Annotated in this window: 57 protein-coding genes and 1 tRNA gene (2 of these 58 cut by a window edge); 38 read left to right on the forward strand and 20 right to left on the reverse strand. The window is 54.1% G+C overall.

Features of this window, described 5'->3' with window-relative positions; all coding sequences use genetic code 11:
- The 5 genes from OGV82_RS17520 to rmf form a co-directional block, all read left to right on the forward strand.
- A protein-coding gene (locus OGV82_RS17520) for an ABC transporter ATP-binding protein (protein WP_024130472.1) crosses the window boundary here: on the forward strand, nucleotides 1-741 show its final stretch. Its footprint begins 1167 nt before the window's first position; 741 of the gene's 1908 nt are visible here — the last part of the coding sequence; its start codon lies beyond the left edge, outside the window; the stop codon is at nucleotides 739-741.
- Nucleotides 742-755: 14 nt separating this feature from the next.
- Nucleotides 756-2009, forward strand: a complete 1254-nt coding sequence (gene pqiA / locus OGV82_RS17525; RefSeq protein WP_047457723.1) for a membrane integrity-associated transporter subunit PqiA — start codon at nucleotides 756-758, stop codon at nucleotides 2007-2009.
- A gap of 4 nt (nucleotides 2010-2013) precedes the next feature.
- Nucleotides 2014-3654, forward strand: a complete 1641-nt coding sequence (gene pqiB, locus OGV82_RS17530) for an intermembrane transport protein PqiB (RefSeq protein ID WP_047457720.1) — start codon at nucleotides 2014-2016, stop codon at nucleotides 3652-3654.
- Entirely contained in the window at nucleotides 3651-4214 is a 564-nt protein-coding gene (pqiC, locus tag OGV82_RS17535) for a membrane integrity-associated transporter subunit PqiC (RefSeq protein WP_012132972.1), read from the forward strand. The genes pqiB and pqiC overlap by 4 nt, the downstream gene beginning before the upstream one ends.
- Nucleotides 4215-4470: 256 nt before the next feature.
- Complete coding sequence (gene rmf, locus OGV82_RS17540) at nucleotides 4471-4638, forward strand: ribosome modulation factor (protein ID WP_012905338.1); 168 nt, start codon at nucleotides 4471-4473, stop codon at nucleotides 4636-4638.
- A 142-nt stretch (nucleotides 4639-4780) separates the two neighbouring features.
- Here rmf and fabA read toward each other — a convergent pair whose 3' ends face one another.
- Nucleotides 4781-5299, reverse strand: a complete 519-nt coding sequence (fabA, locus tag OGV82_RS17545; protein WP_012132970.1) for a bifunctional 3-hydroxydecanoyl-ACP dehydratase/trans-2-decenoyl-ACP isomerase — start codon at nucleotides 5297-5299, stop codon at nucleotides 4781-4783.
- 68 nt (nucleotides 5300-5367) lie between these two features.
- Complete coding sequence (locus tag OGV82_RS17550) at nucleotides 5368-7128, reverse strand: AAA family ATPase (protein ID WP_101744357.1); 1761 nt, start codon at nucleotides 7126-7128, stop codon at nucleotides 5368-5370.
- Nucleotides 7129-7313: 185 nt separating this feature from the next.
- Here OGV82_RS17550 and matP point away from each other — a divergent pair, with 185 nt between their 5' ends.
- The gene (gene matP, locus OGV82_RS17555) at nucleotides 7314-7766 is read left to right on the forward strand and encodes a macrodomain Ter protein MatP (RefSeq protein WP_012132968.1); all 453 of its coding nucleotides are present in this window, start codon (nucleotides 7314-7316) and stop codon (nucleotides 7764-7766) included.
- 74 nt (nucleotides 7767-7840) lie between these two features.
- Here matP and ompA read toward each other — a convergent pair whose 3' ends face one another.
- On the reverse strand, nucleotides 7841-8887 hold the full coding sequence (ompA, locus tag OGV82_RS17560; RefSeq protein ID WP_047463714.1) for a porin OmpA: 1047 nt from the start codon (nucleotides 8885-8887) through the stop codon (nucleotides 7841-7843).
- A 355-nt stretch (nucleotides 8888-9242) separates the two neighbouring features.
- Entirely contained in the window at nucleotides 9243-9752 is a 510-nt protein-coding gene (sulA, locus tag OGV82_RS17565) for an SOS-induced cell division inhibitor SulA (RefSeq protein WP_012132966.1), read from the reverse strand.
- 216 nt (nucleotides 9753-9968) lie between these two features.
- Here sulA and OGV82_RS17570 point away from each other — a divergent pair, with 216 nt between their 5' ends.
- The gene (locus tag OGV82_RS17570; protein ID WP_047457713.1) at nucleotides 9969-10592 is read left to right on the forward strand and encodes a TfoX/Sxy family DNA transformation protein; all 624 of its coding nucleotides are present in this window, start codon (nucleotides 9969-9971) and stop codon (nucleotides 10590-10592) included.
- Here the strand turns inward: OGV82_RS17570 and yccS are convergent.
- On the reverse strand, nucleotides 10561-12708 hold the full coding sequence (yccS, locus tag OGV82_RS17575; protein WP_047463712.1) for a YccS family putative transporter: 2148 nt from the start codon (nucleotides 12706-12708) through the stop codon (nucleotides 10561-10563). The genes OGV82_RS17570 and yccS overlap by 32 nt on opposite strands.
- Nucleotides 12709-12726: 18 nt before the next feature.
- Nucleotides 12727-13173: a YccF domain-containing protein gene (locus tag OGV82_RS17580; RefSeq protein WP_012132963.1), complete on the reverse strand. Its 447-nt coding sequence runs from the start codon at nucleotides 13171-13173 to the stop codon at nucleotides 12727-12729.
- Between the two features lie 123 nt (nucleotides 13174-13296).
- Here OGV82_RS17580 and helD point away from each other — a divergent pair, with 123 nt between their 5' ends.
- Nucleotides 13297-15351, forward strand: a complete 2055-nt coding sequence (helD, locus tag OGV82_RS17585) for a DNA helicase IV (protein WP_101744358.1) — start codon at nucleotides 13297-13299, stop codon at nucleotides 15349-15351.
- A gap of 31 nt (nucleotides 15352-15382) precedes the next feature.
- On the opposite strand, the gene mgsA is transcribed toward helD, so the two are convergent.
- Both mgsA and OGV82_RS17595 read right to left on the reverse strand, forming a co-directional pair.
- A complete protein-coding gene (gene mgsA, locus OGV82_RS17590) occupies nucleotides 15383-15841 on the reverse strand; it encodes a methylglyoxal synthase (protein WP_012132960.1) in 459 nt (152 codons plus the stop codon).
- A 115-nt stretch (nucleotides 15842-15956) separates the two neighbouring features.
- The gene (locus tag OGV82_RS17595; protein ID WP_012132958.1) at nucleotides 15957-16619 is read right to left on the reverse strand and encodes a DUF2057 family protein; all 663 of its coding nucleotides are present in this window, start codon (nucleotides 16617-16619) and stop codon (nucleotides 15957-15959) included.
- 173 nt (nucleotides 16620-16792) lie between these two features.
- Here OGV82_RS17595 and OGV82_RS17600 point away from each other — a divergent pair, with 173 nt between their 5' ends.
- Nucleotides 16793-17206, forward strand: coding sequence for a CoA-binding protein (locus OGV82_RS17600; RefSeq protein WP_049008447.1), 414 nt, complete (start codon nucleotides 16793-16795; stop codon nucleotides 17204-17206).
- A 60-nt stretch (nucleotides 17207-17266) separates the two neighbouring features.
- Here OGV82_RS17600 and hspQ read toward each other — a convergent pair whose 3' ends face one another.
- Together hspQ and rlmI are read right to left on the reverse strand one after the other, a co-directional pair.
- Entirely contained in the window at nucleotides 17267-17584 is a 318-nt protein-coding gene (hspQ, locus tag OGV82_RS17605) for a heat shock protein HspQ (protein ID WP_012132956.1), read from the reverse strand.
- A 57-nt stretch (nucleotides 17585-17641) separates the two neighbouring features.
- Complete coding sequence (rlmI, locus tag OGV82_RS17610) at nucleotides 17642-18832, reverse strand: 23S rRNA (cytosine(1962)-C(5))-methyltransferase RlmI (RefSeq protein ID WP_049008455.1); 1191 nt, start codon at nucleotides 18830-18832, stop codon at nucleotides 17642-17644.
- A gap of 94 nt (nucleotides 18833-18926) precedes the next feature.
- Between rlmI and yccX the strand changes: the two genes are divergently transcribed.
- A complete protein-coding gene (gene yccX / locus OGV82_RS17615) occupies nucleotides 18927-19208 on the forward strand; it encodes an acylphosphatase (protein ID WP_012132954.1) in 282 nt (93 codons plus the stop codon).
- On the opposite strand, the gene tusE is transcribed toward yccX, so the two are convergent.
- Together tusE and yccA are read right to left on the reverse strand one after the other, a co-directional pair.
- Complete coding sequence (gene tusE, locus OGV82_RS17620; protein ID WP_012132953.1) at nucleotides 19205-19534, reverse strand: sulfurtransferase TusE; 330 nt, start codon at nucleotides 19532-19534, stop codon at nucleotides 19205-19207. The genes yccX and tusE overlap by 4 nt on opposite strands.
- Before the next feature lie 90 nt (nucleotides 19535-19624).
- Nucleotides 19625-20284: an FtsH protease modulator YccA gene (gene yccA, locus OGV82_RS17625; RefSeq protein WP_012132952.1), complete on the reverse strand. Its 660-nt coding sequence runs from the start codon at nucleotides 20282-20284 to the stop codon at nucleotides 19625-19627.
- 370 nt (nucleotides 20285-20654) lie between these two features.
- On the opposite strand from yccA, the gene OGV82_RS17630 reads away from it, so the two are divergent.
- A tRNA-Ser gene (locus tag OGV82_RS17630) sits at nucleotides 20655-20742 on the forward strand.
- 135 nt (nucleotides 20743-20877) lie between these two features.
- On the opposite strand, the gene pgtP is transcribed toward OGV82_RS17630, so the two are convergent.
- Nucleotides 20878-22269 (reverse strand): phosphoglycerate transporter PgtP, encoded by a 1392-nt coding sequence (gene pgtP, locus OGV82_RS17635; RefSeq protein WP_024130464.1) that lies wholly within the window; start codon nucleotides 22267-22269, stop codon nucleotides 20878-20880.
- Nucleotides 22270-22663: 394 nt separating this feature from the next.
- Between pgtP and pgtC the strand changes: the two genes are divergently transcribed.
- The 7 genes from pgtC (at nucleotide 22664) to OGV82_RS17670 (ending at nucleotide 31787) form a co-directional block, all read left to right on the forward strand.
- Entirely contained in the window at nucleotides 22664-23896 is a 1233-nt protein-coding gene (pgtC, locus tag OGV82_RS17640; protein ID WP_172962719.1) for a phosphoglycerate transport regulator PgtC, read from the forward strand.
- A gap of 11 nt (nucleotides 23897-23907) precedes the next feature.
- Nucleotides 23908-25902, forward strand: a complete 1995-nt coding sequence (gene pgtB, locus OGV82_RS17645) for a two-component system sensor histidine kinase PgtB (protein ID WP_371320446.1) — start codon at nucleotides 23908-23910, stop codon at nucleotides 25900-25902.
- Nucleotides 25892-27139: a two-component system response regulator PgtA gene (gene pgtA / locus OGV82_RS17650; protein ID WP_047457699.1), complete on the forward strand. Its 1248-nt coding sequence runs from the start codon at nucleotides 25892-25894 to the stop codon at nucleotides 27137-27139. Before pgtB ends, pgtA begins: the two co-directional genes overlap by 11 nt.
- Nucleotides 27140-27264: 125 nt before the next feature.
- A complete protein-coding gene (locus OGV82_RS17655) occupies nucleotides 27265-27705 on the forward strand; it encodes a DUF2946 domain-containing protein (RefSeq protein WP_101744361.1) in 441 nt (146 codons plus the stop codon).
- An 84-nt stretch (nucleotides 27706-27789) separates the two neighbouring features.
- Nucleotides 27790-29844, forward strand: coding sequence for a TonB-dependent copper receptor (locus OGV82_RS17660; protein ID WP_200052969.1), 2055 nt, complete (start codon nucleotides 27790-27792; stop codon nucleotides 29842-29844).
- Between the two features lie 164 nt (nucleotides 29845-30008).
- The gene (locus OGV82_RS17665; RefSeq protein ID WP_101744363.1) at nucleotides 30009-30587 is read left to right on the forward strand and encodes a PhoP regulatory network YrbL family protein; all 579 of its coding nucleotides are present in this window, start codon (nucleotides 30009-30011) and stop codon (nucleotides 30585-30587) included.
- 93 nt (nucleotides 30588-30680) lie between these two features.
- Nucleotides 30681-31787: an acyltransferase family protein gene (locus tag OGV82_RS17670; RefSeq protein WP_012132941.1), complete on the forward strand. Its 1107-nt coding sequence runs from the start codon at nucleotides 30681-30683 to the stop codon at nucleotides 31785-31787.
- A gap of 54 nt (nucleotides 31788-31841) precedes the next feature.
- On the opposite strand, the gene OGV82_RS17675 is transcribed toward OGV82_RS17670, so the two are convergent.
- Genes OGV82_RS17675 through OGV82_RS17685 form a run of 3 tightly spaced genes read right to left on the reverse strand, consistent with a single transcriptional unit; the run spans nucleotide 31842 to nucleotide 34551 of the window.
- A complete protein-coding gene (locus OGV82_RS17675; protein WP_047457694.1) occupies nucleotides 31842-32708 on the reverse strand; it encodes an ABC transporter permease in 867 nt (288 codons plus the stop codon).
- Complete coding sequence (locus tag OGV82_RS17680; RefSeq protein WP_101744364.1) at nucleotides 32680-33522, reverse strand: ABC transporter ATP-binding protein; 843 nt, start codon at nucleotides 33520-33522, stop codon at nucleotides 32680-32682. Before OGV82_RS17680 ends, OGV82_RS17675 begins: the two co-directional genes overlap by 29 nt.
- 21 nt (nucleotides 33523-33543) lie before the next feature.
- Nucleotides 33544-34551 (reverse strand): ABC transporter substrate-binding protein, encoded by a 1008-nt coding sequence (locus OGV82_RS17685; RefSeq protein ID WP_012132938.1) that lies wholly within the window; start codon nucleotides 34549-34551, stop codon nucleotides 33544-33546.
- Nucleotides 34552-34793: 242 nt separating this feature from the next.
- Here OGV82_RS17685 and OGV82_RS17690 point away from each other — a divergent pair, with 242 nt between their 5' ends.
- Nucleotides 34794-35816, forward strand: a complete 1023-nt coding sequence (locus OGV82_RS17690; protein ID WP_101744366.1) for a malate/lactate/ureidoglycolate dehydrogenase — start codon at nucleotides 34794-34796, stop codon at nucleotides 35814-35816.
- Here the strand turns inward: OGV82_RS17690 and OGV82_RS17695 are convergent.
- Complete coding sequence (locus tag OGV82_RS17695; RefSeq protein WP_145991260.1) at nucleotides 35773-36009, reverse strand: hypothetical protein; 237 nt, start codon at nucleotides 36007-36009, stop codon at nucleotides 35773-35775. The two genes, OGV82_RS17690 and OGV82_RS17695, sit on opposite strands and share 44 nt — an antisense overlap.
- A 65-nt stretch (nucleotides 36010-36074) precedes the next feature.
- On the opposite strand from OGV82_RS17695, the gene cuyA reads away from it, so the two are divergent.
- From cuyA to OGV82_RS17720, 5 genes are read left to right on the forward strand one after another with little or no spacing between them, the layout of a single operon-like run.
- A complete protein-coding gene (gene cuyA, locus OGV82_RS17700) occupies nucleotides 36075-37088 on the forward strand; it encodes a D-cysteate sulfo-lyase (RefSeq protein WP_012132934.1) in 1014 nt (337 codons plus the stop codon).
- Nucleotides 37085-37804 carry a cysteate racemase gene (gene cuyB / locus OGV82_RS17705; RefSeq protein ID WP_012132933.1) on the forward strand — a complete coding sequence of 240 codons (720 nt, stop codon included), beginning with the start codon at nucleotides 37085-37087 and terminating at the stop codon, nucleotides 37802-37804. The genes cuyA and cuyB overlap by 4 nt, the downstream gene beginning before the upstream one ends.
- A 28-nt stretch (nucleotides 37805-37832) precedes the next feature.
- Nucleotides 37833-38840, forward strand: a complete 1008-nt coding sequence (locus OGV82_RS17710; RefSeq protein WP_012132932.1) for a taurine ABC transporter substrate-binding protein — start codon at nucleotides 37833-37835, stop codon at nucleotides 38838-38840.
- Nucleotides 38837-39607: an ABC transporter permease gene (locus OGV82_RS17715; RefSeq protein WP_047457674.1), complete on the forward strand. Its 771-nt coding sequence runs from the start codon at nucleotides 38837-38839 to the stop codon at nucleotides 39605-39607. The genes OGV82_RS17710 and OGV82_RS17715 overlap by 4 nt, the downstream gene beginning before the upstream one ends.
- Entirely contained in the window at nucleotides 39607-40383 is a 777-nt protein-coding gene (locus OGV82_RS17720) for an ABC transporter ATP-binding protein (RefSeq protein ID WP_047457671.1), read from the forward strand. The genes OGV82_RS17715 and OGV82_RS17720 overlap by 1 nt, the downstream gene beginning before the upstream one ends.
- Before the next feature lie 33 nt (nucleotides 40384-40416).
- On the opposite strand, the gene OGV82_RS17725 is transcribed toward OGV82_RS17720, so the two are convergent.
- Entirely contained in the window at nucleotides 40417-41523 is a 1107-nt protein-coding gene (locus tag OGV82_RS17725; protein ID WP_047457669.1) for a 4Fe-4S binding protein, read from the reverse strand.
- A 228-nt stretch (nucleotides 41524-41751) separates the two neighbouring features.
- Here OGV82_RS17725 and OGV82_RS17730 point away from each other — a divergent pair, with 228 nt between their 5' ends.
- Both OGV82_RS17730 and OGV82_RS17735 read left to right on the forward strand, forming a co-directional pair.
- Entirely contained in the window at nucleotides 41752-42057 is a 306-nt protein-coding gene (locus OGV82_RS17730; protein ID WP_047457666.1) for a type II toxin-antitoxin system RelE/ParE family toxin, read from the forward strand.
- A gap of 87 nt (nucleotides 42058-42144) precedes the next feature.
- Nucleotides 42145-42486, forward strand: coding sequence for a HigA family addiction module antitoxin (locus OGV82_RS17735; RefSeq protein WP_012132926.1), 342 nt, complete (start codon nucleotides 42145-42147; stop codon nucleotides 42484-42486).
- Nucleotides 42487-42625: 139 nt separating this feature from the next.
- Here OGV82_RS17735 and cbpM read toward each other — a convergent pair whose 3' ends face one another.
- Entirely contained in the window at nucleotides 42626-42931 is a 306-nt protein-coding gene (gene cbpM, locus OGV82_RS17740; protein WP_047457663.1) for a chaperone modulator CbpM, read from the reverse strand.
- Entirely contained in the window at nucleotides 42931-43851 is a 921-nt protein-coding gene (cbpA, locus tag OGV82_RS17745; protein WP_047457661.1) for a curved DNA-binding protein, read from the reverse strand. The genes cbpM and cbpA overlap by 1 nt, the downstream gene beginning before the upstream one ends.
- A gap of 229 nt (nucleotides 43852-44080) precedes the next feature.
- Between cbpA and OGV82_RS17750 the strand changes: the two genes are divergently transcribed.
- The 12 genes from OGV82_RS17750 to OGV82_RS17805 form a co-directional block, all read left to right on the forward strand.
- Complete coding sequence (locus OGV82_RS17750) at nucleotides 44081-44446, forward strand: copper resistance protein (RefSeq protein ID WP_101744367.1); 366 nt, start codon at nucleotides 44081-44083, stop codon at nucleotides 44444-44446.
- A 48-nt stretch (nucleotides 44447-44494) separates the two neighbouring features.
- The gene (locus OGV82_RS17755) at nucleotides 44495-46381 is read left to right on the forward strand and encodes a protein-disulfide reductase DsbD family protein (RefSeq protein ID WP_047457656.1); all 1887 of its coding nucleotides are present in this window, start codon (nucleotides 44495-44497) and stop codon (nucleotides 46379-46381) included.
- Entirely contained in the window at nucleotides 46378-47001 is a 624-nt protein-coding gene (locus tag OGV82_RS17760; RefSeq protein WP_047457653.1) for a DsbA family protein, read from the forward strand. Before OGV82_RS17755 ends, OGV82_RS17760 begins: the two co-directional genes overlap by 4 nt.
- On the forward strand, nucleotides 46991-47497 hold the full coding sequence (locus tag OGV82_RS17765; protein WP_012132917.1) for a protein disulfide oxidoreductase: 507 nt from the start codon (nucleotides 46991-46993) through the stop codon (nucleotides 47495-47497). The genes OGV82_RS17760 and OGV82_RS17765 overlap by 11 nt, the downstream gene beginning before the upstream one ends.
- Nucleotides 47498-47679: 182 nt before the next feature.
- Complete coding sequence (locus OGV82_RS17770; RefSeq protein WP_071818862.1) at nucleotides 47680-48495, forward strand: Na(+)-translocating NADH-quinone reductase subunit C; 816 nt, start codon at nucleotides 47680-47682, stop codon at nucleotides 48493-48495.
- A gap of 349 nt (nucleotides 48496-48844) precedes the next feature.
- Nucleotides 48845-50731, forward strand: a complete 1887-nt coding sequence (locus OGV82_RS17775) for an FTR1 family iron permease (protein WP_127891241.1) — start codon at nucleotides 48845-48847, stop codon at nucleotides 50729-50731.
- 40 nt (nucleotides 50732-50771) lie between these two features.
- On the forward strand, nucleotides 50772-51299 hold the full coding sequence (locus OGV82_RS17780; RefSeq protein ID WP_012132914.1) for an iron transporter: 528 nt from the start codon (nucleotides 50772-50774) through the stop codon (nucleotides 51297-51299).
- Between the two features lie 103 nt (nucleotides 51300-51402).
- Nucleotides 51403-52782 (forward strand): Fe-S-containing protein, encoded by a 1380-nt coding sequence (locus tag OGV82_RS17785; protein ID WP_000119836.1) that lies wholly within the window; start codon nucleotides 51403-51405, stop codon nucleotides 52780-52782.
- Nucleotides 52783-52784: 2 nt separating this feature from the next.
- On the forward strand, nucleotides 52785-54068 hold the full coding sequence (locus OGV82_RS17790) for an ABC transporter permease (protein ID WP_101744369.1): 1284 nt from the start codon (nucleotides 52785-52787) through the stop codon (nucleotides 54066-54068).
- Nucleotides 54058-55188, forward strand: coding sequence for an ABC transporter permease (locus OGV82_RS17795; RefSeq protein WP_000729219.1), 1131 nt, complete (start codon nucleotides 54058-54060; stop codon nucleotides 55186-55188). The genes OGV82_RS17790 and OGV82_RS17795 overlap by 11 nt, the downstream gene beginning before the upstream one ends.
- 4 nt (nucleotides 55189-55192) lie before the next feature.
- The gene (locus tag OGV82_RS17800; protein WP_000117262.1) at nucleotides 55193-55888 is read left to right on the forward strand and encodes an ABC transporter ATP-binding protein; all 696 of its coding nucleotides are present in this window, start codon (nucleotides 55193-55195) and stop codon (nucleotides 55886-55888) included.
- Nucleotides 55875-56237: the 5' portion of a TlpA family protein disulfide reductase gene (locus tag OGV82_RS17805; RefSeq protein WP_012132911.1), read on the forward strand. 123 nt of this gene lie beyond the right edge of the window; only the first 363 of its 486 coding nucleotides appear in the window; its start codon is at nucleotides 55875-55877; its stop codon lies off the right edge, out of view. The genes OGV82_RS17800 and OGV82_RS17805 overlap by 14 nt, the downstream gene beginning before the upstream one ends.

Below are 56237 nucleotides of genomic sequence, written 5' to 3' on the forward strand. Positions count from 1 at the left end.
CATCGCGCGGAACTGGATCCCGATAAAACCGTGATGGATAACCTTGCTGAAGGTAAGCAAGAGGTGCTGGTTAACGGTAAGCCGCGTCATGTGCTGGGCTATCTTCAGGACTTCCTGTTCCATCCTAAGCGCGCCATGACGCCGGTTCGCGCCCTGTCTGGCGGAGAACGTAACCGTCTCTTACTGGCTCGTTTGTTCCTGAAACCCAGCAATTTGCTGATTCTCGATGAACCGACCAACGATCTGGACGTTGAAACGCTGGAACTGCTGGAAGAGTTGATTGACGGCTATCAGGGAACTGTCCTGCTGGTGAGCCATGACCGTCAGTTTGTGGATAACACCGTGACCGAGTGCTGGATCTTCGAAGGCGGCGGTAAGATTGGTCGCTATGTCGGCGGATATCATGATGCGCGTGGTCAGCAGGAACAGCATCTGGCGTTTAAACAACCCGTCGTCAAGAAAACTGAGGAAGTGGTTGCCCCGAAAGCAGAAATTGTAAAGCGCGGCAGTAACAAACTAAGCTATAAACTGCAACGCGAACTGGAACAGCTCCCCCAATTACTGGAAGAGCTGGAGGCCAAACTGGAAGCGTTGCAGGCGCAGGTGGCGGATGCCGCCTTTTTCAGCCAACCGCATGATCATACGCAAAAAGTTCTGGCCGATTTGAGTCACGCAGAGCAGGAACTTGAACAAGCCTTTGAGCGCTGGGAGTATCTTGAAGCCTTGAAGAATGGCGCATAATTAAAGGAGCGCATATGTGCGAACATCATCATGCTGCGAAGCACATTTTATGCTCGCAATGTGACATGCTGGTGGCGTTGCCCCACCTTGAGCATGGGCAGAAAGCGGCATGTCCAAGATGTGGCACAACGCTGACGACCGAGTGGGACGCGCCAAGGCAGCGTCCTACCGCCTATTCGTTAGTGGCGTTGTTTATGCTGCTGCTTTCCAATCTTTTCCCTTTCGTAAATATGAACGTCGCGGGTGTGAGGAGCGAAGTTACGCTGCTTGAAATCCCCGGCGTCATGTTTTCGGAAAATTACGCCAGCCTTGGCACCTTCTTTTTGCTGTTTGTCCAGCTGGTTCCGGCTTTTTGTCTGGTAACGATATTATTGCTTGTGAATCGCGTCGAATTGCCGCTACGTGTGAAAAAGGTTCTGGCGCGCGTGCTGTTCCAGCTAAAAACCTGGGGAATGGCGGAGATCTTCCTCGCAGGCGTGCTGGTCAGTTTTGTTAAGCTGATGGCTTACGGGGATATCGGGGTTGGAAGCAGTTTTATTCCGTGGTGCTTCTTCTGCATCCTGCAATTGCGCGCGTTTCAGTGCGTCGATCGCCGTTGGTTATGGGACGATATTACGCCGATGCCTGTGCTGGCGCAGCCGCTGAAACCTGGCGTTACTGGCATTCGCCAGGGATTGCGTTCCTGTTCCTGCTGTACGGCCATTCTCCCGGAGAATGAATTAGTGTGTCCGCGCTGTCATGCAAAGGGTCATGTGCGACGCAAAAACAGCCTGCAATGGACGCTGGCCCTGTTATTTACGTCGATCATGCTTTATCTGCCTGCGAATATCATGCCGATCATGATCACCGATTTATTGGGATCGAAGATGCCTTCTACGATCCTCGCCGGGGTCGTTTTGCTCTGGAGTGAAGGGTCTTATCCGGTGGCGGCGGTTATTTTTATTGCCAGTATTATGGTGCCAACGCTAAAAATGATTGCGATTGCCTGGCTGTGCTGGGATGCGAAAGGGCATGGCACACGTGACAGTGAAAGAATGCACCTGATTTATGAGGTGGTGGAATTTGTTGGTCGTTGGTCAATGATTGATGTGTTTGTAATTGCCGTACTCTCTGCGCTGGTGCGCATGGGGGGGTTAATGAATATTTATCCAGCGATGGGTGCATTGATGTTTGCTTTAGTCGTCATTATGACAATGTTTTCTGCGATGACCTTTGATCCGCGTCTGTCGTGGGATCGTGAACCTGAACCAGGCCATGAGGAGTCCTGACAGTATGGAATCTAAAAATGGGGAAGCCAAAGTGCAGAAGGTAAAAAACTGGTCTCCCGTGTGGATATTCCCTATCGTCACTGCGCTGATTGGGGCATGGGTGCTGTTTTATCACTACAGCCATCAGGGGCCTGAAGTCACCTTGATCACCACGAATGCCGAAGGTATTGAAGGCGGTAAGACCACCATCAAGAGCCGTAGCGTGGATGTGGGGGTGGTGGAAAGCGCGACGCTGACCGACGATCTTACGCATGTAGAGATCAAAGCCAGACTGCATTCCGGCATGGAAAAACTGCTGCACAAAGATTCGGTCTTTTGGGTGGTGAAACCGCAGGTCGGGCGTGAAGGGATCAGCGGCTTAGGCACGTTGCTGTCCGGGGCTTATATTGAGTTGCAGCCGGGGACGAAAGGTAACAGGCTGGAGGATTACCAGTTGCTGGATTCCCCACCTCTGGCGCCGCCAGATGCGAAAGGTATCCGCGTTATTCTTGACAGCAAAAAAGCCGGGCAGCTCAGTCCGGGCGATCCGGTGCTTTTCCGCGGCTACCGCGTTGGCTCGGTTGAAACCAGCACCTTCGATCCGCAAAAACGCTCCATCAGCTATCAACTCTTCATTAATGCGCCAAACGATCGCCTGGTGACCAGCAACGTCCGTTTCTGGAAGGACAGCGGTATCGCGGTGGATCTGACTTCTGCCGGTATGCGGGTTGAAATGGGATCGCTCAGCACGCTGTTTGGCGGTGGCGTGAGCTTTGACGTGCCGGAAGGGCTTGAACTGGGGCAGCCGGTTGCGGAAAAAACCGCTTTCAGCCTGTATGACGATCAGCGAAGCATTCAGGATTCGCTGTATACCGACCACATCGACTATCTGATGTTCTTCAAAGATTCGATTCGCGGCCTGCAACCGGGCGCACCGCTGGAGTTCCGCGGGATTCGTCTGGGGACGGTCAGCAAAGTGCCTTTCTTTGCGCCGAATATGCGTCAGGTATTTAACACTGATTACCGTATTCCGGTGCTGGTACGCATTGAGCCGGAACGCCTGAAAGCACAATTGGGTGAAGAGACGGATGTCGGCGCGCATCTGGCCGAACTGCTCAAACGTGGCCTGCGCGGTTCACTGAAAACGGGCAATCTGGTGACTGGCGCGTTGTATGTTGATCTGGACTTCTATCCGAAAGAGCCGCCAATTACGGGCATTCATGAGTTCAACGGTTATCAGATCATCCCGACGGTAAGCGGCGGTCTGGCGCAAATCCAGCAGCGTCTGATGGAAGCGCTGGATAAAATTAATAACCTGCCGCTGAACCCGATGATTCAACAGGCGACCAATACGCTGTCGGAAAGCCAGCGGACGATGAAGCATCTGCAAACCACGCTGGATAATATGAACAAGATTACCTCCAGCCAGTCGATGCAGCAGCTCCCGGCGGATATGCAGAACACCTTGCGCGAACTGAACCGCAGCATGCAGGGCTTCCAGCCTGGCTCCGCGGCGTATAACAAGATGGTGGCGGATATGCAGCGTCTTGATCAGGTTCTCCGCGAACTGCAACCGGTATTGAAAACGCTGAACGAAAAGAGCAACGCGCTGGTATTTGAAGCGAAGGACAAGAAAGATCCAGAGCCGAAGAGGGCGAAACAATGAAAAAGTGGCTAGTGGTGATGATGGCGTTCTGGTTAACGTCATGTAGTAGTAGCGGAGAAAACAAGAGCTACTACCAGCTACCCGTCGCGCAAGGGGGCGTACAGAGTACGGCAAGCCAGGGAAACCGCTTATTGTGGGTGGAACAGGTTTCGGTGCCGGACTACCTGGCGGGCAACGGCGTGGTGTATCAAACCAGTGATGTGCAGTACGTGATTGCGAGTAACAATCTTTGGGCCAGCCCGCTGGACCAGCAGTTGCGCAATACGCTGGTGGCGAATCTGAGCGCTCAGCTTCCGGGCTGGGTGGTTGCCTCACAGCCGCTGGGCAGCGTGCAGGACACGCTTAACGTGACGGTGACGGGATTTCATGGCCGTTATGATGGCAAAGTTATCGTAAGCGGGGAGTGGCTACTGAACCATCAGGGGCAGTTGATTAAGCGCCCATTCCACATCGAAACCGCGCAGCAGCAGGACGGGTATGACGAAATGGTCAAGGTGCTGGCAGCCGCCTGGAATCAGGAAGCCGCCGCTATCGCTCAGGCGCTGAAGCAAATACCATAAGTTAAAAATATTGTAAATTTAACCGCTTTCGGCACGTCGCCGGGGGCGGTTTTTTTGTTTTTCTGCCCGGTGAAAATAGCTGTTCTGGCTCACAATTTTTGTACAAATGATTTATTGAGTAGCTCACAAATATGACAATGGCGTGAATTTTGCGCATTGACGGGACAACTTTTTCGCGGTATTCGTTTACTGTGATTGCACATTTCGTAATCACTGTTTTCTTTTCCACCAGACATGAAGATGAGGGAAACGAGGCATGAAGAGACAAAAACGAGATCGCCTGGAACGGGCACATCAACGTGGATATCAGGCCGGCATTGCCGGACGCTCAAAAGAAATGTGTCCCTATCAGACGCTGAATCAGAGGTCGCACTGGCTGGGAGGTTGGCGAGAAGCCATGGCGGACAGGGTAGTAATGGCCTGATTCTGTCTCTTTAGAAAAAAGAAACCTCCGCAGTGCGGAGGTTTCGCCTTTTTACAGGCAGGTCAGATAACGTGGTTATGCTGCCATCCGGCAATAACGCCGCGCTTATGGCAACGCTTATCAGACCTGGAGATGTCCGCGATCAGAACGCTGACGTGTCCTGGAACAGACCTACTTTCAGGTCGTTGGCGGTGTAGATCAGACGGCCATCAACCAGAACTTCGCCATCCGCCAGACCCATGATCAGACGACGGTTAACGATACGTTTGAAGTGAATACGGTAGGTCACTTTCTTCGCGCTTGGCAGAACCTGACCGGTAAATTTCACTTCACCTACGCCCAGCGCACGGCCTTTACCTTCGCCGCCCAGCCAGCCGAGATAGAATCCAACCAACTGCCACATTGCGTCCAGACCCAGGCAGCCCGGCATAACCGGATCGCCGATAAAGTGGCATCCGAAGAACCAGAGATCTGGATTGATATCCAGCTCAGCTTCAACATAACCTTTGTCGAAGTTACCGCCAGTCTCTGTCATTTTGATGACACGGTCCATCATCAGCATGTTTGGTGCCGGCAGTTGTGGGCCTTTAGCGCCAAACAGTTCACCGCGACCAGAGGCAAGAAGGTCTTCTTTTGTATAGGATTCGCGTTTATCTACCATGTTCTCTGTAAGCCTTATTTTATTGAAGCACGCAGGATAGCTAACACGTGTACGCTGAACAAGTCCGATCAGTTCGGTATAAACCAGTTTAGCCAACGTAGCGGCCAGGGAAAACGATGACGTCCTTCCTGTTGTGTAGCCTGGGCAATACGTTCCTGGATGGTCTGCATCAATGTTGTCTGACCTTCGCCATCCCACACCAGATTAAGCAGAAGCGGCAGTGCGTCTGTTACGTCGTCTACTGCCCAGATGCTGAATTTCTCTTCTTCCACGGCCTGCAACAGCGCAGGCTGGAGGCTGAGGTGTCTTACGTTAGCTGCCGGAATAATAACGCCTTGTTTACCCGTCAGTTCACGCTGCTGACAAATTGTGAAAAAGCCTTCAATTTTTTCGTTCAGGCCGCCAACAGGCTGGGCGCGTCCAAATTGATCGACGGAACCGGTAATCGCGATATTTTGATTTACCGGCACATTGGACAGAGCGCTGATCAATGCACACAGTTCTGCCATTGAGGCGCTGTCGCCATCCACTTCACTATAGGACTGTTCAAAGGTCAGCGAGGCGGAGAACGGGATTTGCTGTTCAAGCTGTAGTTCCGACATCAGGAAAGCCTGCATGATCATCATCCCCTTGGCATGAATGTTACCGCCAAGCTCGGCTTTTCGCTCGATGTCCGTGAATTCACCGTCGCCAATATGAACGACGCAGCTGATACGTGAAGGCTCGCCAAACGCGCGCGGATGGCCGGGAAATTCAATGACGGAAAGGGCGTTAATCTGACCAATGCGCTCGCCTTCCGTTTCAATCAGGATCTGCTCTTGCAGGATTTCGTCCTGCATGCGCTCCGCAAGATAGCCTTCACGCCATTCGCGTTGGGCAAGCATCAGGGCGAGCTGTTCGGCGCTGCATGTCCCGTCCTGGCACAACGGCGCAGCTTCTCTGAACTGGCGGGAGATCCATAGCGGACACAGTGGAAGCGTGTCCTGTTCTCCCGTGTAGCGAACGGCTTCGCGTACCAGCACTTGCCAGGCATCAGGCGTTGGCGCTGGCAGATTATTGCGTTTAAGCGTGTGCTGAACCCACTGACACCACTGGGTCATGGTTTCGGCATCCACTATTTGCAGATTATCTTCAAATTCGCTGTAAATCGCCTGTTCAGCCAGTTCCGGCTCCATTTCCTGGAAGTCGGCTAACGATTCGCGTTCGCCGACCAACACGACTTTCAGCTTGAGCGGCATAGACGGCACAGAGACCGGCAACGGACGCGACTCGTCAAACGCGACCCAGTCGAATCGGTTATGGCTGACAATCGCCTTCAGACGCATCCACAGCAACGGCTGCGCCAGAAGGGTGCGTAAGGAGATCACCAGAACGCCGCCGTTAGCCTGATGCACCAGACCCGGTTGCAGCGTAATTTCGCCGTTAAACTGGCGCAGACAGCCAAACAGCTGTTCGGCTTCAACCCAGTCAGCGCTGACAACCTGCGCCGACGTGGCAAAATTGTCTTCTGCTTTTTCTGCTGCGCGATAACGGATGGTATGGCCCGAAATTTCGTAATGGCCCCCGGTCAGCTGACCGGCATCGGCTTGCAACGTTCTGGCCGCATCAGAAAGGAGAGTGAGATACTCGGGCTCTTCCGGCGCTTTCGCCAGCATAAAAGAGGACGACGCCCAGGGCTGGAGAAGTTGTTCCAGCGCAAATTGCAGTCGCGGTTGAATATCGCTGAGTAGGGTGGCGCTTTCGTCAGTAAAGTGTGGCTGTGCAAATATTTCCTGATAACTGTCGGTATCAGGAACCAGATCACGCCATGCAAGTTTCGTAATGGTCAAAGTTGAGGTTTTTTAGTCTGTTGTAAAAAACGCGATTATACCGTAACAGGCAACGCTGCACACGCGGAAAGCGAATGTAAACGTGCGGGATGACGCGTGAGAGTTCACAGGCTGGATATTCTTTTCTTCAGATGCCCAAAAAACTGATATTCTGATAGGAGTTACACGGTAACGTTGAGAGCGCAATGAAATATCAACAACTTGAAAACCTTGAAAGCGGCTGGAAATGGAAGTATCTGGTGAAGAAGCACCGCGAAGGGGAGTTGATTACCCGGTACGTGGAAGCCAGTGCTGCCAAAGAAGCCGTTGATTTGTTGCTAACCCTCGAAAATGAACCGGTTCGGGTAAATGCCTGGATTGAAGAGCATATGAATCCTGCGCTGTTAAACCGTATGAAGCAGACCATACGAGCACGGCGTAAACGACACTTTAATGCCGAGCATCAACATACGCGCAAGAAGTCTATCGATCTGGAGTTTATTGTCTGGCAGCGTCTGGCGGGACTCGCGCAGCGACGTGGCAAAACGCTTTCAGAAACGATTGTGCAGTTGATTGAAGATGCGGAACATAAAGAGAAATACGCCAGCAAGATGTCGACCCTGAAGCAGGATTTGCAGGCATTACTGGGGAAAGAGTAGCGGTTTGTTTCTTCTTTCTTCTGGTTTCAGACGAAAAAAACCCCGCAGTGCGGGGTTTTTTATTAGACGGGAACTTAAGCCTGCGGCTGAGTTACAACGTCTTTAACGCCTTTAACTTCGATCTCAACGCGACGATCCGGGGCCAGGCAGTCGATCAGTGCAGCGCGAGCTTTCACGTTGTCACAGGTGTTGCCAGTAACCGGGTTGGATTCGCCCATACCGCGTGCGGAGATTTTGTCAGCCGGGATACCTTTGGAGATCAGGTAATCAACAACAGACTGAGCACGTTTTTCGGACAGACCCTGGTTGTAAGCGTCGGAACCGATACGGTCAGTGAAGCCCAGAACCACGACGGAACCGTCTTTCGGGTCCAGGTTGCTCAGCTGGCTGTACATCTGATCCAGAGCCTGCTGGCCTTCTGGTTTCAGCGTTGCTTTGTTGAAGTTGAACAGAACGTCAGACTTCAGAGTGAAGTGCTTGGTCTGTACTTCTGGAGCCGGTGCCGGAGCTGGAGCAACCGGAGCTGCTTCTTCCTGCTGGCCGAAACGGTAGGAAACACCAACGCTCAGCAGGCCGTTATCTGGACGACCGCCAACGGTGTTTGCGTCGCCGATGTTGTTAGTCCACTGGTATTCCAGACGGGTAGCGATGTCACGCGTTACAGCGTACTCTACGCCACCAGCGAATACTGGGGAAACACCGGTATCGTGATCTTTGAAGCCAGTGTTGTTCTGAGCGTCTGCGCGCCAAACCATACCACCCAGACGGGTGTAGACATCCAGATCGTCAGTGATCGGATAACCCAGTTTAGCAGTCAGCTGAACGCCCTGAGCTTTGAATGCACCGTTTTGAGTGTTGCCTTTGTATGGCATACGACCTAACCAGTCGTAACCCATTTCAAAACCAACGTACGGGTTTACCTGATAACCACCGAACGCACCGGCACCCAGTTGGCTTTCATGGGTCGGGCCGTTGTTGTCGATCTGGTTGTTGCCAACATCATGGAACTGAGACCAGCCCAGTTTGGCACCAGTGTACCAGGTGTTATCTTTCGGAGCGGCCTGCGCTACGGTAGCGAAACCAGCCAGTGCCACTGCAATCGCGATAGCTGTCTTTTTCATTTTTTGCGCCTCGTTATCATCCAAAATACGCCATGAATATCTCCAACGAGATAACACGGTTAAATCCTTCACCGGGGGATCAGCTCAATAGTTACTCTACCGATATCTGCGGCTTATGCCGAGCACCCCTGGCGATGTAAAGTCTACAACGTAGTTGAAAACTTACAAGTGTGAACTCCGTCAGGCATATGAAAAAAAAAGGCTTGTATACATAATATTTAACATTTCCTGCTGAGAAATCGCTCAGCGAAAATCGCGGAAACCGCTTCTGACAAGCATTCACACACAAAAAGTATTAAGCTTCAGAGCAGATGAAAGAGCAGAAAAAAAATTCCAGGATAAATCCTAATTTCACTCAATGATATAAATTTGAGTGAATTTTTAGCCCGGAATGGTGTCTCGTGGCATGAGCGTGTGCGCTCACAGGACGCATGATAAATCCCATCGCATTTCCCTCATCTGCCGCTTGCGCAAGCCGGGTGTGTTCTTCTTCGCTAAGCTCATCCGCCAGCCAGCCGATAACGACGCTGTAGTTGCCCGTCCGCAATGCGCGAATCATCGACTCCAGCGTATGGCATGGAGAAAGTTGGCTAATCTGCATCACTTTTGTTAAAGGCAGCCCCGCAGATTGAACCCATTCCCGGCTCAGCTTTTGTTGCGGCGTCAGCCAGAGCTGCCAGCGTGATTGCTGACCTAATTGTTGCAGCAGCGGTAAAAGCAGTAATTGCGTCATCATGGGCTGGTCCTCGCGATAGACCACTTCGCTAATAAGCCCGGCGGTGGTGTTCTCTGAAGAGACGCGCGCAATGCTGCCCGCAGTGGAAGAGAACAACGAAGAACGATTTGCATAGCCTGAAGTGTACATAATCAATCCAGCCCTGTGAGTTACTGTATGGATATACAGTAACCCTGCCGCCAATAAAGATCAACCCTATTTTCGGAAACAGACTCGCAATTTTTATCTGTTGTCACCGTAAAAATGAAATTCATCTTGCTCACTGAGAATAAGTTGCCTATTTTCGTCATTAACGGATCTGTTACTGCAAATCATTCTTTTACTTTATGATTTAAAAGGGATTTTATGAAATTACGTTCCTATGACAAGATCTATAAATCACAAGAATATTTAGCCTCTCTGGGCACGGTTCACTATCGTTTGCTGTTTGGTAGCTACAGCCTGACAATCGAGGATACGGTGTTTGCGATGGTGGCTGAGGGAGAGCTATACCTGCGCGCCTGTGAGCAAAGCGTCGCGTACTGCGTGAAGCATTCCCCCGTCTGGTTAACATTTATGAAACGTGGCCGTCCCGTTATGTTGAATTATTACCGGGTGGATGAAAGCTTATGGCGCGATCAACAACAGCTGGTGCTTTTATCGCAGTATTCGCTGGATGCAGCCATAAAAGAAAAACGTACCCGTTTTTCACAACGTCGATTGAAGAATCTGCCAAACGTAACGTTTCATCTGGAGAACCTTCTGCATGAGGCCGGAATTAATGATGAAAACACACTGCGGATACTCGGCGCAAAAATGTGTTGGCTGCGGTTAAGAGAGAGCAATAAGCTGCTGACGGTGAAAATTCTCTATGCGTTAGAAGGGGCGATTGCTGGCGTACATGAAGCGGCGCTCCCGGCAGTACGCCGCCAGGAGCTTGCTGAGTGGGCGCAGTCGCTTACGCCGGAGCACCAGAAGACGACGGCGTGATTTGCCGCTGTAAACGACCGATCTCAGGCAGTAATGCAATGAGCAGGCCGACTTGTTGCACCACCAGGGGTTCTTTACTGTCTGGTTTTGGCTCCAGGTGCTGAATCCGCTCTTTCAGGCTTGCCAGCTCCTGGTGAACGCGCTGTTCATCGGCGGGTTGATGGTGAAGCGCATCATCGACATAACACACTGCATCATCCAGCAGCGCCAGGACATCCGGGTTGGTGAGCTGTTCGCGATGCGCGCCCAGAGCAGAGATATAGCTGGTAAAGGTATGATTGAGGCAGAGTAACCGGAACGCCGCCTCACGAGTTTCGGCAGTGACGTCGGGTTCGCTGGACATATTCGACACCACCGAGGCCAGCTCGGCATCACGGTTGTGGGCGTCACGGCGGGCAATGCGGTAGGCCAGCCGGTTATCCCGCCCCTGATGATACTGCTCAAGGATCGCGTCCAGGTAGCGGCAGTTCGCATCCGTGGCCCGTTGCAGGACGCACGGCAGGTTACGAAAGCGCCAGTCGGGCCATATAAAGCTGACGGCGGCCCACGCGATCGCACAGCCGATCAGCGTATCGATCACGCGCGGCAAGGCAACTTCGAAGCCTTCACCCAGCAGGTTAAAACAGAGTAGCACCAGCAGGGTGATGAACATCGTCGCATGGGCATACTGTACGTTTCGAAAAGCAAAAAACAGGACGCCGGTGATGACCAGCAGTATCAACTGGCCTTCAAGCGAGGGGACAAACCACAAGATTGGTATACCAATGGCGACGCCGACCAGCGTCCCGATGACCCTCAGCGCCAGCCGGTGCCGTGTGGCGTTATAGTTCGGCTGGCAGACGAACAGGCTGGTGAGCAGGATCCAGTAACCGTGAGTCATGCCGGTAATCTGGATCAGCGCGTAACCGACGCAGAGCACCAGCGACATACGCACCGCGTGGCGAAATAGCGCTGAATCGGGAGTGAAGTTACGGCTCAGACGTAGCCAGATATCGCTGAATCCATGAGGGCTGTCGTCGGCAAGCAGGTTTTCTGATTCGCTACGCGGCATTGCCTGCGCCTGCTCGGATTCAATCGTCGCCAGTTGCGCATCAATCGCCCGCAGATTGGACAACAAAAAGCCCAGTGTTTTGAGTAAGTCAGCGGATGCTCCAGCGGCGCGCATACGTTCGAGCGCCGCATCAATATGGGTAAACGCGCGTTCAAAGTGTGGATCATGCTGATAAGGCGTACGCAGTAATATACAGCGTGAGAGCTGCATACAGGCTTGCCCCTGCATCGACATCAGGCGCTGGAAACGGAACATCACGTCGCTGTGGCGGAAATGATCGCGCAACGTCTGATACTGAATATGCGATGAGCTTGCACGCTCGTGAATATCCTGCGCGACAAAATAGTAGTGCAGCGTGCGACGGGTTCCCCGTTGCCCCCGGTCGCCGCGTAAGCGGGTAAGAAGAGAGACTTTCGTCTGATTCAGCGTCGCCATCAGTTGTCCGTTGGCCAGCGCTAAATCATACAGCGGCGCCTGGCTTTCATCCTCGATATCCGGGTCAAACAAGCGCGACTTCAACTCCAGGTAGCGTGCCAGCTGTTCGTAGCTGCGCGCCAGATTATCCTGTAAGGGGCGAATCGGGAAGAGCAGATGCCCGGTCAGCGTCAGCAGGTTGTACCATACGGCGCCAGCAAGGAGCAGAATGGGCTGTTGATACCACTGGTCGTAAAGCGAGGTGCCCAGCATCGTGTAAATAGCGATAAGCAGCGCCCCGAAAGCAATGGTGGCGTAACGCTGCCCTAAACCGCCGAGCAGAATGAATCCGCTGGTAGAGAGCGTTAATCCAATTGCGAACAGCCACGGCCAGGGAAAGAGCAGTTCCACGGAAGCGGAGGCGATAAAAAAACAGATTAATGTGATGATTAAATTGCGCAGACGCCCGGTGAGACGGTCATCCAGATCGGTCAGGGCGGCGGCGACCATACCGAGCGTTAACGGTATGGTGAGTTTGACATCGCCCAGCCACCAGGGCAGGGCCGTTGTGCCGCACAGCGCGATAAAAATGCGAACGTAATACAGCCAGGTGCTGTTCCAGGTATAGCGTTTGAGCAAGGGACTTAACATAAAGGCCATCAGTCCTGATTACTCAAAGCGGCGACGCGCACTGGCTTCACGCGCCGCGCGAGCTGTCTCTACGGAAACCACGCGGCGTCCTACCGGCCAGAGCGCAATGGCGGCGATTTTAAAATTCGCGATGCCGACGGGAATGCCGATGATCGTAATGCATTGCGCAATGCCGGAGGCGATGTGCATCAGGCAGAGCCACCAGCCAAAGACGATCAGCCAGAAAACATTGAGTACCGTACCGCCGGTATTCAACAGCGTGCTTTTCCCTGCCGGGTTCAGCTCGTCGACATGAACGGCCTCATTGCCGTAGGGAAGCAGCGAAAGTTTTGTAATCTCCCAGCATGAGCGGGTTAACGGTAATGTGAAAATGAGCACGATGCTGACGAGTGTGGCCAGCAGCCAGGCCAGAGTGGTGGCAAAACCACCCAATACAAAATTTAAAATATTCAGAACAGTACGCATAAACCCTCGGCTAACTCTGGTTTTCTGTGATTGCAGGCAATTGTAACGTTTTTTTGGGCTGGAGCACGTTTTCTCTGGCGGTTACACTGACAAGAAATACTCTTCGTCTGGATTCGCTGAGTCATGGAACTGAAAGCAACTTCTCTTGGAAAACGTCTGGCGCAACACCCGTACGATCGGGCCGTTATTCTCAATGCCGGTATTAAAGTCTCGGGCGATCGCCACGAGTATCTTATTCCATTCAATCAGTTACTGGCTATTCATTGTAAACGGGGACTGGTGTGGGGGGAGCTTGAGTTTGTCCTCCCGGATGACAAAGTGGTGCGTCTGCACGGTACTGAATGGGCAGAGACGCAGCGTTTTCATCACTACCTGGATGCGCACTGGCAGCGCTGGAGCCAGGAGATGAGCGAGGTGGCGGCCCGGGTTTTACAGGAACAACGGGATCTTATTGCCGAGCGAACCGGAGAAAAACGGTGGTTAACGCGCGAGCAAACGTCAGGATTACAGCAACACATTCGCCGCGCTTTTGCTGCGTTACCGCTGCCGGTTAATCGCCTGGAGGAGTTTGAGAACTGCCGCGATGCCTGGCGTAGCTGTCTGGCATGGTTGAACGATATCGAGGGATGCCGCCAGCAGCATAATCAGGCCTATACCGAGGTGATGCTGACGGAATATGCCGACTTCTTTCAGAACATTGAGTCCTCGCCGCTGAATCCGGCGCAGGCCAGAGCAGTGGTCAATGGTGAACATTCTTTGCTGGTGCTTGCGGGAGCCGGGAGCGGTAAGACGTCTGTGCTGGTCGCGCGCGCAGGCTGGCTGTTAGCCAGGGGAGAAGCGGCGGCTGAGCAAATTCTGCTGCTGGCCTTTGGCCGCAAGGCCGCAGAAGAGATGGACGAACGCATTCGTGAAAGATTGCATACGGACGCGATCGCCGCCCGTACGTTCCACGCCCTGGCGCTGCATATCATTCAGCAGGGGAGTAAGAAAGTCCCGACCATCAGCAAACTGGAAAATGACGCTGCCGCGCGACATAAACTGTTTATCAAAACCTGGCGTCAGCAGTGCAGCGAGAAAAAAGCGCAGGCGAAAGGGTGGCGGCAGTGGCTGGAAGAGGAAATGCAATGGCCGCTGCCTGAGGGCAATTTCTGGGATGATGAAAAGCTACAGCGCCGTCTGGCCTCCCGGCTGGACCGTTGGGTGAGCCTGATGCGAATGCATGGCGGCGCTCAGGCTGAGATGATCGCCAGTGCGCCTGAGGAGATTCGCGATCTGTTCAGTAAGCGCATCAAATTGATGGCGCCGTTGCTGAAAGCGTGGAAAGGCGCGCTGAAAGAGGAAAACGCCGTCGATTTCTCCGGGCTTATCCACCAGGCGATCGTTATCCTGGAAAAGGGGCGTTTTATCAGTCCCTGGAAACATATTCTGGTGGACGAATTTCAGGATATCTCCCCGCAGCGTGCGGCATTGCTGGCGGCGCTGCGCAAACAAAATTCGCATACCACGCTGTTTGCCGTTGGCGATGACTGGCAGGCGATTTACCGTTTCAGCGGGGCGCAGCTCTCTTTAACGACCGCGTTTCATCACACTTTTGGCGAGGGCGATCGCTGTGACCTCGATACAACCTACCGTTTTAACGGGCGCATTGGCGAAATCGCCAATCGTTTTATCCAACAAAATCCGCATCAGCTCAAAAAGCCGCTTAACAGTCTGACGGCGGGCGATAAGAAAGCGGTAACGTTACTGGATGAAAACCAGCTGGATGCCTTGCTGGATAAGCTTTCAGGATATGCGAAAGAGGATGAGCGCATTCTGGTGCTGGCGCGCTACCATCATCTGAAGCCAGCCAGTTTTGAAAAAGCGGCGACCCGCTGGCCTAAGCTGCGACTGGATTTTATGACCATCCATGCCAGTAAGGGCCAGCAGGCTGACTATGTGATTATTGTCGGGTTACAGGAAGGCAGTGATGGTTTCCCGGCGCCTGCGCGCGAGTCGATTATGGAAGAAGCATTACTGCCGCAGGTGGAGGATTTCCCGGATGCGGAAGAGCGGCGACTGCTGTATGTGGCGCTGACGCGCGCCCGGCATCGGGTCTGGTTGTTATTTAACAAAGAGAATCCGTCGCGCTTTGTGGACGATCTTAAGCATCTGGATGTGCCGGTGGCGAGGAAGCCTTAAGAGCAGGCGGCTTGTGCCGCCTGTGGGAGCGTTATTTCAGGCGTTCAGCCAGGTAACGTTGATAATCCGGGATCAGGATATCCACGGCATCGTTAAAATGGGGAGACTGGACAATAAAGTCAGCCGTAGACGCGTTGGTGGCGACCGGAATGTTCCACACCGTAGCCAGACGCAGGAGCGCCTTCACATCTGGATCGTGCGGAACGGCATTGAGCGGGTCCCAGAAGAAAATCAGCACATCAATCTTCCCTTCAGAGATCAGGGCGCCGACCTGCTGATCGCCGCCCATCGGGCCGCTCAGCATTGCGTTAACGTTCATACCCGTGGCGCGTTGAATTAAGTTTCCGGTTGTGCCTGTGGCATAAAGCTCGTGCTTTTCCAGCAGCGGCTGGTGGCGTTCCACCCAGCTCATTAACATCTGTTTGCAGTGGTCGTGCGCCACCAGAGCAATGTGTTTGCGCGCAGGCAAGGTGCGAGTCGTCAGTTCCATAGTTCAATTCCGTAGTTAACCTTGCTACAGAGTACTGGAAGCGCTTGACGCTGCAAGAGAAAGACGAAAAAAATGCGCGCCGACTCGTCATACTCGCCAGCGTCGACATAAAATGTCAGGAGGGCGGTTGTTTTTCCGCCCATTGCAGGAAGTTATTACGCGTTTGCGGATCGGCTTGTTTGAACCAGTATTTGAGTCGCTGCTCCGTGAGTGCCTGAGACTGCGGCGGAACGGCGTCCAGCTCAGAGATCCCGGAAAGCAGCGTGCTGTCATCGGCCATCATCGTGGCGAACTGCGGCAAGGAGGCGCGTTTATCGGCTTTGTTGTAGCGCTCGGTTTCGGTTTCGTAATCAATGATTTTGGCGGTCGAGGTGATTGCCAGAATATCCAGTTTGACCGGAATCGGCATTGCGTCGCCGTCCAGCAGTTCCAGACGCGGCGTGGTGGAAAAATGCGCGGCTTCTCGTTCGGTTTCCAGATGCGGAAGATGAAAATTGACCTGGCTGATGAGTTGCGTGTTAAAGCTGATCACCAGCGGGGGAGAAATGTAGAGTCGTTCCTCGTGGCTGGACAGGCGAATGGTCTTCTCAACGCGAAACACAAGCTGATGCGGGCCATTGTCCAGTTCGATGCTGTCCGCGCCGCGCAGCAATGAACTGGAGACTTTTTTGCCGTCTAACACTAAAAGGTCAATGTCATTTGAAAGACGAAGGGTCGTGGCAAAGGCGGTTACCGGCAAATACAGAACGAATAACATGGTTATAATGCCGGTTTTCATAGGGTTCTCCTGTCCAAAAACCGCCCGGTTAATAATGTATCAAAATTTTTCGCTAATCATGTTTACTAACATATAGACATATTTTTAGCTTTTGCTCTCATACGTCCGTATGGGATGAATGGTTGCAATGTCAGGTTTGTCGTACACTTTGCAAAACAGCCTGGAGAAAGATGATGAAAGAGACCGATATCGCTGGCATTTTGACGTCCACGCGTACCATCGCGCTGGTGGGGGCAAGTGATAAGCCCGAGCGCCCAAGTTACCGTGTGATGAAATATTTACTCGACCAGGGCTACCACGTTATTCCTGTCTCGCCGAAGGTGGCCGGAACCACGTTGTTGGGGCAGAAAGGCTATGCGAAGCTGACGGACATACCGGAAAGGGTCGATATGGTTGATGTCTTCCGTAATTCAGAAGCCGCATGGGGCGTCGCGCAGGAAGCTATCGCCATTGGCGCGAGGACCTTATGGATGCAACTGGGCGTAATTAATGAGCAGGCCGCCGTGCTGGCGCGAAATGCGGGATTGAAAGTCGTGATGGATCGCTGTCCGGCAATAGAGATTCCGCGTTTAGGGCTGGCGAAATAAGGGCTCAGACATAGCGTGTAAGCCCGATAAGCGTCGCGCTATCGGGCATTTTACGTTGAATCAGTTGCGCAGACGCGGCGCTTGCAGCTGTTTGCGAATAGTGCGCGCCAGTTCATCCATCGAGGGTTGCTCGGGATGCTCATCTTGCGTTTCACTGCTTAACTGGGCTTCAGCCAGATAGGTATGTACAGGCTGGCCTTCATCATCTTCCATCACCACATGATACCAGGGAGCGGCGCGAAGTTCGTCGTTAACCGCCAGCTCATCAGGTGACGGTTCATCAAGCGAATATTCCGGGTCGATATCCACGACCACTCCGAGGTAACCTAACAGGGAATGGCGGACCTGCTGGCCGATACCGAATTTGCTGGCAATCATAGTCACCTCCCGGGAAATAGATACTCTCAATATGAGGGTAACATTCCACTTTTCAAGTTACATGACGCGACAGGCAAACCCTTTCAGATACAGCCCTTCCGGGTAGGTAGCGATCACCGGATGATCGGCAGCCTGACGGAACTGCTCTATAAATTGTACATCACGACCGGCATCTATTGCGGCATCTGCAATGATTTTCTGAAATAAATCTGTGGTCATCAGGCCGGAACAGGAGAACGTCAACAGCACGCCGCCCGGATTCAACAACTGGATAGCCAGCATGTTGATATCTTTATAGCCGCGACAGGCCCCCATCAGCTGGCTTTTATTTTCGACGAACTTCGGTGGGTCCATCACGATGACGTCGAATTTCTCTCCACGATCGCGATAGGTGCGCAGCAGTTTGAACACATCGTCACGCACAAACTCGGCTTTGCTCAGATCCAGTTTGTTCAGCTCAACGTTTTGCTTCGCGATATCCAGCGCTTCCTGTGATGTGTCGACGCTCACCACCTGACGGCAACCGCCCATCAGCGCCGACACGGCAAAACCGCCGGTATAGGAGAAGCAGTTCAGTACGCGCTGGTTTTCCACATAGCGACGCGTCGCCAGGCGGCTGTCACGCTGATCGAGGTAATAGCCTGTCTTATGACCCCCCTGAATATCCACCAGCAGCTTCATGCCATGCTCTTCGATGGGCAGCAGGGCAGGCGGCAGTTCGCCGGTGACGGGCCCCTGGGTGAGTTCCATCCCCTCTTTTTTACGCACGGCGACGTCGCTGCGGTCGTAGATCGCACATTCGGGATACTGTGTTTGCAACGCGCTGATCAGCGCGGCGCGTTGATATTCCGCACCTGCGCTCAATAGTTGCAGAACCAGGAAGTTACCGAAGCGGTCGATAGTGATGCCCGGCAAGCCATCGGATTCACCGGCTATCAGACGGTAGCTGTCCAGCCCGTCTTTTTTCGCCAGCCAGTCGCGCCACTGTTGCGCCTGGTGCAGACGACGAGTGAAGAACGCAATGTCGATGGATTCCGCCTGATCGAATGTCCAGACGCGTGCACGAATTTGCGAGGCGGGAGAATAGGCGCCGCGCGCTAACCATTTACCCTGATGGTCAACAATATCGATGGTTTCACCGAGGCTGGCTTTACCTTCCATTCGGGCTACGGCACCGGAAAAGACCCACGGATGGCGACGAAGTAAAGATTTTTCGCGCCCTTTGGCTAACACTAAACGTACACTCATAATTTGCTATTCTGTCGAATCAAAGAAATGGGCGCCATTGTCCTGAGTTTTGCGAGGATTTGCAACGCGCCCCGCGATGATAAGGAGCACAACAATGTCGAAAGTTTGCATAATCGCCTGGGTACACGGTCGGGTTCAGGGCGTTGGTTTTCGCTATACCACGCAGCATGAAGCGCAGCGCCTGGGGCTGACGGGCTATGCGCGCAATCTGGATGATGGAAGCGTGGAGGTGGTGGCCTGTGGCGAAAGTGAACAGGTGGACAAACTGATGAAGTGGCTGAAGGATGGCGGGCCGCGTAGCGCCAGGGTAGACAGGGTTCTGAGTGAGCCACATCGTCCTGGCGAGGAGTTAACAGGTTTCCGTATCCGCTATTAAATACATTTTACCGGTTTAGGCAGGCCAGCAATCTTCGTTGCCTGCTTTGCCGGGCCTTTCGGAAACAGGCGATACAGGTAACGGCTGTTGCCTTTTTCTTCGCCAAACTTATTTGCCATTGCTTTCACCAGCATGCGGATGGCCGGAGACGTATTAAACTCCAGGTAGAAATCACGTACAAAACGCACCACTTCCCAGTGTTCAGGAGAGAGGGTAATACCTTCCTTTTCAGCAATCGCGACTGCCAGAGGTTCGCTCCATTCCGCAGTCTCTTTTAAATAGCCTTCGCTATCCGTACTGATTTCTTTGCCTTCAAAGATCAACATAAATTCTTCACAGCGTTAGTCAAACTGGCGCCAGTTTACCAAAAAACAAAGCCCCGCATAAGCGGGGCCTGGTTAATGCGTTCTTATATCTTAATCGCGGCTGGCGAAGCCCAGAATGCTCAGCAGGCTGACGAAGATATTGTACAGCGAGACATACAGGCTGACCGTTGCGCGAATGTAGTTCGTCTCACCGCCACGGATGATGTTGCTGGTCTCGAACAGGATTGCCCCGGAAGAGATCAGGATAAACACCGCGCTGATGGCCAGATGCAGCGCAGGCAGTTGCAGGAAGATATTCGCAACCATGCCAATCAACACCACAACGATACCCGCCATCAGCATACCGCCCAGGAAGGACATGTCTTTACGCGTTGTCAGGACATAAGCGGAGCAGCAGAAGAAGACCAGTGCCGTACCGCCCAGCGCCATGCCGATAACATCGCCCATACCCGCTGAGAGGTAGGCGTTGAGAATCGGGCCAAGAATGTAGCCCAGGAAGCCGGTAAAGGCGAACGCCGACAGGATACCGGTGGGTTTATTCGCCGTTTTATAGGTCAGGAACATCAGACCGTACATGCCTACCAGCGTCAGAATGAGACCCGGAGACGGCAGCATCAGTACCGTACTGGCGGTGGCGGTGATCGCAGAGAACGCCAGCGTCAGGCTCAGCAGGAAATAGGTATTGCGCAGCACTTTATGGGTGCTGAGTAGCGATGTGCGGTCGCGTGAAGAAGTAATAATACGATCCATGAGTCACTCTCTTATGACAGATGTAGTTAGCGAAAGAGGATAATAAAACCGCTGATAATCACACAGCGGTTTTACCCATCTTTACGCATTTGATCTCTAACAGGTTAAGCATGTTATTTCAGGCGTTGTCGCGAAACCCACCCGACATAAAACGTGACGGGGGAGAAGAGGCGGCAGTAAAGGTTGATGATGAGCGCATAACAAAAGAGGCGCAACGGAACATTTGCCGCCGGGCCTCTTTTTTATGCTGAATAAATGGTCAATTTGTTGTTATTTCAGGCTATTAACAGCTTTTTGCCTGTTTTTCAGGCAAACGAACACATTCGGGCTTTACACGGCGCATTGGGATGTTTATAGTGCGCCTCATTCCGGAAGTGTGGCCGAGCGGTTGAAGGCACCGGTCTTGAAAACCGGCGACCCGAAAGGGTTCCAGAGTTCGAATCTCTGCGCTTCCGCCAGATTAAACAAGGGGTTACCGAAAGGTAGCCCCTTTGTTTTTGTATCAAAGAATATCGTATCCCGCTTCTTTCAGATCATGCCGAACCCCGGATAACAAAAGCTATCCGGGGTTTTCTTTTCCCTGGTGTAGGTGATTATTGTGCGTCGGCCAGTGTTAAAGAGGCGTCTTCCTGCTGAGTGTTCTTACGCTGTTGCTCAAGTTCCAGCGCGCCGCGATGAGAGAGATAGCAGAACAGAATGCAGCAGACGATCCCGCCCATCAGCAGATAGAAACCGCCGTGCCAGCCCATTTTATCCACCATCACGCCAAACAGGCTGGTGCCTAACGAGGCGCCAAAGATGTAGCTCATAAATCCGCGTAAGCCAACGGCTGAACCTACGGCAAAGCTGGGAACAATTTCCATCGTCTGGACGGAGGCCAGAAACTGCGGGACGTAAATCAGGCAGCCAACAATCGCCGCGAAAACCGTCACCATCAGCAGAGATTCACTTTTCCAGTAACCGATCAGGCAGACGAAGATCAGCGCCATACAGATCATGGCTAACGGCATCCGACGCCCTTTGAACAGTTTGTCGGAGAGCCAGCCGGCCAGCAGGGTAGAAGGAATGGCCGCCCATTCAAAAAACAGGAAGGCGACGCTCATCTGTTCCTTGGAAAAATGTTTCACCGTCAGCAGGTAGATAGGCAACCAGCTGATCATGCCGAAGCGCACCATATAGACGAACACGTCCACAAGGGAGACATACCAGGCGTTTTTGTTACGCAGCACGTACGTGCAGAAGATCTGGAATGCGCTCATGTTCTCCGGCGCTTTTACGGCGTGTCTGGTCTTCAGCACCACTTTCTCTTCCGGCATCATCTCTTCCAGCGCAGGCAGGCCCTCCTCACGCGGCGAGCCTTTACCAAGCAGCAGTACAATCAGGGCGAAAACCACCGCCACGCAGGCCGGAACAATGTAGCTGGCGCTCTGCCAGTGTTCACTGCCGAGGATTGCAAACGCGGCACCTACGATCGGGGCGACAATCCCGCCGCCAACGTTATGCGAAATGTTCCAGAACGCCCCCACACGTCCACGCTCCCGACGCGGGAACCAGTTAGCGATAGTGATAAAAGAGGGGCCGACGCCCATCCCCTGAAACAGGCCGTTCAGGACAACCAGCGCAGCGAAGATCCAGAATGCGGTACTGAACCCCAATCCGACGTTTACGATAGCGCACAGCACCAGGCCGCAGGCCATAAAGACTTTCGGGCTGGCTTTATCTGCGAGGCTGCTCATGACGCCTTTGCTGATTCCGTACGCAATGAGCATACAGCTACTGAGCAAACCGATCTGCGTGGCGCTCAGGTCTAACTGTTCTTTCAGGTAAGGCGTGGATAATGTGAAGTTATTGCGCACAATATAGTACGCCAGATAGCCCAGAAATACGCTAAGCAGCGCCTGCATACGGTATCGACCATAAGTTGCCTGAATTTTCTCAGCAGGAACTTTATTCGCCGATGGCCCTGTTTTAAATATTGATAACATGTCGTCACCTGTATTTTATATTGGTATGAACATCAGGAGTATTCGGCATGAAGAGTGAAATAAGCGGCCATGAAACTCAAGTCGATGAAATGTGTCAAAATTGACTCAAAATGATGAATTGAAAGGTTATTTTTGACACGTTTTGAATGAGTGAAATGCGGCGTAATTAATCAGACGCTGGTTTTATGTCTGGCTTGTGCGGATATTAACAAATTCCACATTCATTATCTGGTAATCTTTGCTGGTATTTTCGGATGCCAGCACGAATATTTTTACGATAGTGGTTATTCATCCGCTAATTGTCACAAACGGGTAAGTTTTGTCTCAACGCTATTTTTTCGATATCTCAATATTTATGAACGGGATCACAAACATGTTTCTTCGTCGGGGCGGGATGGTTAGCAAAACGTTCGCGTTGCTGCTGCTGACCGCGTTGTTCAGACCCTGTGCGGCGCAAAGCAATGAACTGGTGATGGCGACAACATTTTCCCCCAGCGCCACCGCGTGGATTATCCAGCGCTGGCAGACGGAGCCGGGGTCGGTGATGATCCGCACGCTCAATCGCACCAGCGCCTCGCTGGAACAGTTGCTTGATACGGCAAATGCGGAAAACGTTGATCTGATTCTGACCTCGTCGCCGATGTTGCTTCAGCATCTTCAGGAACATCAAAAACTGGCGCCGTTCAACGGTGCGCCGTCAGTCAGTCAACATCTGGTGCCGGAATCCATCCGTTCAACCTCCGTTGCCGTGGCTATCTCGGGATTCGGTTTGCTGATTAATCGCTCGGCGCTGACTGCACGGCATCTGCCTTCGCCAACGGACTGGGACGACCTGACCGATCCCAGATATCAGGGGGCGCTGCTGATGAGCAGCCCATCGCGCTCGGATACCAACCACCTGATGGTGGAGGCGCTGTTGCAACAAAAAGGCTGGGCGCAGGGATGGGAAACGTTGTTGGCGAGTGCGGGAAACCTCGTGACGATTTCATCACGCAGCTTTGGCGTGGCGGATAAAATAAAAAGCGGGCTGGGCGTGGCCGGCCCGGTGATTGATAACTATGCCAATCTGTTGCTGAACGATCCTCATCTGGCCTTTACCTACTTTCCGCAGTCGGCCGTTTCGCCTACCTATGTCGCGGTACTCAAAAACAGCCAGCATGCCAGCGAAGCGCGGCGTTTTATTCGCTATCTGTTAAGCCCGGAAGGGCAGCGGATCCTCGCTGACGCCAATACGGGGAAATATCCGGTTACGCCGCTGGCGGCAGGAAACCCACGGGCAGCGCAACAGGCGGTACTGATGAATCAACCGCCGTTAAATTATCGGCTGATCCTGAAACGTCAGCGTCTGGTTCAGCGTATGTTTGATACGGCAATCAGCTTTCGTCTCGCCCAGTTGAAAGATGCCTGGCGAGCGCTGCACAGCGCGGAAGCCCGTCTTAAGCGTCCGTTGCCTGAAATACGCGCGCTGTTAACCCGTGTGCCGGTCGATCCGGCAAGCAGCGAAGATGAAGCCTGGCTGGCGCAGTTCGACAATAAGAGCTTTGCGGAGCAGCAAATGATGGAGTGGCAGATCTGGTTTCTCAACAACCAGCGTCAGGCGATCAATAAACTGGAAGAACTGAAATGAAGGGCGGGTCAATGCTGCAACGTCTGCGGCAAATCAGCATCAGCAGCAGTTTACGGGGCGCTTTCCTGATGGGCGCGCTGCTGACGCTGATAGTCAGCAGCGTCAGCCTCTATTCATGGCATGAGCAAAGCTCGCAAATACGCTATTCGCTGGATGAATATTTTCCCCGCATCCATTCTGCTTTTCTGATTGAAGGGAATCTCAATCTGGTGGTGGATCAGTTGAATGAGTTTTTGCTGGCGCCGAACACCACGGTGCGCCTGCAACTGCGCAACCAGATTATTCAGCATCTGGATAAAATCGAGCGGCTGAGCCAGGGGCTGTCACCCGCAGAACGCCAGCAGCTGGCGGTGATTTTGCAGGACAGCCGCGCGCTGCTGTCGGAACTGGATCGCGTGCTCTACAACATGTTTCTGGTACGTGAAAAGGTGGGGGAACTGTCTGCGCGTATTGACTGGCTGCACGACGATTTCACCACTGAACTGAATTCTCTGGTGCAGGATTTCACCTGGCAGCAGGGAACGCTGCTGGATCAGATTGAAGCCCGGCAAGGCGATGCGGCGCAGTATCTGAAACGCTCCCGTGAAGTACAGAACGAGCAGCAGCAGGTCTATACGCTGGCGCGCATTGAGAATCAAATTGTTGACGACCTGCGCGACAGGCTCAATGAACTGAAGTCTGGAAATGATGATGGCATGCTGGTTGAGACGCATATCCGCTATCTCGAAAACCTGAAAAAAACGGCGGATGAAAATATTCGTGCGCTGAATGACTGGCCGAGTACGATCACCCTGCGACAAACCATTGATGAGCTGCTGGAAATTGGCATGGTGAAAAATAAAATGCCGGACACCATGCGCGACTATGTCGCCGCGCAAAAAGCGTTAGTGGATGCCAGCCGTGCCAGAGAAGCGACGCTGGGGCGCTTCAGGACGCTGCTTGAGGCCCAGCTTGGCAGCAGTCACCAGCAAATGCAGATGTTTAATCAGCGTATGGAGCAGATTGTCCGCGTTAGCGGCGGGTTGATTCTGGTGGCGACGCTGCTGGCGCTGCTGTTGGCGTGGGTGTTGAACCATTATTTTATCCGTTCGCGGCTGGTGAAACGCTTTACCGCGCTGAATCAGGCGGTGGTGCAGATTGGTTTAGGGCGAACGGATGCCACGATTCCGGTGTATGGGCGGGATGAACTGGGGCGTATTGCGGGTTTGCTTCGCCACACGCTGGGGCAGCTTAACGCGCAAAAACAGCAACTTGAGCAGGAGATCGCCGAACGAAAAGCGATTGAGGCCGATCTGCGCGCCACCCAGGACGAGCTGATCCAGACGGCAAAACTGGCGGTGGTCGGGCAGACGATGACCACGCTGGCGCATGAGATCAACCAGCCGCTGAATGCGCTGTCGATGTATCTGTTTACGGCGGGGCGGGCGATTGAACAGGGGCAGACGGAACAGGCGCGAACGACGTTAAGCAAAGCGGAAGGGCTGATTAACCGCATTGACGCGATTATCCGCTCGCTGCGCCAGTTTACCCGTCGTGCTGAACTGGAAACGCCGCTGCATCCGGTTGATTTGCGCCAGACGTTTACGGCGGCGTGGGAACTGCTGGCGATGCGCCATAAGCCTCAGCAGGGGGCGCTCGCGATACCGGATGAAACCGTTTGGGTCAGCGGTGATGAAGTACGCATCCAGCAGGTGCTGGTGAACGTGCTGGCGAATGCGCTCGACGCCTGCCCGAACGCGGCGGCAATTACGGTGAGCTGGCAAATTCAGGGCGACACGCTGTGCGTGTTGATTGCCGACAATGGCCCCGGCTGGCCTGCGGCCTTGCTACCCTCATTACTGAAGCCGTTTACGACCAGTAAAGATGTGGGGCTGGGCATTGGGCTTTCGATTTGTGTTTCGCTGATGACGCAAATGGAAGGCGCGTTGCGCCTGGCGTCCACGTTGACGCGAAATGCCTGCGTGGTGCTGCAATTCAATGTGACGGATGTAAAAGATGTTGAGTAATGAATGTTCGATTCTGCTGATTGATGATGACGCCGATGTGCTTGATGCCTATACACAGCTGCTTGAGCAGGCGGGTTATCACGTCTGTGTCTGCAATAATCCCTTTGATGCGCGGGAGTGGGTGCAGAAGGACTGGCCCGGTATCGTGTTGAGCGATGTCTGCATGCCTGGCTGCTCCGGCATCGATTTGATGACGTTGTTTCATCAGGATGACGAGCAGCTGCCGATTCTGCTTATCACCGGACATGGCGACGTGCCTATGGCGGTGGATGCGGTGAAAAAAGGAGCCTGGGACTTCCTGCAAAAGCCGGTAGACCCGGGCAAGTTACTCTCGCTGGTTGAGGCGGCGTTACGCCATAGGCAATCGGTGATAGCGCGTCGCCAGTACTGCCAGCAGAAGTTGCAGGTTGAGCTAATTGGGCGCAGCCAATGGACGCATCAGTATCGTCAGCGCTTACAGCAACTGGCAGAAACGGATATTGCGGTCTGGCTTTACGGCGAACCGGGAACCGGTCGCATGACCGGCGCGCGCTATTTGCACCAGTTGGGGCGTAACGCCGGGGGCCCTTTTATTTACTGCGAACTGACCCCTGCCAGTGCCCAAAAACTTAATGAGCTTATCGCGCAGGTTCAGGGCGGGACGCTGGTATTAAGTCACCCTGAGAATCTGACCCGTGAACAGCAGCATCAACTGGTGCAGTTGCAGAGTCTGGAGCGGCGGCCTTTTCGCCTGATCGGTATCGGCAACGCTTCGCTGGTGGAACTGGCGGCCAGCAACCAGATTGTAGCGGAGCTTTATTACTGTTTTGCCATGACGCAAATCGCCTGTCAGCCCCTGTCACAGCGACCTGATGATATCGGGCCGTTGTTTCATCACTATTTGCAGAAAGCCTGTCAACGGCTGAATCATCCGGTGCCGGAGGTGGATAACGACCTGCTGAAGGGAATGATGCGCCGGGTGTGGCCGAACAACGTCCGTGAACTGGCGAACGCCGCCGAACTGTTTGCCGTGGGGGTATTGCCTCTCGCGGAAACGGCGAATCCACAGATGCACGTCGGTGAGCCGACGCCGCTTGACCAGCGGGTCGAAGACGTTGAACGGCAGATCATCACCGAAGCGCTGAATATCCATCAGGGGCGCATTAACGAAGTGGCAGAGTACCTGCAAATTCCCCGTAAAAAGCTCTATCTCAGAATGAAGAAATATGGCCTGAGTAAAGAGCACTATAAGTTTTAGCGCAGGTCAGGGGAGCGAGATGTGATGTGTGGGGCTATGAATCACCTGTTCCCCTGTAATTAGTTGTGATATTGCGAATGTAAATCAGTTACAATCTGACAAACACCTCAACTCCGGGTAACGTTTTGCACGGGCGAACGCGAATCAACCGAATAACAGCATGGCTGGCATTATTTGCCGTCGCCATGTTGTTTATTGCGCCCGTTATTTCAAAATCAATTGCCCGCCAGGCCGACTGTGAGCACTCGTCGCACTCAATGGTGATGATGTCGTCAGGCTCGCACCATGACATGGCGGCTTCTGCGCCGTGTGAGACTTCTCTTTCGGTCGCTCACCAGATGATGTCCGGCAAAGCGATGTCGCCCGTGGAAGAGATCGTCTGCGGGTACTGCCAGTTGCTGGTACATCTGCCGTTTGTCCAGTTTGCGCTGGTGTTCTTGCTCTGGCTGTTGCTGCTGTTTGTTATCTGTTGTTCAGTACGGCCATTACACCTTTCCGTTATCTTCCGCCCGTGGGCGCCTCAGCGCGCTCGCGCGCCGCCTGCTGTATTTCCGTTTTCGTTTTAAACAATAAAAAAACAGACATTGCGTAGCGTTTTGCCCTTTTGACGGGCAATGCGTCGTTGCGCCTGAAAAACAGTAAGGAATGTTATGAAACGGCAATACTTCGGGCTTACTCCTCTGGCTTCTCTGGTCCTGATCGCGCTGACCGCAAAGGCGGCGTGGGCAAGCGAACAGCACGATCATGCAAAAATGGCGGATGATTCGGTAATGATTGTGACCGCGCCGGTCGCTTCTCCGCTGGAAATCGTCACGTCGCCAAAAACGCCTCGTCAGCCCGTTCCCGCCAGCGATGGCTCTGATTATCTGAAAACGATCCCTGGGTTCTCGCAAATTCGCAATGGCGGGACAAACGGCGATCCGGTCTTTCGCGGGATGTTCGGCTCTCGTCTGCGAATTTTGACCGATAACGGCGAAATGCCGGGAGCCTGCCCGGCACGTATGGATGCGCCGAGTTCTTATATCTCCCCGGAAAGTTTTGATGTGCTGACCCTGGTAAAGGGGCCGGAAACCGTGCTCTGGGGGCCGGGCAACTCTGCGGGAACCCTCCGCTTTGACCGGGAACAGCCGCGTTTTGATAAACCCGGTATTCAGGGGACGGCCAGCGTCCTTGCCGCCTCGAATAACCGCAGGGATGAAAATGCGGACATCAGTCTGGGAAGTGAGGACGGCTATTTGCGGCTTATCGGCAACAAATCCCGGGCGGGTGACTACAAAGATGGCAATGGCGACCGCGTGCCGTCGAAATGGGATAAATGGAACGGCGATATGGCGCTGGGCTGGACGCCAGACAAAGACACGCTGCTGGAAATGACGGCGGGTAAAGGCGACGGTGAAGCTCGCTATGCCGGGCGCAGTATGGACGGTTCCCGGTTCAGGCGTGAAAGCCTGGGGATGCGGTTTGAAAAATCCGGCATCGGCGAGGTATTTGATAAGTTAGAAGCAAATATCTACTACAACTATGCGAATCACGTTATGGATAACTACTCGCTGCGCGCTCCCGGCATGAATATGTCAGGAAGCATGGGTTCGGCGATGGGGTCGGCAATGGAACACGGTTCTGCCATGCATTCGATGAGTATGCCAATGGCAATGCAGCTGGATCGCCGTACCGTTGGCGGACGGATGATGGGAACGTGGTTGTGGTCAGACTATGAGTTACGCAGCGGCGTTGATACGCAACTGAGCACGCATCGCAGTAAAGACGATGACCGCTGGGACAAAGACGCCCGTTTTCACGACTATGGTTTATTCAGTGAATTGACCTGGCTTGCGACGGAGCAAAGCAAAGTGACAGGCGGCGCGCGTCTTGATCGCGTACTGGTGGACAATTTCACTGACACCGGCTCCTCGCAGCGCACTGATCTACTACCGGCCGGGTTTGTGCGCGTTGAGCATAATCTGGCGGAGATGCCCGTGATGTTTTACGCGGGGATCGGCTATACCGAGCGTTTCCCCGACTACTGGGAGCTTTTTTCTCCCACCTATGGTCCTGACGGGTCGGCAGATGTTTTCGATAACGTCAAAACGGAAAAGACGACTCAGCTTGATATTGGCGCGCAGTATACCGGTAAGCGTCTTAACGGCTGGGTTTCTGCCTATATTGGCCGGGTTAATGATTTTATTCTGTTCCGTTACGACCCTCATCATCCTCGTATAAGTCAGGTTGATAACGTCAATGCGACCATCATGGGGGGAGAAGCGGGCATCGGCTATCAATTGACCGAAACATGGAAAACCGATGCCAGCCTTGCTTATTCCTGGGGGCGAAATACCGACGACCATCAGCCATTGCCGCAGATTCCACCGCTTGAAGCGCGCCTGGGTCTGACATGGGAACGCGGCGACTGGAGCAGTACCGGTCTGCTGCGTCTGGTCAGCAGCCAGCATCGCGTCGCGATTAACGAAGGGAACGTCGTGGGTAAAGATTTTGATAGCAGCGCGGGGTTCGCCATATTCTCCGCGAATGCGGCCTACCGGCTGAACAAGTCTGTGAAACTCAGCGCGGGCGTTGATAACCTGTTTGATAAAGCCTACAGCGAACATCTGAACCTTGCCGGTAATAGCAGCTTTGGTTACTCCGCGAATACGTCGGTGAATGAACCGGGAAGAACATTCTGGGGAAAAGTGAACGTGACGTTTTGATAGCCTTCCGGCGGACGTGAACCGTCCGCCGACTTCATGACTCATTGACCTGCCGTTTAGGTTATTAACATTAAACTGTCTCGGCTGTAACCAGGACATGACGTAACGCCATCTCTTCGTTTGCATGGGCCAGTCTGTTTTTTTCTTTTATGAGTCAACACTGTATGAAAAAGCTTACCTTGACCGAAAATGATTTACTGGCCAGAGGGAACGATCGTTACGTCTTTCAGCATCCGCACAATCATCAACTACTGATCAAAGTCGTCATCCCGACCATTCCCAAATATAAGAGTAAGCTTCGTGAAGTCTATCGGGACGTCAAAGAGTGCAAGCCGCGCGACGAAACTGACTCGCTCTTCATCCAGAAAATTGAAGGGCTAGTGGAGACAGATAAAGGGATTGGGCAGGTTATCGTCAAAGAGCATGACCAGCAGGGCAACATTGCCAGAACATTGTATGACCTTGCAAAGCACAACGAACTGGACGCAGAGAAATTCAGTAAGCTCAACGCTTTTTTAGCGTGGTTTATTCATACAGACGTCATTATCAACTCGCTGCATTGCAAAAATATTGTTTATGCCTGGGACGATGCTCGTCAGGAGTACCGCTTCAAAGTTATTGACGGCTTTGGGGATAAGACGCTCTTTCAACTGAGCAAGTTCTGGAGCGTTATACGGGATAAAAACAAACTTAAGTGCCTCAGAAGGATGCTGAGGGATCTGCAAAGTATCACGCAAGCGTAATCTACACGTTATCCTTGAACAGGCCTGGTCATTTTTCCAGTATGCAACCGGACCTTTGTCATGTTGTCTGCTGGCTTGTTAACAAGAAAGAGTATGCAAACAACACGTAATTATTTTTTTGATATTCTCCGCATTCTGGCTGTACTGCTGGTTGTTACTTCGCATTACAGCTACATGTTCGATACCAGTACCGTGTTGACGTTCCCGCGCGAATACCTGACCGGAGGAATAGGGCGGCTGGGCGTCTCTTTCTTCTTCATGATATCCGGCGCGCTGGCTTACCTGTCGCTGCGTAAATACTCTGTGCAGGAGTATTACCTGAAACGCGTCTATTCGATCCTGCTTCCCTACAACATCGCTTATTTCTCAATGGCGATCCTGTTCCTCATCCTGAGCGTGTTTTTCCTCTATCCAGGCAATCCGCTGGCTGACGTGCTCGCCGGGAAGCGTGCATTTCACTCGCTGCTGCCTTCCGTTCTCGGGTTTGACCATTATCTGCACGGTGTCTACGACATCAATACCGCGTACTTCACCGGAGAGTGGTTTATTGGCTGTATTATCCTGCTGTACGCCGTTTCTCCGGTGATTTACTGGGCCATTGTCCGTTTTCCTGTCTGTACGATGCTGGCGGCGGTCGTCGTTACGCTACTGGCATATGATAAAAGCATCGTGAACCCTTACTGGTCAGCACAGGTTCGGGTGAGTGATTTTACCTTCGGGATGCTGTTCATACACTTTCAGCCGTGGTTCACGCGCTACCGTCTTCAGGCGGCGTCAGTCAGTCTGCTGCTGGTGGTGACCGGGGTGATTGTGGCGCATATCGATCAGCTACCGGTTCGGGAAGTGCTGTTTCCTCTGAAACCCTCAAGCCTGCTGTTTGCTGCGGCCTTCCTCTTCATTCTGCTGGCGGGATACCCGCTGATTCATCCTCTGTTTAATCTGGATCGCTTCCGGCAGGGGTTATCCAGCCTGGCGTCGCGGGCCTACATTATTATGCTGTTGCAGCATGTGGTGGTGATATTTGTCAGCGCCAATATCGATATGTCGGTACTGAATGCGACCCAGGCGGTGATGCTGTATTTTGGGATTCTGATTTGCATCGAAAGGCTGTCGTCTTTCATGAAACCGCTATCGGTAAAGTGTGAGCAGGTCTTGATCGCCAGAACGCCGTGGCTACGTGAAAAGCAAAAAGGGAACTAAGACCATTTCGCGCTAAGCCGGACAACGTCCGGCTGCAAAGAACGCGGGGAGGGGTTAACGCTGCATCCCCCAGCGTTTCACCGTGATCTTTTCCAGACTGGCGAATACCACGCCTTCCACCAGCAGGCCAATCGCGATTACCGTTAACAGTCCTGCAAATACCCGGTCGGTGAACAGTTCATTGCGATTCTGGAAGATATACCAGCCCAGGCCTCCTTCGCCGCTGGACGCGCCAAATACCAGTTCGGCGGCAATCAACGTGCGCCAGGCGAACGCCCAGCCGATCTTGAGCCCGGACAGGATAGCGGGCAACGATGCCGGAATAAGAATCGTGATCACATAGCGTGGCCCGCTGAGGCCGTAGTTGCGCCCCGCCATGCGTAGCGTTTCCGGTACGCTGCTAAAGCCGGACCAGGTATTCAGCGCGATTGGCCACATCACTGAATGTATCAGCACAAATATCAGGCTGGCATTCCCCAGACCAAACCACAGCAAAGCCAGCGGCAGCAGCGCAATTGCCGGCAGCGGATTTAGCATCGCGGTTAATGTGCTGAGCAGATCGCGGCCAAACTGGGTGGTCACGGCCAGCGCGCTGGCAATCAGCGCCAGCGCACTGCCTGCCAGATACCCTTTCAGCAGGGTACTGAGTGAGTTGACGATTTTTTCCGGCAGTTCGCCATTGCGCATGTCTTCGCTAAACGCCTGCAACGTCTGAAGTACTCCGGGCAACATCAGATCGTTTTGCTGGATTCGCGCGGCGATCTCCCATAGCGCCAGCACCAGGGCGACAATCAGACACTTGCGCAGCCACGTCTGATTCCACAGGCGCTGGCTTAAAGGTAGCGGCGTTTCCACCGGCAGATTGCGCAGCGGCGGTAATTCGCGTTCGAATTCAGGACGAATGTACGGTGGCTGGGACATACTCTGGCTCCTCGCCGGATGAGTGAGACGGACTGTTCCCGATTGTCGGGAATAACAGATGGTGAATATGACGCGCAGCGTGCTGAAACGCCTCGCTGCCGAAATCATTAAGCGTGAACTGATGACAGTTAAGCTCCGCCCTGACGCGCCCTGGATGCGGCGAAAGCACCAGGATACGGCTGCCCACCACCAGCGCCTCTTCAATCGAATGGGTGACGAACAGCAGGGTAAAGCGCTCTTCTTCCCAGAGCGCAAGCAGTTCTTCCTGCATTGTGCGTCGGGTCAGCGCATCCAGCGCGGCAAAGGGCTCGTCCATCAGCAGGATGCGTGGTTTCATCGCCAGCGCCCGCGCAATGGCGACGCGCTGCTTCATCCCGCCGGAGAGCATATGGGGCATAGCGTCGGCAAATTCTGCCAGCCCGACTTTGTGGAGAAAATGCAGCGCCGTCTCTTTTGCTTGTGAACGACTGGCTTTCCGGCTGGCCAGCAGAGGAAACATGACGTTTTCCAGCACGGTTTTCCACGGCGGCAGTTGGTCGAACTCCTGGAATACCATCATGCGTTCCGGGCCGGGAGCGCTAACCGGCGTTCCCGCAAGCGAAATGTGGCCGCTGCGCGGGGCGAGAAAACCGCCAGTGGCTTTCAACAGGCTTGATTTCCCGCAGCCTGACGGCCCAAGCAAAATAAAGCGGTCGCCAGGCCAGACATCAAAACTGACATCATGCGTCGCGCGCACTTGCCGTTCACGGGTACGGTATTCAATATCGACATTACTGACCTGTAGCAGCGGGCCGTCGATTTGCTGAGTGACCATCAGAGCCTCCGGTGTCGCGGTTTAACTGCCTGGGTTTTCCCATGCTTCGTTAAAGAAATAGTCTTTCCAGGAGTCGGCCTTATTTTTCAGTACGCCAAGCTCATGGAGTTTTTCGGCATATACGCCAGTACGCTCAGGGAAAACCGTAAAGCTGATTTCTGGATCGTTAACAATTTTTTGTACCAGCGGTAAGGGCAGCCGTGATTTCTCGACGCGAATATACGTTTCGGCAGCCGCATTTTTGTCACGGTTAATGATATTTGCGGCTTCACTGAGGGCGCGATAAAACGCTTTATAGGTTTTTGGATTTTCATCATGGAATTTCTGGGTGGTATAGAGAACATTAAATGTCGCCTGCCCACCCAGCACATCATAGGAACTGAGCACTTTATGCACGTTGCTGTGCTCCAGCGCCTGATACTGAAACGGCGGGCTGGAAAAATGCGTGGTAATTTCCGAGCCACCGGCAATTAAGGCCGCGCTGGCGTCCGGGTGCGGTAAACTGACGCTAATCTTATCGAAGCGTTTGAAGTCCTGGTCGCCATATAATTTCGCCGTCTCGATTTGTAATGTCCGAGACTGAAAACCGACCCCAGCCGCCGGAACGGCAATACGGTCTTTTTCGGTCAGATCTTTAATGCTTTTTACCGCCGGGTTATTACTCAATAAATAATTGGGCATCGATCCTAGCGAGGCTATCGCTTTCACATTTTGCTTACCTTTGGTGCGATCCCATAGGGTGAGTACCGGGGGAACGCCTGCTGACGCAACGTCCAGAGCGCCAGAGAGCAATGCTTCATTCATCCCGGTTGCGCCTGAAATCGTGCGCCACTCTACTTTGATATCCAGCCCCTCTTTTTGCCCCTCTTTTTCGATAAGCTGCTGGTCTCGCACCACATCAAGAATTAAATAACCAATGCCAAATTGCTGCGCGATACTAATGTTCCCTTCCGCAAATGCCGACTGGCTGACTCCGCCAAGGGCGGAAAACGCCAGCGTCCAGGCAAATACCCTGTTTCTTTTATTCATATCTGTTCCCCAGAAAGGTGTTTCTCAGCAAAAAATCATGGGCAGAGGCGAGAGGGAAAGGAAATGATTTAAATGGCAATGAATATCAGGAAAATGAATAACGATATTCATGGCGTGTTAGTTAATAAGCGGAAAAGCTTAGTTATTATTCATGGTTATGTAACAAATACATCCTCGCTATAGTCGGACTCACCTCTTTAATAGCCCCTGCCATTGCAGGGGCAATGTCCGTGAGTAGAATCATGCCATTATTTTCACATCATCACTTACGTTCGCTTTTACAACGCCATCTGGTACGGGCGGGTACGGGATCTGATATCGCGCAAAAAGTAGCGGATAACCTGGTCGAATCCTCATTAAAAGGCCACGACTCGCATGGTGTGACCCTGTTGCCTCGCTATATTCGGGCCATTCTGGCGGGAGATTTGAACCCTGGCGCCACGCTGACCACCTTGTCTGATGCCGGGCCGATTGTCTCTTTTGATGGGGGACATGGCTTCGGCCAGGCGTTGGGCGAACAGGCCATGAGCGTGGGTATTGAGCGTGTGCGCCAGTTTGGGGTGGCAATAATTGGCTTGTCTAATACCCACCATCTCGGGCGGATCGGCGCATGGGCAGAGCAGGTGGCGAGCGCCGGGCTGGTCTCGATCCATTTTGCTAACGTGGCGGCGCCGTCGGCCGTGTTGCCGTTCGATGGGCTGCGCGCCAGGCTTGGTACAAACCCCTTTTGCGTGGGCGTACCGTTACAAAACCGCCCTCCGGTTATCCTTGATTTCGCGACCAGCGCCATTGCGGGCAATAAAGCGCGCATCGCCTGGAATGAAGGGCACGCCATCCCGGCAGGATGCGCGGTAGATGCGAACGGGCAACCCACAACCGACCCTGCCGTATTAATGACTGAGCCGCTCGGCGCTTTGCTGCCTTTTGGCGGCCATAAAGGCGCGGGATTGTCGCTAATATGTAGCTTACTCGGCGCTGCGCTGACCGGCGGCGAGACCGAAAGCCAGCAGATTCCGCCGCGTGCCGGAATCATCAACAATATGCTGTCGATTCTATTTGACCCCGCGCGGCTGGGCGCGGAGGAACGTTACTCACAGGCGCTGTTAGCGCAGGTTGACTGGGTTTGTAACGGGCAGGAAGGGCACGATGTGCAGCTCCCCGGAGAACCGGAATTGCGCGCGTATGCCCGGCGCCAGGAAGAGGGCATCTGGATTGATGACGTCAACTGGCAGGCGTTTGTCGCCCTGGAAGCATTAAATACCTGAGCGTGCCTGCGCACCAAAAGACATATTTGGTTATTTGTTTAAACGGATCGGCATGATGGTCAGTTAATGAATGCTGGCGAATAGAATAAATAAAGCGATCGTTTTTTGTTTTATCTTTTTTCCTCATATCCATAGCTGAAAAACTTGGTAAGCCGCGAGTGAGAAAATCAATATAGTCATTCTTATATTCCATGAACCTTTCTTACTCTCGCTGCCGAATTTTAATGTGCGGCGTCGTTATTCTTTACAGGAGTTATTATGCATCTGGCGCGTTTTCCCCGGCTTCATTTTGGCCATTTCCCGACTCCACTGGAGCCCCTCACTCAACTTTCACGCTTGCTGGGGGGGCCAAATATCTGGATAAAACGAGACGATTGCACCGGCCTTGCCACTGGCGGCAATAAAACCCGCAAACTTGAGTTTTTGCTCGGCGACGCCCAGGCGAAACAGGCGGATATTATCATTACCCAGGGCGCCACGCAGTCTAACCATGTGCGTCAGACCGTCGCGGCGGCGGCCAGACTGGGTCTGGAAGCGCATATTTTTCTCGAACAACGCGTCACGACGCTGGGTGATGAGTATCAGCAATCCGGCAATGTGCTGCTGGACGGTTTGCTCGGCGGCAAAATTATTGCCCATTTGCCCGGCGGTACGGATATGCAGCAGGCAATGGAGCATCATGCGGAAAGCCTGCGTGCGCAGGGCCATACCCCTTATGTCATCCCCGGTGGCGGTTCGAACGCAATCGGGGCGCTGGGTTACGTATCCTGCGCGGAAGAGTTGCTTTGGCAGTCCAGCCAGTTACGGCTGCGTATCGATCATATCGTCCATGCCACCGGCAGCGCTGGCACGCAGGCTGGCCTGATTGCGGGTTTAACCGCCACGCACAGCGGCATTCCTCTCCTCGGGATTAGCGTACGCGCCCCGCGCGATAAACAGGAACACAACGTCTGGCGTCTGGCGCAGCAGACCCGGGAACTGCTCGGCGTGCCGGGTGAATTGCCGCGTGAGGCGGTGGTCGCCAACAGTGATTATGTGGGCGAAGGCTATGGTCTGCCCACCGAGGGGATGCTTGAAGCGCTGCAACTGCTGGCGCAGCACGAGGGGATTCTGCTCGACCCTGTCTATTCCGGTAAAGGCATGGCCGGATTGATTGATCTGATCCGTCAAGGCCATTTCCGCAAGGATGAGAATGTGGTGTTTATCCATACGGGAGGAAGCGCAGGTCTGTTTGGCTATCGTCAGGTCATCGCAGATTCTTTGTCATCATGAGCACACCTTTTCTGCTGGGGATTCTTGGCGGCATGGGGCCGCTGGCGACGCTTGATTTGATGCATAAATTGCTGCGCGCAACGCCCGCCAGCAGCGATCAACAGCAAATCCCCCATGTGGTGTGGAATGTGCCGCAAATTGCGGATCGCCAACAGGCGCTGGCGGGAACGGGGCCTTCGCCGTTGCCGCAGCTCTTGCTCGGTGTGGAACAGCTGAACCGCGCGGGCGCCAGCCACATTGTGATCGCCTGTAATACGGCGCACCACTGGTATGAGGCGCTGGCGCAGCACAGCGACGCGCCGTTGCTGCATATTGTGGACGCCACGCTGGCGGTATTTGAAGGGAAAGAGAAGCCCCGCCGGGTCGGGCTTATCGCTACGCAGGGCACGCTGGATGCCGGTTGGTTCCAGCATGGTTTCGCCTCTATGGGGATTGAAAGCGTGCAGCCGACGCCAGAGGAGCTACGGCAGTGGTTTGTGCCGGGGTGCTATGCGGTAAAACGCGGCGAACTGCGTACTGGCGGTGAGCTGCTGAGTTTACAGGCTCAGGCATTGCGCGATCGCGGCGCAGAGAGGCTGGTGCTGGCCTGTACGGAAGTGCCGGTTGCGCTGGCAGAGGTGACATCCCCGCATTTAGCCGTGTCGATTGATCCCGCAGAAGCGCTGGCGCAACAGTGTGCCCGGTTATGGCTAACGCAGCGCGAAGCATGGCATTAATAACGTTATTATTTAAAGGATAAATTAAATGAAAAAAAGTCTCTGCGTATTACTTGCAGCGGGTGGCCTGTGGGTCAATACCAGCGTTGCCGAAACACCCGCAGAAGTCCGCGTGGCATACAGCGGCGGTTCTCAGGTGCTGATGCTGGCAAAAGCCGATGGTTCTCTGGATAACGCTTTACACAGCAAGGTCAAATGGGTGCAATTTGCGTCCGGTGCGGATGCGTTAAATTATTTTGCCAGTAACGCGATTGATATTGCCAATTTCGGCTCCAGCCCGGCAACGGCAGGCATTGTCAGAAAACTGCCGGTGGAGATTGTCGGCGTCTCCGGGGTGATTGCCAGCTACGAGCGTTTAATTGGTAAAGACGGCATTACCCGTATTAACGATATTGAAGGCAAACGCGTAGCCTATCCGCCAAACTCGACGGCGCAATATGCGCTTGAAGCCGCCATCAGCGTTAACCATCTCGATCGCAGCAAAATAACCTTATTGCCGCTGCGTCCGGCGGAAATGGTCGCGGCCTGGAAACGCGGCGATATCGACGCGGGCTATGTCTGGGCGCCGTTTGCTCAGGAACTTGAAGCCTCCGGCGGGCATCAGGTATTCGCGACCAAAGATCTGCAAAAGGACGGCTACCTGATTTACAACAACTACGTCGTGCGTAAAGCCTTTGCCGAACAGTATCCGCAAACCGTCAGCGCGTTCCTGCGCGTTCATCAGGAAAAAGTTGATGAGTTTAAGAAAGACCCGGAACGCGCGGCGGCGATTGTGGCGAAAGAGGTGGGCGCGCCGGTGACGACTGCCGTGAATACGTTGGGTGGGCTGGAATACCCAACCCTGACGCAGCAGGGTACGGCGGACTGGCTTGGCAATGGAACCCAGACGACTGACAGCGGTATTGGTAAAGCGCTGACCAAAACCTCTGACTTCCTGGCGGGGATTGGCGAGATCCGCAAACGTGATATCCCGGCGAACTGGGACAGCGCCATTAACTCCCGCTACATCCGTGACGCGGCGGTAGCAGCGCAATGAGATTGAGTTATCACATCGCCATCAGCGTCGTTTCGGTGGCTATTTTCTTTATCGTCTGGCAAGTGGCGACGATGCGGCAATGGGTGGACCCGCTGCTGCTGCCGTCGCTACAGGATATCGGTCTGACAACCGAAGAGCTGTTGGCTGATGGTTATCGTCAGGTGCCGTTGTGGGAGCATGTCGCAGTCAGCCTGGCCCGGGCCTTAAGCGCTTTTTCTGTGGCAATTATCATCGGCATCCCCCTGGGGTTGCTGATGGGGTTGTCGGAAGGTCTGGCGGCGGTACTGAATCCGTTCGTGCAGTTTTTGCGCCCGCTACCCAAGATTGCGCTTATTCCGCTGGCGGTCGTCTGGCTGGGGATCGGTGAGGCGTCGAAGTTCTTTCTGATCTTCATCGCCACCTTCCTGAGCGTGGTCGTGGGGGCATCTGCTGCGGTCGATCGTATTGGCCGCTCGCGCATTCGTGTGGCGCAAACGCTCGGCGCGTCGCGCAAACAGATTTTTCTGCGCGTGGTGTTGCCGGATGCGCTGCCGGAACTGTTTACCACGGTCAGGCTGTCGATAGGGATCGGCTGGACATCGCTCATCGCGGCGGAAATGGTGGCGGCCAGTTCGGGTCTCGGCTGGATGGTGATTAACGCCAGCTCGTATCTGCGAACCGATATCGTGATGCTGGGGATTCTGCTGCTCGGCGGTATCGGCTATTTACTGGATTTATTGCTGCTGGGGCTGCAACGCTTTTTTGTGCCCTGGGCGGGGAAAGAGTAATGAGTGCCATCACACTGGAAAACGTATCGCTCTCTTTTGCGGCAAAACCGCAGCCGTTCACGGTGCTGGACGATATCAGCCTGTCTCTGGAGAAAGGGGAATTTGTTGTTCTGTTGGGGCCGTCCGGCTGCGGGAAGTCCACGATCCTGAATCTGGTCGCCGGATTCAACAAGCCGGATCGCGGGCGCGTGGCGGCAGGCGGAAAGACAGTGAAGCTGCCAGGGCCAGACCGGGGAATGATCTTCCAGCAGCCAAATTTGTTTCCCTGGCTGTCGGTACTGGAAAACGTCACCTTTGGCCCACGGCTGGGGAAATACCACAAAAATGAGGTCAACGCCCAGGCGCTGGACTGGCTGACGCGGGTAGGGCTGAAAGGCTTTGAACATCATGCGCCCTGGCAACTCTCCGGCGGGATGAAACAGCGCGTGGCGCTGGCCCGCGCATGGCTGCCGGAGCCGGAGGTGTTGCTACTCGATGAACCGTTCGGCGCGCTGGATGCGCAAACGCGTCTGATGATGCAGGAACTCCTGCGCGATGCCTGGCTTGCTACCGGCACCACGCTGCTGTTTGTGACTCACGACGTAGAAGAGGCGCTGTTCCTGGCCGATCGTATTCTGATTATGTCGGCGAAGCCCGGAAAAATCGTTGAGGAGGTCATCCTGCCTTTTGGCCGCGAACGCGATATCGAAACTCTGGCTGAACACCCGGCTTACAGTGGGATCAAACATCATGTACTGCACCGGGTGCGTCAGGAGGCAAAGCGCCATTTAGGATGAAAACACCGCCAGCGTGGGCGCGTTATTTCTTAACTAATGCCCAATCATCCTCGCCTGGGGAATTAAGCGGAAGTAAAGATGCTCCGGCACCGGGCTATCCCAGGCGCCGGCATACATCGCAATCGCGATAGCGGCAAAAAGTATCCCGAGTATCAATATTGTCATGGCGACGCCCGAAAGCGCGGCCTGTAGCCATAACGGTTTTATCGCCTCGCGTTTTCCTTCCGGCGCGCCAGAAGGCGTGCGTAGTGAAAAGTTGAGCGTTGAGGCAACCGGGCAGGACTCCACGCAGGTCATGCAGCCTGTGCATTCAACGGTTCTGACCTGAATCAGCGTGTCTACCGGGATACGGGAGGGACAATTTTGAGCGCACTTTCCACAATCAATACAGCTGTCGGCATTGCGGCGGATTTTAAAGGGAGAAAAAAACGAAAACAGACCAAGTAGAGCGCCGTAAGGGCACAGATAACGACACCAGAAATGACGAATAAATAAGCTGGCGACGGCGAAAAATATGACGCAGATAAGCGTGGTTGTTCCAATATTGCGGAAAAAATCGAGCATTTTAACGTCGATAATAATGCCATAAGCTGACATCAGGAACATCTGAATACCCTGTGCAGGCATGGATAACGCGATATAAAGAAAAAAGCTCAATAACAGATATTTCAGACCGCGCAGGGGAATATCCAGCCAGCGGGGCAGGGTTATCGACGGCCCAAAGAGCGTTTCTCCGAGTTTGCCGATCAGCTCTGACAACGCGCCAACAGGGCACAGCCATGAGCAAAAAGATTTTTTTAGCAGCAGGCTGATGACGATAAATGCAACCAGAAGCAGCATGGAGGCGGCGTGAACAGGAGGGAGCAAACCGGTTTCCCAGGTGTATCGGATGTTCATCAAACCGGCGACAGGAAGCCAGCCTTCAATACCACCGGGTCTGGGGACGTAAACGCTGGCGGCGGCAGTTTCGTAATACCGGACCCAAAAATAGAATGTGATGCCAATATAAATATTGATCAGCAGGAGCAGAAATTGTGTCGCCCTGCGCCAGGTTGATGCATTTCGCCAGTCATTCCACGGCAATTTACCGCCGATGGTGCCTGGTCGACGCTGCCAGCGCGTTCTTTTCATCCCACCCATGATCTTTATTTCCCTGTGAACATGTATTCAGAATGCCACTATGCTACGGCGGTTCCCGGGGGCAGGAATTGATTTATATCGGATTAACGGCTTTTGCCACGGAATAATAATGATGGAGCAGTTTTGCGAGCGTCTGCTTTTGGAGTTGAGTTAAAATGGATGCACTTGTGCACAGTGCATGTGTGCGTTACAATGATCCTGTCCTGAGGAAACGGAAGGCAACCTGGAATGCCAAAGAAACTTGTCAGTATTGAAGACTTCCGTGACCAGTGGCTGGATGATTTTTTTATGTACTCTGCACTACATAAGAAAATTCCCCCGGATATACATTCAGCATTGGCCCGTAAGCTCGATATCATAAACGCGGCAGTGAGCTACAAGGATTTGAAGTCACCGCCGGGTAACCGATACGAAGAACTGGAAGGTAAATTGCAGGAATATTCTTCGATAAGAGTTAACAAGCAATATCGTTTGATATTCAAATGGGTGAACGGCAAGGCACAAGACCTCTACCTTGATCCACATGAGTATTAAACAAGCGTGAAACTATCGGCTTAGCCATTTGTACAAGGTTAAGCCGAGTCAGCGGCTTAATTGCCCTCAAAATGGATGGACTAACTCATGAACCAGGCAACCAGAAAACCCACGACAGTTGGTGATATCCTTCTGTATGAATACCTGGAACCGCTTGACCTCAAAATTAATGATCTCGCGGAAATGTTGCAGGTGCATCGTAATACCGCCAGCGCATTGGTTAACAACAATCGTAAACTCACGACTGACATGGCTTTTCGCCTGTCTAAAGTTTTCGATACCTCTGTAGAGTTCTGGATGAACCTGCAAACTGCTGTAGATGTATGGGAAACTGAAAACAATGCCCGCCTTCAGGTAGAGATGAGCAGGGTGATTACGGCGAGCGATTTTCTTGCGGAACGTCAGAAACAAGAAAAGAAAGTCGCGTGACCAGCCGAAAGAATGGAAAAGGCTGCAAGGTTTAACCGTTGAGGCCAGCAGCTTCCCTGTGACGTTAATGTGAGTTTTTTACCGTATCGCGGTGATAAAAATAAGGGGGCTGGCAGTGTGCCAACCCCCGTTTATTATTTTATGGGTGTTTGATAAAGCGGGAAAGACGCTGTATCAGCAAGCGGTTTTCCTGGCGTAGCCGGTCATTTTCTTCCAGCAAGGTCAGCGTCATCGCGATGCCTGGCCAGTCCAGCGCCAGCTCCTGGCGCAAGCGTAAAGCACGCTGCACGACGATCGCCGCATGATCGTCAAATAACCAGGATGCGGTTTCGTTCTCGCAGGGCTCGATCACCCCAAGCCCGACAATTTCGTTAAGCTCTTCCTCCGAAACCCCGGTATGCAGGCAAAATTCGGTAATTGTAAAGGTGACGGTTACGTTAGCCATTATGCTTTCCCCCACTCTTTGCGTGGATCAAAGGAGGACTGCGCGTCCGCCAGTTGCTGCCACAGGGCTGTGGCACTGTCGTCGGGTTTCGGCGGCATCACGATTTTGATCACAGCGTACAGGTCGCCCGTGTGTTTTTTGCTGACCAGGCCTTTGCCTCTGATGCGCAGGCGCTGCCCGGCCTGACTGCCTGGCGGGATGGTCAGCAGAATCTTCTCTTTTAGCGTTGGTACGGCGACCTTCGCGCCCAGCGCGGCCTCCCACGGGGCGAGAGGAACCACAATCTCCAGATCCTGATTGACGATATCAAACAGAGGATGCGGCGCGATATGAATCACTAACCACAGATCGCCATTCGGCCCGCCGTTTTCCCCCGGCGTTCCCTGGCCTTTCAGACGAATGCGCTGGCCGTTGCCAACGCCTGCGGGAATTTTCACATTCAGCGTTTTAGGGATCTCACGCTCCACAAGACCGAACGCGTTATACACCGGCAAGTTATAGCTGATCGTCCGGCTGTGTTCGGCAAGGGTTTCCTCCAGGAACACCGCCACTTCAATCTCAATATCGTGGCCGCGCGTCGCCTGACGCTGGCGGGATTGTCGGCCGTGTTGCCCAAAGATGGACGAGAAAATGTCGTCAAAATCTTCGGCGTTATAACTCTGGCCTTCGCCCTGCTGGAACTGTCGGTTGAACTGCGGATCGTTGCGGTGTTGCCACAATTGGTCGTATTCGGCGCGGCGCTGTTCATCACTCAGCACTTCCCATGCTTCCGCCACCTCTTTAAAGCGGGCTTCGGCATCAGGCTCTTTGCTGACATCAGGATGGTATTTGCGGGCCAGTCGGCGGTAGGCGGTCTTGATAGTCTTGAGATCGTCCGTCGGTTTCACGCCCATAATGGCGTAATAATCCTTTAATTCCATAGCGTTATCTCGCGTAAATCAATACATACGGCAGGGAATCCCCGGAAAAGTCATCGTTGTTAAGTGTAGGGTAAACCCGAAAGATGCGTATGAAAACAGCAAAATCATTATTAAAACTAATGCGTTTCGCCTGTAATAAGCGGGGCGACGCCGACATAACTTTACAGCGCAAAGGTTGCTAAAACCTTGTCAGTGGCTAAGATAACTCGCGTCAATCAGTGAGGATGTCATGGCGAAACGTCAACAACTGGGATGGTGGTTCCTCTGCCTGGCATGTGTTGTGGTGATAGTTTGCACCGCGCAGCGCATGGCGGGTCTGCACGCCTTGCAGATGGCGCCAGCCGCGACGGCGGTCGTCACTCAGGCGGATAGCTCGTCTGCTGATGATGCCTCGCCCGTGACGCCATGCGAACTCAGCGCGAAATCATTGCTTGCCGTGCCGCCCGTGTTGTTTGAAGGGGCGATTCTCGCGCTGTGTCTGTTGTTGTCCCTGCTGGCGCCCGTACGCGCCGTACGCCTGCCATTCTTTCCACCGCGAGCAATCTCGCCTCCCACACTCAGAGTCCATCTACGCTTCTGCGTATTCCGTGAATGACAGTCTGGCCGTTGCTGACTGTTAATTACCTGTTCACGGAGAAAAAATATGATCACTGTTTTCAGGCAGACTTTGTGCTGTCTGTTATTGCTATGGCTGCCCGTCTCGTGGGCGGCAGAAAGCGGCTGGCTGCGCTCGCCGGATAACGACCATGCCAGCGTCCGCCTGCGCGCGGACACGTCCCCGGAAGGCGAAACCCAGTTACTGTTGGATGTAAAACTGGAAAACGGCTGGAAAACCTACTGGCGTTCGCCGGGGGAAGGGGGCGTGGCCCCCGCCATTGCCTGGAAAGAAAATATGCCTGCGGTTGACTGGTTCTGGCCGACGCCGTCGCGCTTTGACGTCGCCGGTATGACCACTCAGGGTTATCACCACCGCGTGACCTTCCCAATGACGGTTCGCGGTCCGTCACCCGCGATGCTCAGCGGCGTGCTGACCTTGTCCACTTGCAGCAATGTCTGCCTGTTGACCGATTACCCCTTTACCCTCAAACCTTCGGCGCATGACCCGGCGTTCGCGCATGACTATGCCCAGGCGATGGGGCAGATCCCGCTCTCCCGGGGGCTGACGCAGACGCTCAGCGTGGGCGCTCGTCCTGGTGCGCTGGTGGTTGAAGCCACGCGTGCCGGAGGCTGGCCATCACCAGCATTGTTTCTCGACGCCGTTGATAACGCTGATTTTGGCAAGCCGCAACTGCGTGTTGAGGGCGAAAAACTGCTGGCGACGGTTCCTGTCAGCGACGGCTGGGGAGAAGGGGCACCCGATTTGCGTGGTCAAACGGTCACGCTGGTACTGGCGAATGACGGCGTGGCTCAGGAAAGTACCCTGGCGATCGGCAGTACGACGGCAAAAATGGCCGATAGCGCCGAACTGCCGCTCTGGCAGGTGATGTTGATGGCGCTGGCGGGTGGGTTAATTCTCAACCTGATGCCCTGCGTGCTGCCCGTGCTGGGGATGAAGCTCGGCTCGATTCTGCTCGTCGAAGAGAAAAGTCGTCAGCGGATACGGCGGCAGTTTCTGGCGTCGGTTGCCGGGATTATTGCCTCTTTTATGGCGCTGGCGATGCTAATGACCGTTCTGCGGCTGACCCATCAGGCGCTCGGGTGGGGCATTCAGTTCCAGAGTCCGTGGTTTATTGGGTTTATGGTGCTGGTGATGTTGATCTTCAGCGCCAGCCTGTTCGGGCTGTTTGAATTCCGTCTGCCTTCCGCGATGACAACCCGACTTGCTACCCACGGCGGCAACGGGATGGCCGGTCATTTCTGGCAGGGCGCGTTTGCCACGCTGCTGGCGACGCCGTGCAGCGCGCCGTTTCTCGGGACGGCCGTTGCGGTGGCGTTGACGGCCTCCTTCCCGGTGTTATGGGGGCTGTTTCTGGCGCTCGGGGTGGGGATGAGCCTGCCGTGGCTGTTTGTCGCGCTACGCCCTGGTCTGGCGCTGCGCCTGCCGCGCCCCGGACGCTGGATGAACGGATTGCGGCGCGTACTGGGCGTTATGATGCTCGGTTCGGCGATCTGGCTGGCGACGCTCCTGTTGCCGCATCTGGGATACGCGACAGGCAGCCCGGCGAAAGAGCGCGTCGTCTGGCAGCCGTTGAGCGAACAGGCGATCCAGGACGCGCTTGCGCAGCACAAACGTGTATTCATTGACGTTACTGCTGAGTGGTGCATTACCTGCAAGGTCAATAAGTACAACGTGTTACAGCGAGAAGAGATACAGGATGCGCTGCAACAGCCGGATGTTGTCGCATTGCGCGGCGACTGGACGCTACCTGCGGATGACATCACCGACTTTTTGAAAAAACGCGGCCAGGTGGCTGTGCCGTTTAACCAGATTTATGGCCCCGGTTTACCGCAGGGTCAGTCATTGCCCACGCTGCTGACGCGCGATGCGGTGCTGCAAACGTTGCGCGATGCGAAAGGAGTTACGCCATGAAATATCTGATGATTATGCTGTTAGCGCTGTTTACCGGTCTGAGCGCGGCGAAAGAACCCGCGCCGTTTACGCCGGAGCAGGAAAAGCAAATTGAAGCGCTGATCCAGGAAGCGCTGTTTAACGATCCTGCCAGCCCACGGATAGGCGCGGAGAAGGCGACGCTGACGCTCGTCAACTTTACGGACTACAACTGTCCGTACTGCAAGCAGCTTGATCCGTTGCTGGAGAAGATCGTGCAAAAGTATCCGCAGGTCGCGGTAGTGATTAAGCCGCTGCCGTTTAAGGGCGAAAGCTCGGTACTGTCGGCGCGTACCGCGTTAACCACCTGGCGTGAGCATCCGCAGCAGTTTTTAGCGCTGCATGAGAAACTGATGCAGAAAAAGGGCTACCACACCGCCGCCAGTATTAAACAGGCGCAGGAAAAGTCCGCCGCCACGCCGGTTACGCTGGATGAGAAAAGCATGGAGACGTTGAGCACCAATCTGCAACTTGCCCGGCTGGTTGGCGTTCAGGGGACGCCGGCAACCATCATTGGCGACGAGATGATCCCCGGTGCGGTATCGTGGGAGACCCTTGAGGCAGTGGTGAAAGAAAAACTGGCGGTGGCCCATGCTCAGTAAACTGCGCCGCTGGCTGCGTGAAGGCGCGATCTTACTGGTTCTGCTGGCTGGCGTGATAATCCTGCTGGATGTCTGGCGTTCTCCGCAGATGCCGGCCATGTTTGACAGCACGCCGCTGCATACGCTGGACGGGGAAACCGTAACGCTGGCGTCGATCAGTGAAGAACGCCCGGTGCTGCTCTACTTCTGGGCGAGCTGGTGCGGTATCTGCCGTTTCACCACGCCGGATGTCGCCCGTTTGCAGTCGGAAGGGGAGAACGTCATGACCATCGCGCTGCGTTCCGGTAATGATGGGGAGGTTTCCCGCTGGTTATCGCGTAAAGGGGTGACGTTCCCCGTCGTGAATGATAGCGGCGGTGAGATATCACGAAACTGGGAAATCAGCGTCACGCCAACGCTGGTGGTGGTGTCGAAGGGGCAGGTGGTAACCACGACCAGCGGCTGGACCAGCTACTGGGGCATGAAGTTACGTCTGTGGCGGGCAGCCATGTTTTGATAGCGTGCCGGGGAAACCCGGCATTTTTTAACCTATTGTCAGGATGTGTAAAACGAGCGGAGAGCGCGTTTTCTGTTATTTTTGCTGCTCTTTTACCGACGCCAGTTATTATTTTTTACCGCTGCCTGACGTTGCAAACCTGAATTGATAATGGCATATCTGTTTTAATTGAATGAAAGTCTGTGATACGTTCAGGCGATTTTTTCGATTTCCATTTTGACAGGGATAACAATTCAATGCGCAAGGGTAAAATTATTGTTGCATCAATGATGGTGCTTTGTGTCCTTATTTTTGTTGCGGCGGCAGCATGGTTTATGCTGTTCCAGGGAGAAATGACGGAGCCGACAGGGGAGGAAAAACAGGCGGCGATTTTACACGCTGCGGGCCTGATGAAATCAGAGGCCCAGGATAAAAAATCAGTCGAAACGCTCTATCATCGTTATATTATTCAACGCCATGTTAATTTAGATTCCGGCGAGCTGGTGGCTGAAAGCAGCACGGACGCCGCGCGCCAGAAGTGTGAAAAACTTGCCCCTGAACGCGACCCAGCGCAGGTTCGTCAGCGCTGTACGGTGGCGGATGTGTTCTTTGTGAAAGATAAAAATAATGAAATTCAGCAGGTTATCATTCCAGTTACCGGTAAGGGCGCGAAATCTATGATGCATGCGTTTCTTGCTCTGGGGCTGGACGGTCGTACGGTGAGAAATCTGTATTATTATCAGCAACGGGAAACGCCGTTTCTGGGGGCTAGGGTGGAAGACGCCAGTTGGCGCAAACAGTGGCCAGGGAAACGATTATTAGATAACAGCGGACATCCTGCATTGAAAATAGTACAGGATAAACCTGAACATGCCGATGAATATACCGTTGACGGTATTTCCGGTGCGACGTTGACATCAACCGGCGTTGAGAAAAGTATTAACTACTGGATGGGGCCGCAGGGATATGGTCAATTCTTACAGCGCCTTGCCAGCGATCGAAATAACCTTAATCTTTGAATATTGCTGTACGCAATAACGCGTTTTATTTCTGCCTGCCGACAATGAATAACATCACTGTCGGCAGGGGGATTTATTCCTCTGTTACCGCGCCTGCCTTGCCGTTAATTCCATGAGAAAAACAGGGAGATAACGTCCCTTTTATCAACGCATAATGTGTGTGTTCATCACGATTTGATGAAATAAGTTTACATAACTTGTCGTCTGCTGACATTTTTATGATCCAGGTCATGTACAACGCGACAAAAAGATATAATGATAATAATTATCATTTGTATTCTTTGGCGGTGTGCACGTGCGTAACTTCCGTAACTCTTTGTTGGTTACTCTCTTTGGCTTGTTTATAAGCATGAGTGTCTGGGCGTCGACGAATTATGCGCCTTTGATTGAAGATATCGAACAACGTCTTGATAAAACAGCGGAACTTTATCAGCAACAGCATACCGACGAGGCGCGCCGCACGGTACAAATGGCCTATTTTGAGGTGTTCGAGAACCTGGAAGGGCCGATCCGCATCAACATTTCTGCGCGCAAAAGTTACGAGATGGAGAGCGCATTCGGCGAGATCCGTCGAATGATTGGCGAGAAAAAACCGCTCGCTGACGTTCAGGCGCGCATTGACTGGCTGAAAGCCGCACTGCGCGAAGTGGAACCGGTGCTGGATGGCGGACATCGTCTGGTGGCCGAAGAGCAGCACAACGCGCTGTCCAGGGACGACATTGCCGTTCACTGGCAGGAGAGTTTCAGGACGATCGACGATCTGCTGGCGCAGGCGGTCACTGAATATCAGGCCGGGAACTACAGCGTTGCCAGTCAGCACGTTCAACAGGCGCACTATCAGGGCTTTAAAAACTCTGAGATGGAGATGTCCCTCAGACAAAACCGTTCTGCAAAAGATGCCGCCGCCATTAACCAACAATTCTCATCCCTGATTGCGCTGACCGCGCAACCTGACCATATCAACGATGTCTCTTATCAGGTCACTACGCTGTTACAGGATATCGAGGATATCTTACCCGGCTTGCCAACTACCCGTGACGATCAGCAGGTTGCCGCAGCGCAAAGCGCAGACAACATTCCGGCGGCGGACGAGGGAAATAACCGCACCGACTGGGCTGAGGTGACGACGGGAATTAACCAGAGCATTCAGGACGCGATAGCGCGCTATCAGGGCGGCGATGCGAAGAATGCGATTCTGGATATCCAGGATACCTACTTCGACCGCTTCGAAGCCAGCGGCATGGAAAACAAAATCGGCTCTCGCGATTCGGCATTTAAAACCACGCTGGAGGCGTATTTTACCCGCCTGGTCAGTCTGATGAAGGCCGGTCAGCCGGTTGAGCGCCTGAATGCAGAGGCCAGCGCGCTGGCGCAGGATCTGCAAAAAGCCGTGACGATGCTGGGCGAAGGCGAAGAAACCCAGTGGAGTCTGCTGCTCTATAGTCTGATGATCATCGTGCGCGAGGGGCTGGAAGCGCTGCTGATTGTGGCGGCAATCGTGGCCTATATGGTGAAAAACAATCATCAGGATAAGCTGCCGCTTATCCGTCAGTCGGTAATTGTGGCGCTGATCGCCAGCGTCATCACCGCCGCTATCTTCCAGATGCTGTTTACTAACTCCGGCGCCAGCCGTGAACTGCTGGAAGGCATAACGATGCTGATTGCCGTCGTGATGCTGTTCTTTATGAGTTACTGGCTGCTGTCCAAAGTGGAAGCGCGCCACTGGAAAGCCTGGCTGGAAGGCAAACTGTCTCATTCCCTGTCGCGAGGCTCCCTGGTCGGACTATGGCTGACCAGCTTCCTGGCGGTGTACCGAGAAGGGGCGGAAACGGTGCTGTTCTATTACGCTCTGATTGGCGATGCAAACACGGTATCCGGCCATATGGCGATTGGCGCCGGTTTTGTGATTGGCTGCGTGCTGCTGCTGCTCGCCTGGCTGGTGATGCGTTACTCAGTGGTACGCCTGCCGCTGAAACCCTTCTTTATGTTTACCGGCAGTTTCATGTATCTGATGGCCTTCGTCTTTGCGGGCAAAGGTGTTCTGGAACTGGTGGAAGGCAAACTGTTCCAGCCTACGTTGATTAACGGCTTCCCTGAAATCAGCTGGCTGGGGATTTATCCCTACGTGGAAACGTTGTTACCGCAGGTCGTATTGCTGCTCGCGGCGCTGGTGGCGCTGTGGGTGATGCGGCGCAAAAGCGCGGTTCCCGGGGAGACGATAAAAAATAACCCATAATCGTTGTATAGCCGTTGTTTTAGACGAGAGGATACGTTTGATGACCATGAAGAAAACCCTGATTGCCAGCGCAGTGATGGCCAGCATTTTCACTGCGCCAGCCGCGTTTGCTTTTAAAGAGTACCCGGCAGGCGAGCCTGTCACCATGAATGAAATGGAGCTGGCGGCCGTTTACCTGCAACCGATTGATATGGAACCGCGCGGCATGGGCTTACCGGCAGCAAAAGCCGATGTTCACCTTGAAGCGGATATCCACGCTGTAGAAGGCAATAAAAACGGTTTTGGCGCAGGGGAATGGATCCCGTACCTGACCATCAGCTACACCCTGGTCAACAACGACACGGGCGAAAAACAGGAAGGCACCTTCATGCCGATGGTTGCCAGCGACGGCCCGCACTATGGCGCGAACATCAAAATGATGGGCGTGGGCAACTATAAAGTGACCTACCACATTGAACCGCCGTCAAAAGCCGGGATGCATCGCCATACTGACAGCGAAACAGGCGTAGGCCGCTGGTGGAAACCGTTTGATGTGAGCTACGAGTTTAAATATGTCGGTCTGAACTAAAACCGACTAACCAACGCGCCTGGAGGATTCCCCCTTCTGGCGCGTTGGTCAGACCGATCATATGCCCGTCGCCTAATTCAACCCGCCGTACAGAGTCGAAGTTATGAGTTACTTTTTCGTCACGACGCTACAGGTCTTTTTCTGCATTGCGCTTCTTTCCGGTGTTCTCTGGAGTCGAAACGATCCTCCCTCTTTACGTCCACTGACCTGGACGCTGCTGACCGGGCTGATTGCCGGCGTGCTGGCGGGACTGTTTATTCACGGCAGCCAACCGGTACAACTGCTGCTGGTTGGGGCGGAGGTCATGGTATCGCTGCTGTTTGTCCTCAGTTTCTGGTGGGCTTCAACGCGTATCCGCTATCTGTGGCAGGGGATTCTGATTTTCGGCGCTGCCCGCCATTGGGCGCTGGACCCTAATCTGGGCGGGCTGACCAGTACGCATGTGCTGAATACTGACCTGTTGTTAAACCTGACGGCCGTCGTTCTCGCTTTTGCGATCCTCTGTCTGGCGGGCGTACTCTGCGCGATGCTGCTGCGGCGTATTCGTGGCCTGTACTGGCCGTTAACGCTGATTTTACTGGTGATGATCTGGCTGCCGCTGAGCGGCAACCTGCTGTTGTTGCTGATGAAATTACAGGTTGTTCCGCTGGGAAAATCACTGCTGAGCTTCGTGGCGAAAGTCACAAATAACACGGCGCTGTATAACTGGGCGGGAGCCGCGCTGCTGCTGGCCCTGGCGCTGTGCTGGCTTCCGGCGCTGTTGCGGGCTTTTCGACAGACGCGGGAAACCGAAGAACCGATCGCTCACCGTCTGGCGCTGGCGCAGCGTCGCAACGCTTTGCGGCTGTGGCTGGTCACAATCGGTTGCGCGGTGGTCGTTATCGCAGGCCAGCTGTGGTGGGATAAAGTGGCCTCGCAGCCGCCGCAACTCTCTGAAGCCGTGCCCGTAACGCTGGGGAGCGATGGCATGGTGCGCCTGCCGGTCGAACAGCTTCGTGACGGTAAACTGCATCGTTTCGTCTGGGTGGCGGACGATGGCAAAGCGGTGCGCTTCTTCGTGATTAACCGCTATCCCGACAAGCTGCGTTTTGGCGTGGTGTTCGACGCCTGCCTGCTGTGCGGCGATCAGGGTTATGTCATGGAGGGCAATCAGGTTATCTGCGTCGCCTGCGGAGTGCATATTTTTATTCCATCTATCGGCAAGGCCGGTGGCTGTAACCCGGTGCCGATTGAAAACTGGCACAATGATGAAAAAGAGCTGGTGATCCCCGGTAAAGAACTGGCGACAGGGGTGAACTACTTCTCGACGGTCATGACCATTAAAGTGACCGATCCGGTCGATGGTTCAACGTTGACCAATACCTCAGCCGATTACAAATACAGCTATGGCGGCAAGACCTGGTTCTTCTCGTCAGAGGCTAACTATGAACGCTTCCGTGAAACGCCGGAGCAGTTTGTTCCTGCCGACATGAGGGAGGAATAATCATGCTGTGGCGGATGTTACGACAATCCTGGGGGCGCAATTTACGCCGCAAAGTGCTGGCGATAATCACCGTTTTTCTGGCCTCCAGCCTGATCTCGGCGCTGCTGGCGGTGTCCATTGATATCGGCGACAAAATGTCCAGAGAGCTGAAGTCTTATGGTGCGAACATTTTGATTGAACCCGCCGGACAGGCTGCGCTGCCCGCGCTGTTTAGTGAGAGCAGTAATCCGCTTTCCGGTCAGGATTTTCTTGATGAAGCCGAGCTGCCGAACATCAAAGATATCTTCTGGCGAAACAACATTGTCGGGTTTGCGCCGATGCTCGGCGGCGAAGCCAGCGTGGAGGGAGAACCGGTGCGGATTCTGGGCACCTTCTTCAGTCAGCCAGTGGATATTCCTGATGAAGAGGGATATGAGACGGGGCAGAAAACGGTCAGCCCTTACTGGCAGGTGACCGGCGACTGGCCGCAGGAACCGGTAGGCACAGAGCCGCAGACCTTAGTCGGGCACGCGCTGGCGCGGCAAATGGGCTGGAAACCCGGTGATAAGCTGACATTACGTACCGAAGGCGAAGCGGCGCAGGTCACCGTCAGCGGTATCCTCTCCAGCGGCGGCGATGAAGATAACCAACTGGTGATGCCGCTAAGCACGGTACAGCACCTGCTGGGGCTACCCGGAAAAGTGCAGGCGATTCGCGTCTCGGCGCTGACGGTGCCGGAAAACGAACTGTCCCGCCGCGCGCGGGAAAACCTGGACGCGCTCAATGCCGAAGAGTACGACCTCTGGTATTGCACGGCCTATGTGTCGTCGATCGCGCATCAGCTGGAAGAGGCGATTTCCGGCGCGGAAGTGCGCCCGGTATGGCAGGTCGCGGCGTCTGAAGGGGTGGTGATTGATAAAATTCAGCTGCTGATGGCGGTCGTTACCGTCGCGGCGCTGGCGGCTTCCGCAATGGGGATCGCCTCGCTGATGACCAGCACCATTATGGAACGCGCCAAAGAGATCGGTTTGATGAAGGCGCTGGGTGCGCGACAGTGGCAAATCATGCTGCTGTTCTACCTGGAAGCGGCGTCCAGCGGGCTGGCGGGCGGCGCGCTGGGATGTATTGCCGGGTGGGGGCTGGCGAAAGCGATTGGCGTCATGCTCTTCGACGCGCCGCTTAATTTTGCCTGGATTGTGGTGCCGTGCGTACTGGTGATTGCGGTACTGATTGCGTTGATCGGCACCTGGTTCCCGGCCCGGCGGATCGCCCGACTGTATCCTGTGGAGGTGCTGTATGGCCGCTAAACGTACCATGCTCTGGCTGCTGGTGTGGCGGGCGCTGCGTCTGCGTTTTCAGCGGGTCAGCGTGGTGTTTGCCGCGCTGATGGTGGGGGCGACCATCGTGACGGCGCTTTCTGCCGTCTGGTTCGACATTAACACCAAAATGAGCGAAGAACTGCGCACCTTCGGCGCGAATTTTTACATCGGGCCGGGGCACGGTTCCAGTATGCCGCAGCAGGAGTTGCAGAGCATTCTCGATCAGGCGCCGCAGGGGCTGGTGCATGGCGCCAGTCCGTGGTTGTACGGCATGGCGCGCACCGAGCTGGAAAAAGTGGTGATGGTTGGCGTGTGGTTCGAGTCGCTGCAAAAACTGGTGCCGTACTGGCAGGTCACCGGTAGCTGGATTGGCGTCAGTTTTGACGACCGTAACGCGATGATCGGCGTCAAACTGGCGGAACGCCTCAACGTGCAGCCGGGCGACAGCATCACGCTGGTGGATCACAATCAGCGTAAGAATTTGCAGATTAAAGGCATTGTGGAGTCTGGCGATGCGACGGACAACATGCTGATCGTCAGCCTCGATGTGGCGCAGGCCTGGCTGCATCAGCCGGGCAAAATCAGCCACGGCTTGCTGAGCGTCAGTAACGATGTCGGCCAGGTGGAGAACTATGCCAGCCGGTTGCAGGCGCAGTATCCTGACCTGGAGATTCGTCCGGTGCGTAAGGTCTCTGCTTCCGAAGGGCAGGTGCTGGATAAAATTAAAGGTTTGATGGGGCTGGTCTCGATCGTGATTCTGGCGCTCTCTTCGCTGTGCGTGAATACCACGCTGATGGCGATTGTCGGCGAGCGGGCGCGCGAGTTTGCGCTGCAAAAAGCGCTTGGTTCCAGCAACGGCGATATTGTGCGGCAAATTCTGCTGGAAACCAGCATCATCGCGCTGGCGGCGGTGGCGTGCGGCTGGGTACTGGGATATTTGCTGGCGCAACTGTTGGGATTAACGGTGTTTAATGCCGCCATTTCGCTGCGTCTGCCGGTGTTGCCCATTACTCTGGTGTTGTCTTTACTGGTCGCCATTCTGGCGGCGATTGTTCCGGTGCGACGCGCGGTAAGCGTCGAGCCTGCTAAAGTGCTGAAAGGAGAGTAGCGCCATGTCCGTTACGCATATCCCTCAGGTGGCGATCGAAACCCGCCACTTATACAAACGGTTCGGTGACGTTACCGCCCTGGATGACATTAATCTGCGCATTGCGCAGGGTGAATTTGTCGCCATTATGGGCGCTTCTGGTTCTGGTAAAACCACGCTGATGAATATTCTGACGTGCCTTGATACGGCGACGGAAGGGCAGGTGTTTCTTGACGGCACCGATGCCGCCGCGCTGGATGAAGAGGGGCGTCGTCGCTTTCGCGCCGAGAAAATCGGCCTGGTATTTCAGCAGTTCCATTTGATCCCGTTCTTAACTGCGCTGGAAAACATCATGCTCGCCCAGCATTACCACAGCGTGGTGGATGAAGCGGCGGCGAGGAAAGTGCTGGAGCAGGTAGGGCTTGGGCATCGTGTGACGCACCTGCCGAGCCAGCTTTCCGGTGGTGAGCAGCAGCGTGTGTGTATCGCCCGGGCGCTGGTCAACGAACCGCCGGTTATTTTCGCGGATGAACCGACGGGCAACCTGGATGAAGAGAATGAGCAGCGGGTGCTGGATCTGCTCACCGATCTGCATCGTCAGGGGCGCACGATTGTGATGGTGACGCACAACCCTGCGCTTGGGCAGTTTGCCGACCGTATTCTGCGGCTGCAACACGGTAAATATCTGGGGGAGGAGGCCAATCAACATGCGCTGGCATAATGTGCTGTTACTCGCGGCGGCGATCCTGATAAGCGGGTGTAAAGAAGAAAAGCTGGCGGTCGGGGCACCGGCCCCGGCGCTGGCGGCGTTTGATCTGCAAGGCCAGGAGTCAGGCCTTGAACGCTGGCAAGGAAAGGCGGTGTACCTGAATTTTTGGTCTGCGGGATGCGGGGGGTGTCTGGCGGAAATGGACACGCTGGAAGCGCTGAGCAAAAAATGGGGCGATAAAGTGGTGGTTGTGGCGGTCAATACCGATCCTGAAACGGTCAGGATTAACGATCTGCTGGCAAAGCATCAGATAACCTATCCGGTGGTGCGCGATCAGCTCAACATTACCCAGGAACGTTAT

Origin of the sequence: Citrobacter sp. CK191 (genome assembly GCF_030333435.1) — a bacterium.
GTDB classification, from domain to species: domain Bacteria; phylum Pseudomonadota; class Gammaproteobacteria; order Enterobacterales; family Enterobacteriaceae; genus Citrobacter_B; species Citrobacter_B koseri.

Excerpts from the sequence above, each read along its gene's own strand:
- pqiA (WP_047457723.1), top strand. The coding sequence starts at position 756 with ATGTGCGAACATCATCATGCTGCGAAGCACATTTTATGCTCGCAATGT.
- pqiB (WP_047457720.1), top strand. The coding sequence starts at position 2,014 with ATGGAATCTAAAAATGGGGAAGCCAAAGTGCAGAAGGTAAAAAACTGG.
- pqiC (WP_012132972.1), top strand. The coding sequence starts at position 3,651 with ATGAAAAAGTGGCTAGTGGTGATGATGGCGTTCTGGTTAACGTCATGT.
- rmf (WP_012905338.1), top strand. The coding sequence starts at position 4,471 with ATGAAGAGACAAAAACGAGATCGCCTGGAACGGGCACATCAACGTGGA.
- fabA (WP_012132970.1), bottom strand. The coding sequence starts at position 5,299 with ATGGTAGATAAACGCGAATCCTATACAAAAGAAGACCTTCTTGCCTCT.
- matP (WP_012132968.1), top strand. The coding sequence starts at position 7,314 with ATGAAATATCAACAACTTGAAAACCTTGAAAGCGGCTGGAAATGGAAG.
- ompA (WP_047463714.1), bottom strand. The coding sequence starts at position 8,887 with ATGAAAAAGACAGCTATCGCGATTGCAGTGGCACTGGCTGGTTTCGCT.
- sulA (WP_012132966.1), bottom strand. The coding sequence starts at position 9,752 with ATGTACACTTCAGGCTATGCAAATCGTTCTTCGTTGTTCTCTTCCACT.
- OGV82_RS17570 (WP_047457713.1), top strand. The coding sequence starts at position 9,969 with ATGAAATTACGTTCCTATGACAAGATCTATAAATCACAAGAATATTTA.
- yccS (WP_047463712.1), bottom strand. The coding sequence starts at position 12,708 with ATGTTAAGTCCCTTGCTCAAACGCTATACCTGGAACAGCACCTGGCTG.
- OGV82_RS17580 (WP_012132963.1), bottom strand. The coding sequence starts at position 13,173 with ATGCGTACTGTTCTGAATATTTTAAATTTTGTATTGGGTGGTTTTGCC.
- helD (WP_101744358.1), top strand. The coding sequence starts at position 13,297 with ATGGAACTGAAAGCAACTTCTCTTGGAAAACGTCTGGCGCAACACCCG.
- mgsA (WP_012132960.1), bottom strand. The coding sequence starts at position 15,841 with ATGGAACTGACGACTCGCACCTTGCCTGCGCGCAAACACATTGCTCTG.
- OGV82_RS17595 (WP_012132958.1), bottom strand. The coding sequence starts at position 16,619 with ATGAAAACCGGCATTATAACCATGTTATTCGTTCTGTATTTGCCGGTA.
- OGV82_RS17600 (WP_049008447.1), top strand. The coding sequence starts at position 16,793 with ATGAAAGAGACCGATATCGCTGGCATTTTGACGTCCACGCGTACCATC.
- hspQ (WP_012132956.1), bottom strand. The coding sequence starts at position 17,584 with ATGATTGCCAGCAAATTCGGTATCGGCCAGCAGGTCCGCCATTCCCTG.
- rlmI (WP_049008455.1), bottom strand. The coding sequence starts at position 18,832 with ATGAGTGTACGTTTAGTGTTAGCCAAAGGGCGCGAAAAATCTTTACTT.
- yccX (WP_012132954.1), top strand. The coding sequence starts at position 18,927 with ATGTCGAAAGTTTGCATAATCGCCTGGGTACACGGTCGGGTTCAGGGC.
- tusE (WP_012132953.1), bottom strand. The coding sequence starts at position 19,534 with ATGTTGATCTTTGAAGGCAAAGAAATCAGTACGGATAGCGAAGGCTAT.
- yccA (WP_012132952.1), bottom strand. The coding sequence starts at position 20,284 with ATGGATCGTATTATTACTTCTTCACGCGACCGCACATCGCTACTCAGC.
- pgtP (WP_024130464.1), bottom strand. The coding sequence starts at position 22,269 with ATGTTATCAATATTTAAAACAGGGCCATCGGCGAATAAAGTTCCTGCT.
- pgtC (WP_172962719.1), top strand. The coding sequence starts at position 22,664 with ATGGTTAGCAAAACGTTCGCGTTGCTGCTGCTGACCGCGTTGTTCAGA.
- pgtB (WP_371320446.1), top strand. The coding sequence starts at position 23,908 with ATGCTGCAACGTCTGCGGCAAATCAGCATCAGCAGCAGTTTACGGGGC.
- pgtA (WP_047457699.1), top strand. The coding sequence starts at position 25,892 with ATGTTGAGTAATGAATGTTCGATTCTGCTGATTGATGATGACGCCGAT.
- OGV82_RS17660 (WP_200052969.1), top strand. The coding sequence starts at position 27,790 with ATGAAACGGCAATACTTCGGGCTTACTCCTCTGGCTTCTCTGGTCCTG.
- OGV82_RS17665 (WP_101744363.1), top strand. The coding sequence starts at position 30,009 with ATGAAAAAGCTTACCTTGACCGAAAATGATTTACTGGCCAGAGGGAAC.
- OGV82_RS17670 (WP_012132941.1), top strand. The coding sequence starts at position 30,681 with ATGCAAACAACACGTAATTATTTTTTTGATATTCTCCGCATTCTGGCT.
- OGV82_RS17675 (WP_047457694.1), bottom strand. The coding sequence starts at position 32,708 with ATGTCCCAGCCACCGTACATTCGTCCTGAATTCGAACGCGAATTACCG.
- OGV82_RS17680 (WP_101744364.1), bottom strand. The coding sequence starts at position 33,522 with ATGGTCACTCAGCAAATCGACGGCCCGCTGCTACAGGTCAGTAATGTC.
- OGV82_RS17685 (WP_012132938.1), bottom strand. The coding sequence starts at position 34,551 with ATGAATAAAAGAAACAGGGTATTTGCCTGGACGCTGGCGTTTTCCGCC.
- OGV82_RS17690 (WP_101744366.1), top strand. The coding sequence starts at position 34,794 with ATGCCATTATTTTCACATCATCACTTACGTTCGCTTTTACAACGCCAT.
- OGV82_RS17695 (WP_145991260.1), bottom strand. The coding sequence starts at position 36,009 with ATGGAATATAAGAATGACTATATTGATTTTCTCACTCGCGGCTTACCA.
- cuyA (WP_012132934.1), top strand. The coding sequence starts at position 36,075 with ATGCATCTGGCGCGTTTTCCCCGGCTTCATTTTGGCCATTTCCCGACT.
- cuyB (WP_012132933.1), top strand. The coding sequence starts at position 37,085 with ATGAGCACACCTTTTCTGCTGGGGATTCTTGGCGGCATGGGGCCGCTG.
- OGV82_RS17710 (WP_012132932.1), top strand. The coding sequence starts at position 37,833 with ATGAAAAAAAGTCTCTGCGTATTACTTGCAGCGGGTGGCCTGTGGGTC.
- OGV82_RS17715 (WP_047457674.1), top strand. The coding sequence starts at position 38,837 with ATGAGATTGAGTTATCACATCGCCATCAGCGTCGTTTCGGTGGCTATT.
- OGV82_RS17720 (WP_047457671.1), top strand. The coding sequence starts at position 39,607 with ATGAGTGCCATCACACTGGAAAACGTATCGCTCTCTTTTGCGGCAAAA.
- OGV82_RS17725 (WP_047457669.1), bottom strand. The coding sequence starts at position 41,523 with ATGGGTGGGATGAAAAGAACGCGCTGGCAGCGTCGACCAGGCACCATC.
- OGV82_RS17730 (WP_047457666.1), top strand. The coding sequence starts at position 41,752 with ATGCCAAAGAAACTTGTCAGTATTGAAGACTTCCGTGACCAGTGGCTG.
- OGV82_RS17735 (WP_012132926.1), top strand. The coding sequence starts at position 42,145 with ATGAACCAGGCAACCAGAAAACCCACGACAGTTGGTGATATCCTTCTG.
- cbpM (WP_047457663.1), bottom strand. The coding sequence starts at position 42,931 with ATGGCTAACGTAACCGTCACCTTTACAATTACCGAATTTTGCCTGCAT.
- cbpA (WP_047457661.1), bottom strand. The coding sequence starts at position 43,851 with ATGGAATTAAAGGATTATTACGCCATTATGGGCGTGAAACCGACGGAC.
- OGV82_RS17750 (WP_101744367.1), top strand. The coding sequence starts at position 44,081 with ATGGCGAAACGTCAACAACTGGGATGGTGGTTCCTCTGCCTGGCATGT.
- OGV82_RS17755 (WP_047457656.1), top strand. The coding sequence starts at position 44,495 with ATGATCACTGTTTTCAGGCAGACTTTGTGCTGTCTGTTATTGCTATGG.
- OGV82_RS17760 (WP_047457653.1), top strand. The coding sequence starts at position 46,378 with ATGAAATATCTGATGATTATGCTGTTAGCGCTGTTTACCGGTCTGAGC.
- OGV82_RS17765 (WP_012132917.1), top strand. The coding sequence starts at position 46,991 with ATGCTCAGTAAACTGCGCCGCTGGCTGCGTGAAGGCGCGATCTTACTG.
- OGV82_RS17775 (WP_127891241.1), top strand. The coding sequence starts at position 48,845 with ATGAGTGTCTGGGCGTCGACGAATTATGCGCCTTTGATTGAAGATATC.
- OGV82_RS17780 (WP_012132914.1), top strand. The coding sequence starts at position 50,772 with ATGACCATGAAGAAAACCCTGATTGCCAGCGCAGTGATGGCCAGCATT.
- OGV82_RS17785 (WP_000119836.1), top strand. The coding sequence starts at position 51,403 with ATGAGTTACTTTTTCGTCACGACGCTACAGGTCTTTTTCTGCATTGCG.
- OGV82_RS17790 (WP_101744369.1), top strand. The coding sequence starts at position 52,785 with ATGCTGTGGCGGATGTTACGACAATCCTGGGGGCGCAATTTACGCCGC.
- OGV82_RS17795 (WP_000729219.1), top strand. The coding sequence starts at position 54,058 with ATGGCCGCTAAACGTACCATGCTCTGGCTGCTGGTGTGGCGGGCGCTG.
- OGV82_RS17800 (WP_000117262.1), top strand. The coding sequence starts at position 55,193 with ATGTCCGTTACGCATATCCCTCAGGTGGCGATCGAAACCCGCCACTTA.